This is a genomic window from Halobacteriovorax sp. RT-2-3 (assembly GCF_047085075.1).
In the GTDB taxonomy this organism is placed as follows: Bacteria; Bdellovibrionota; Bacteriovoracia; order Bacteriovoracales; family Bacteriovoracaceae; genus Halobacteriovorax_A.
Genome location: NZ_JBKIYF010000001.1, coordinates 57,672 through 113,726 on the forward strand (window position 1 = coordinate 57,672; position 56,055 = coordinate 113,726).

The window sequence follows — 56,055 nt, forward strand, 5'->3', positions numbered from 1 at the left end:
TCATCACTCATATTCCGAATCTAATGGATACGAGACGTAAGCAAGAAGAGAGTGATCTTGATGAGATTAAGGAACTGATTCGTAAAGTAACTGGAGATGACCGCTTCATTGCTCCATTCTTTAATAAGGCCCAAATAGTGAAATCACAGGCCGCTAAGAAGTCAATTTATGCTTATAATTCTAAGGAATATCAGCCGCTTCATGAACAATTTAATAAAATCGCAAATTTAATTGATTCGTGGAATGATTCGACTTTATAACTATAGTTAAGAGACAAAAAAGGAGCTTTCGTGGCCACTATTAAGAACCCATTATATGTTGTAACAAACGAAGGACGTGACGTGGAAGGTGTCGCTACTTATATCGAATTACTAGTCAAGAAATTTGGTTTGCAGCCGTATCTTGATATTCTGGACTCAATGATTGCGATGCTAACAAATCAGGTTGGAAATTACGGCTTTTTCATTGCCCTTCAAAACTTTATTGACCACATTGCCGCTCAAATTGAAAAAGTAGTGGAGTTTGCTTCACGCATTATCTAAAAAATGCTAGACTCCGACTCATATTGACTTAAGGAGTTCATTTTGCAAATACAAGAAAGAGTTGACGCACTTATTTCAGAATTTAATGGATTTGGTGATTGGGAAGATCGCTACATGCACATCATTTCTCGCGGGAAACAGATGGAGTCCCTACCTGAAGATTTACAACAAGAAGAATATAAAGTTAAAGGATGCCAGTCTCAAGTTTGGCTAATTCCAGAGCTTAAAGATGGAAAAGTTTTTTTTCGTGCCGATAGTGATGCGGCCATCGTAAAGGGGATTGTTTCAATTCTAGTTGGTGTCTACTCAGATGCTACACCTGATGAAATTCTCGCAACTAAGCCTGACTTCTTAGATACTATTGGTCTTCGCCAGCACTTATCAATGTCTCGTGCGAATGGACTTTCAAGTATGATCAAGCAAATTTCAATGTATGCCCTTGCTTATAAAACTAAAATTCAAATGGGATTATAATCTATGTATTTAAATAATATTCGTCCAAGAAGAAATAGAAAGAATCACGCCATGAGATCTCTAATGCGTGAAACAACGCTAACAGTAGATGATCTGATTATGCCACTTTTTATCGTAGGTGGAGAAAATCAAACGATTCCTGTAACTTCAATGCCTGGGATTAATCGCTACTCACGCGATCTAATTGTAAAGGAAGTGAAAGAGCTTTGGAACCTTGGCATTAAATGCGTTTCTCTTTTTCCTGCGCTTGATGATTCTATTAAAGACCGTTTTGCAACAGAATCAAAGAATCCAAATGGGCTTCTACAAAAAACAATCAAAGATATTAAAAACGCATGTCCTGATATGCTTATCATGACTGACGTTGCCATGGACCCATACTCAAGTGATGGTCATGATGGACTTGTTTGTGAAAAAACAGGTGAGATCTTAAATGATGAAACTCTGGATATTCTAGCAGGGATGGCACTTGCTCAGGCCCAAGCGGGAAGTGATATCATTGGTCCTTCTGATATGATGGATGGACGAATTGCAGTTATCCGCGATGCCCTTGATGGTGAAGGTTTCTCAAATACACAAATTATGTCGTATACGGCCAAGTATGCTTCAGCCTTCTATGGGCCTTTCAGAGACGCTCTGGATAGTGCTCCTAAAGCAGGTGATAAGAAGACTTATCAGATGGATCCGGCCAATGCTATCGAAGCTCTACGTGAGATTGAGCTTGATGAAGCAGAGGGGGCAGATATCTTAATGGTTAAGCCAGGTATTAGCTATCTAGATATCATTGCTAAAATGAAAGAGCGCACTAATCTACCTGTTGCCGCTTATAATGTATCTGGTGAATATGCCATGGTTAAAGCAGCAGCTCAAAATGGCTGGGTTGATGGTGATGCCGTAGCAATGGAGATGCTTACGAGCTTTAAGCGCGCTGGATGCGATATGATTTTAACGTATTTCGCTAAAGAAGTGGCCGTTCAATTTGCCAAAAACTAAATTTATTTGACCTTAATAGGGATGTAGGCCTTAGCTCTTTTCTCGCGGGCCTGCTTCTCTTTCACTGAAGCAATTCCAACTAAAATACCAACGATAATAACAGGAATCCACATAATCACTCCTTGGTTCCTTTCCTAAGGAAATTATATCATTATTATCGGATAATATTTGATAAAACTAAGTCAATTTTTTGTGAACTTACTCTAAATGCTTGAATCTACGTAGTCTTTTAGGCTCTGGGCCGACTCTTTAGTGCCATCTTTAAACCACTTTGCCTCTGGATAACTGACAATATGGATACCTTCACGGCATTTTCCAAGGCAGTCGCTTGAAGTAACTCTAACGACACCTTTTCCATATTTTTCGTTGAAATATGTCTTTAACTCGCTCTTTAATGCCATGGCATCATCAAGCATAGGGCAATCATTCTTCTTACAGCTCTTGCAAATAAAGATGTGTTTTTTAAAGAGATTCGTGTCGTGTTCTTTTGCCATATAGAGTCCTAAGCTGTTATTATAATTAAAAAATTTTAAGGATTTATACTATGGATTTTTGCCAAATTCTATCAGCAAAACAAAAAGCATTACAAATTAATTTAGATAATAAAATTTACGGCAGTTTCGCAGAAATTGGTGCAGGACAAGAAGTTGCTCGTGAGTTCTTTAGAGCTGGCGGTGCAGCGGGGACTGTTGCTAAGACGATGTCTGCTTATGATATGCAAATTTCGGATGCTATTTACGGTGTCGAGACATCTGGACGTTATGTTTCTCAAGGACGTCTACATACGATGTTAGAGACAGAATTCACAAAAATGTACAAGCGTCTTAAAGATCAAAGAGAAGAGGGAACAAAATTCTTTTGCTTTGCTGATACTGTTGCAGCAAAAAGTTACTCTGGTCGCGGAGAGTGTCATGGTTGGCTTGGTGTACGTTTCCAACATCAAGCAGGGGCAGCTCCTTCTGATTTAATCATTCACGTTAATATGCTTGATCAAGAAAATCTTCAGCAACAAGAGGCCATTGGTTTTCTTGGTGTGAATATGATCCACAGCTGTTTTTATAATTCAAATGATTCATCTCATCTTGTTTCATCTCTAATGGATAACTTATCTGCTAGTCGTCTTAAGATTGATATGATTGACGTTAAAGGTCCGGCCTTTGATGGAGTTGATCCTCGTATTCTTTCTTTAGAACTTGTTAAGAGAAAGTTTACTTCTGCTGTTATGTTTGATGAGAATGGTAAAGTTGTTCAAATCAAAGATTACTTATATCGAAAGCCACTTGTTGTTTTAAGAGGCTCTTTTAGGCCGCCAACAAAGGGAAATGTTGATGCGCTTAAAGTAGGGCGTGAGCTTTTATGCACAAGTGAGAAGTGTGAGAATGTTGTGACTCTTTCAGAGATCTCAATGTCAAAATTACTTTCTCGTTCATCTTCAATTGATAACGCTGATTTTTTAGCTCGTGTTGATTTACTTGCAAAAATTAAGCAAAAAGTTTTAATTACAAACTTCGCTTCTTACTTCGAACTCAATCAGTTCTTACAGCCAATTGCTAAGAATCAAATTGCATTTATTACTAACACTTATAATTTAAATGAGATTTTAAATATCAAGCATTATGAGGATACTTCATTTGGGATCCTAGGTGGATTAGGTGAATTATTTGGCCTTAATACTAAATTGTATCTTTATCCATGTGCAGATGATAATGATGCAAAAAATCGCCTAAGCTTTGCTGATGTAACTTATGACAAGTCTCTTGAGTTTCTTGTTAAGTATCTTCGTGAAAATAAGTTAATTGTCGATCTTGAAGGTTATGATCATGAAGCATCAGGAATCTGGTCTCGTACAGTTATTGAGATGATCTCAAGCGGCGAGAGCGGCTGGGAAAAAATGCTTCCAGAAGAAGTCGTTGAATTAGTTAAGAGTAATAATTTATTTAAAAATTAAGAGAACATCATGAAAAAGATTCTAAGTATTATTGCAGGCCTTCTTATATTAATCATAGCAAGCGTCTACTTTATGCTATTGGGATCTTTTCCAGTAATGCATGGTAGTCTTAAAGTTGATGGCCTAAATGGTCTCACTAAGATCTATCGTGATCATGAAGGAGTTGTTCATATCGAAGCAGACTCTCGTCACGATATGAATTATGCTCTAGGCTTTTCAATGGCCGGTGATCGAAGCTTTCAATATGAGCTAATTAGTCGTGCTGGCCAGGGAAGACTTGCAGAAATTCTTGGGCCAGATCTTGTCGCTGTTGATAAATTATTTCGTACTTTAAACTCTAAGTATATTCGTGATGGCATCTTGGCCTCTCTTGATCCGATTGTGAGAAAAGATCTTGAGTCTTTTATGGCCGGCTATAACTACTATCTTGAAAATAATGTTAGGCCGATTGAATTTTTCTTACTGGGAATAAAGCCTAAGAAAATTGATATCGAAGATATCTATGGTGTCTTCGTTTACTTAAATTATAGCTTTTCGCCATTTATGAGAAATGAAGTTGCTTATCAAAATATTATGGCAAATGTTAAGCATCGTGATTTTAAGTATCTCTTTGCTAATAATGAGGTTGATTTCTCTAAGCGTGTAAGACGTGTCGTTGATGCAAGCTTTATTGACTACGAATCATTATTAAAAGGAATTGGTACTTTTACTGGCTCAAATGCTTGGGCGATCTCTGGAAAGAAGACGAAGTCTGGAAAACCAATCCTAGCAAGTGATCCGCATATCAATTTTTCTGCACCTAATATTTGGTATGAAGCAAATATTAAGAATAAGGAAGAGGGCTTTCATATGTATGGCCACTTCCTACCACTTATTCCATTTCCGGCCATGGGCCACAATCGAAAACTTGGTTGGGGATTAACTATTAGTTACACAGATGATGTTGATCTTTATCAGTTAGAAGATGATTTTGAAATTGTACGAGTTGAAGACTCTTTGATTAAAGTGAAGGGAGAAGAGTCAATCGATTTCCAAATCAAGTGGAGTAAGAAGGGTCCTGTTGTTAATGAGATCGTTCAGGCCGTAAATAAAGACGCAAAGAATATTGCGGCCCACTTCAGTTTCTTTCAAGAAGGTAACAAGCCTATTGAGGGATTTTATGGTCTTGGCCGTGCAAAAAACTTTGAAGAGATAAAGAAGGCCACAAGTATCGTTAAGTCACCTGGCCTTAATATTGTCTATGCGGATGCTGATGGGAATGTGGCAAGACTTATCATGGGGGATAGTTACAAAAGATCACATCCATTTGAATCAGATCTTGTTCAAACACCTGATCGCAAGATTCTAGGGGTCTATACATTTGATGAGAAACCTCATGAGATTAATCCTGAAAATGGTTTTGTTGTTTCCGCTAATGATGCACCAAAGACAATGAAAAGTGGTATCTATCACCGTGGTGGTTGGCATTCAGATAATCGCTATAATACTATTTTAAAGTCACTTGAGCTTCGAGATAATTGGGATATGGATTCTCAAAAGATGGTTCAAACTGCAAGCTTCAGTACGAATAATCGTAGGATGCAAAAAATTATTAATAATGCGCTAAAGAAATATCCAATGACTGCTCTTGAAGAAGAGGCCTTAAAATTCTTTATGGATTGGAAAGGTCATTCTCGCAAAGAACAGGTTGGACCGACAATATTTCATGAAACAAATATGCGTATTCGTAAGCTTCTAATGGATGAGATGGGTGAGGACTACGTTAAGTATTGTAAGGCCATTAACTCTTGGATTTATTATTACCGCTTACTTGAAATGCCAGATAACTCTTGGTGGGATATTGAAAAGACTGCACCAATTGAAGATCGTGACCAGGTCATTTCAATGGCATTTAAAGAGGCCGTGAACTATCTAAAGCAAGAGCTTGGAGATGATGTCAGCAAGTGGCGCTGGGGACTTATTCATCAGCTAACAATGCCTCACCCATTTGGAAAAAATGAGTTTCTTGCGAAAATATTCAATCAGGGCCCATATGAGGCCAACGGATCTATCAATAGTATCAACCATATTCGTCGTGTCTCATGTGAAGCAGGACACACTCCAGTGACAGGACCAAGTACTCGTCGACTAATTGACTTTGCTAATGTCGATATTTCTTACGGGATCCTTCCATTAGGAAACTCTGGGCATATGCTTTCTCCTTATTATGATAATCAGAGAGAACGTTTTATGAATGATGAGTATCGTACACAAATCTTTAGTTTTGATTTAATGAAGAAATCAGGCCCTAAAGTCTTAACTTTAAGGCCATTATAGAAGTTTATTTAAGTCTAAATTGTGAAGAGCGATTAGGTGCATTCCACCTATCGCTCACAAGCTCACTTGCAACCTGCTGAGAACGACTGAAGTCCACATTTTCTGGCGCATAAGTTACGCCTGGGTCTTGTTGAACGTGAAGAGTTTGGGTCGGGAAGGCAAAGTTAATACCATGCTTCTTGGCCGCTCTTAAAATATCTAATAAGAATTTATGCTTTTCATTTAATTCGTCATCCCAACTTGGAACTTCCCAAAACATATAGACAAGAATATTTAGAGAGCTTGCTCCCATTGAATTAAAATATACTTGGAAGTTATCCTTTCTTGTCATTGGATGAGCAACGATAATCTGACGGATACTCTCACAAAAGTTTTCAATCTTTTCTGGAGGAGTCGCGTAATCGATACCTAGAGTTGTATTAAAGCGACGATATCTTCTGCGTCCAAGGTTGTCGATATTGGCATTGATAAGGTTTCCGTTTGGAACTGATAGCAGGGAGTTGTGAAATGTTCTGATACGAGTTGAGCGCATACCAACTTCTTCAACAATACCTTCGATATCATTATTAATCTTTACCCAATCTCCAATTGTGAATGGGTTATCAAAGAGAACTGTAAATGAACCAAATAGGTTAGAGATTGTATCCTTGGCAGCAAGAGCGAAGGCGATACCACCAATCCCCATACCAGCAAGAATTGATTTCATATCTAGCTCGAGTGCATCTCCAATGAAGATGATTCCAACTGCGTAAATAAAAAATCTGGCAGTCTTTCTGATAAGTGGAACGACAATATCATCAAATTTATTTTCTGTTTCACGTGCTTTGTCCTCTAGATAGAGACAAATAACAGTGAGAAGTTGATTTAGAATAAATACCACAGAGATTGCCATGACAATATCACAGGCCTTAACAACAAGAACGAGTGCATCTGCAGGGAGATCAATCCATGTTGCTAGCGTTTGAAACACATAGGCAAAAGCAAGACTACCAAAAGGAGAGGTTAGTCTATTTTGTTGTTTCTCTGTAAAAGTGATATTTCTTTTCTTTAAAATTGAAATTGTTTTTGCTGCAATATAGTAGCGAATGATTCGGTCAACGATAAAGCTTAAAAGAGTAATTACAAGAAGCAGAATCCAGTGAATATTTAAAAGCAGAAAGCGCTGATGAAATGTCCATGCTGGAAGGTATTCTTTTAATCGATCCTTAGGGGATTGGCTGTAAACGACATCCTTAGCAACTTTTTTACCTTTAAGAGAGAGGTCATAGAAGCGAAGGGAGTTCATCGTCTCCTTTGTAAATAGCCACACCATCTTATCGCCACGTTGTACTTGGCGAATTGATATCTCAACATTGTGATCTTTATTTTCTACTTGGACGACTTCTTTACGGTAGTACCAAACTCCATCATCTACCTTTCGTGGGATCTTCTTTACATCTATATATTCAATACGATCAAAAATAGTGATTAGAGTTCGTGAGAAATCTTTAAGCTTAAAATCTTTTACTGTCTCTGGAATATGGCGGCCATCGAGCGCAAGTATTGCTTGATCGAGTCCTCTTTCATTTCCAAGCTTGTAGGCCTTCATTGACTTTAAAAAATAATTCATCGTCGATCGTGGTGAGCTTAGATCAAGAGGTGGTAGTTTTTGGGCAAATACCTGTGCCTTTAAAATTAAAACTAGGATTAGAAAAATCTGAAGAAAAAATTTATTCATAATAATCTCATTTATTTCGAAAAAAATATTTTGGTTACCTTGACAATTATAAAACACGTCCCATCTTTATAGTAGAAGGGGAAAAATACCTCATAATTTTAGGTGTTTATACCCATAAAATTGCGTGGAGGAATTTTTATGAATAAGTACGATTCAATCGTTGCAGGCAGTCTCGATATTGCCCAATCTCTTCTTATGGAAAAGAAGAATACTCAACTATCTGAGTGGCACCTTGCTTACGGGCTGGTGAAAAATCCTTCTTCTTTTTCATCAAGAGCACTAAAGAATAAATTAAAAGATATTAAGGCCGAAGTTGAGCGCTTACCTCAAGCTTCTCAAGAAGTTTCACTTGATAATGTTAGACCAACTGCTGGCCTAAGTAAGTGGCTAACATTGGCATCTTCCAATGCTATTCAATCAGGCCGTCAGGAAGTAACAGAAACTGATCTTCTAAAGCATATTGTGACAACCCTCTCCAGTCTCAATATCGATCCGAATGTCTTTAACTCTGCTATGAATGAAGACGAAGAAGAGGTTCCTGCCTTCCTGACGAACCTGAATGAAATGGCCCAAGAAGGCAAGCTTGATCCTGTCATCGGTCGCTCTAAAGAGATACGTGCCGTGATGGAAATCCTAGGACGTCGTGGAAAGAATAACCCTGTTTTAGTTGGGCCGGCCGGTGTTGGTAAAACAGCTATCGTTGAAGGCCTTGCTGAAATGATTGTTAAAGGGACTGTCGCCGATGTACTAGAAGGTAAAACTGTCTATGCCCTTGATATGGGGGCCTTGATGGCCGGAACAAAATTTCGTGGTGAATTTGAAGAACGTCTACAAAAGCTTTTAAAGTATATTAAGCAAAATGCGGCCACTTCAATCCTATTTATCGATGAGATACACCAATTAGTTGGTGCTGGTAAGACAGATGGTGCGATGGATGCGGCCAATCTTTTAAAGCCAGCTCTAGCAAGAGGTGAGCTAAATTGTATTGGTGCAACGACTGATGAAGAATATCAAAAGTATATTCTAGGTGATAGTGCACTTGAGAGGCGCTTTCGTGCGGTACCTGTAAATGAGCCTTCAAAAGAAGATGCAATTGAAATATTAATGGGTATCCGTGAGAAGCTAGAAATCCACCATGGAATTAAGATCTCTGATGATGCAATTTATAACTCTGTCATTTTATCTGATCAGTATATTACGGATAAGAACCTTCCTGATAAGGCAATTGACTTAGTTGATGAAGCAGCAAGTGCTCTTAAACTTTCTGCCGAAGCTATGCCTGCTAAGCTGGTTGAATTAGAAGCGGATATTCGTTCTAAGAAAGTTAATATGCAGATTGATAAGGATAATGAAAAGCTTGCTAAGGAAGTCGAAGAGTTAGAAAAAACTTTCAATGCACAAAAAAGTACATGGGAAGAAGAAGTTCTTTCTCTTAAAAGAGTCTCCGAGTTAAAGAATCAGCGCGATCGCTTAAATTTTGAGCTTGAGGCAGCTGAAAGAAATCAGGACTATGAAAAGGCATCAATGATTAAATATTCTCAACTTCCTGAAGTTGAAAAAGAACTAGAAGCTTGCCATCATGATTGGGTTCTAGCGACAAAGGATATTGCACTTGTGATCTCAAGACAAAAAGGGATTCCTGTTGAGAAAATCCTTAAATCTAAACAAGCGCAAATATTACAGCTTGAAGGATTCTTAAAGTCTCGTGTTTACGGACAAGAGGAAGCCTTGACTGAAATAGCTGATACCATTGTGTCGGCCCACGCTGGTCTAACTGACCCTTCTCGACCACTAGGTTCATTCCTCCTAAAAGGTCCTAGTGGTGTGGGAAAGACGGAAACAGCAAAGGCCCTTTGTGAGTTCTTGTTTGATACACAAGATAACTTAATTCGCTTTGACCTCTCAGAGTTTAGTGAAAAACACTCTGTGAGTAAGCTCATTGGAGCGGCCCCTGGTTATATTGGTTATGAAGAGGGTGGTGTTCTAACTGAAGCAGTAAGACGTCACCCTTATTCAGTGATCCTATTTGATGAAATTGAAAAGGCCCATCATGATTTTGGCGATATCTTGTTACAGATTCTCGACGATGGAAGGCTCACAGATAACAAAGGTCGCACGATTGATTTTAAAAATACGATTATTCTTGTCACTACAAATGCGAAAGAAGTAGAAACGGCATTTAAACCAGAAGTGTTGGGACGTCTTGATGCTGTTCTGACATACAATGCTCTTGATCGCTCAATTATGAACTCGCTAATTGATAAGCAAGTACGCTTACTTAACTCGAGACTTCTTGGACGTAAACTTAAAGTTGATCTATCTGAAAGTGTACGTGCGAAACTTAATGAGCAAGGGTATAGCGAAGCCTATGGAGCAAGACCTCTGGCATCAATCTTTAACAGACTCGTTACTAGGCCTTTATCAAAAGAGATAATGGCACATGACCTAGAAGAAAAAGACTTAAAGATTGATTATAAAGATTCTCAGTTTACAATTAATTAAAAACTTAGGGACTACTTTTGAAAGGAAGTAGTCCCTTTAAATCCTCATGATATTTTTTCACACTCAAGTTTTGATTATGTACATGATTGGCAATCGCTTCATGTAATTGTACATTTTTTAAATGGTGCCATGACTCAATCTCTACTGGCCTAAAGCCACGATAGAGCTTTTGTTCTCCTTGAGCACCAGCTTCAAAGATCGCTAGGTTATTTTCAATCGTATACTCAATTGCTTTGTAGTAACACATTTCAAAGTGGAGAAATTCGAAATTGTGTTGGTGTAGAGGGTGAATTCCCCAGTAGCGTCCGTAGAGTTTTGTTTCAGATTCAAAAAAGAGCGCCATTGCAATAATTGAGTCTTCTTTATAGGCGAGGTGAAAAAAACAATTATCTAGTGTGTTTAAACCTAAGAAGAAGGCAAGTGTAAGATAGGCGTAAGCCGATTTCTTATCAATTGTTGTTAGATATAAACCATAAATTTGCTTAAGCTCATCTGATGAAAGCTCTTTAGCGAAAACTTTTTTTATCTCAATATCGTAAGAGTGACAGGCCTTGCGCTCTTTTTTAATACTCTTTCTTTTATTCTTTTTAAGTTTAGAAAGATAGTCGTCAAACGATTCGAATTCGTTAATAAAATGATACTGTGTTGTGATTTGCTTAAAAAAGCCAAGCTCCTTAAGTTCAAGATAGCTCTCATCTGTAAAGTAGTAGTGCTCACTTGATAGCACGAGTCCTTGATACATATCAAAAGACTTCGTTAGAAGTTTACTATCAAATTCTTGAGTGAATTTACTATTATTTACTGGTGTAAAAGGGATGGCATGAATTAGTTTTGGGTAGTATTCAATTCCCATACGGTGATAAAGATCTGCCCAGGCCCAATCAAAGATATATTCACCATAGCTGTGAGATTTTATATAGGAGATGAGTTGATTATTTTCTCCCTCAATGTGGACAGGCTCCCAGCCTCTTTGAGGGCATGCACTCCCACTATCTTCAATTAATTTTAGAAAGTGGGAGTTGGCAAATGTATGCATGTTATTTATTTAATTCTTCTCGGATCTGTAATTCAAGTTGTTGGTAGCTAAAGCGCTCTAGTGGCTTGCCGTTGATAAAAAATGTTGGTGTACCACGAACTCCAAGGGCCTTACCGTCTTCAGCATCTTGTCTAATCCATTCCATAAACTTTGGATCATGCATATCACTCTTAATTTTGTCGATATCTAAATCAAGAGTTGTAAGGTAGTTCCAAATAAGATCTGGTCTCGGGTTATGATGATTTCCCCATGCTGGCTGACTTTTAAATAATAGATCAAGTGTTTCCCAATACTTTCCTTGTTTTCTTGCGGCCTCTAAAATTGAGATTGCATATGCAGAGTTCTTATGAAATGCAGCGTAGCGAACGACTAGTTTTACCTTTCCTTCATATTTATTCATGATTTCTTTTACATATGGAGAAAACGCACGACATGATTCACATTCCGGATCTAGAAATTCTACGAGAACAACTTTTGCATTATCTGGTCCCATTGATGGAGAGTAATCACGTACAAATAGCTTGTGGTTTTCATTGGCCATAAAGCCTAGTTTGGCCGCCTGCTGTTTCTTGTAAAATGTTGCACTAATAGCAAATACTGCAATAACTGTAATAATCGCAGCTATGATCTTATGACTTTTTTGCATTTAAAAATTCCTTGTTGTTATAAATTTCTAATAAGAATAGTGATAATAAAATTGTAAAAGCAAAGAATGCCAGCATTGGGATTGAGATGAAACCAAACCAATTAATCCATTTTTCTGAACACGGCACACCACTAACACATGGGCTAGCGCTTTCAGGAATGACTTTAAGCTGGACAAGATTGTGATAAATCGAAATGAGCCAGCCTGCAAAAATGAATGGTGCACTATAAAGTATGCTGCGCTTATCATCTTGATAGAAGCCAATTAATAATATGGCCGCAAGAGGATACATTGCAATTCTTTGCCACCAACAAAGTGCACATGGAACAAATTCCATGATCACACTAAAAAATAGCGAGCCAGCTGTTGCAAGTACTGCAACAATCCACATAATGAAGAGAGTGTTTTCTTTGATTAATTTCATGACAATAATCATAACGAAACTTTAAACAGATGACCAAGTAATTCGTCATCTGCTTAAAGCGTTATATTGTCAATTTTTTGTAAAGTGGTTTTTATTAAAGAGAATATTCAGGATTGAACTCTTGTTGTCCTTCTTCAAGCACAACTGTAGGCTCCGCCACGATATCTTCATCTTGTACTTCTACAGAAGATGTATGATTTGATGTCGTTCCCATGTTAAAAAAGCGCTCAAGATTTTCTTGCATCTTTCTAAGCTCTTTCATAATTGAGTCTGCTTCTTTACCTTCATAAGTTAATTCTTCTAAAAGAATTCGAGTAAGGTTCTTATTCATTCTCTTTGATAGGTTTCTTAGGTGTGCGTATTCAGCTGGTAATGGCTCCATTGTCTCCATTTCCTGTTCTGCTTCTTGAACTCCACCTCGTTTAGCAGCTGCAACGATTTGCTTTACTTCTTTTACTGTCTTATCTGCAATCATTGGAAGAACGCTATCTTGCACTTCCTTGTCTAATTTGATGATTTCATTTGTTACACTTGCATTGATGTGACCAAGCTGGCGTGCTTTCTTAACATGTTCTGAAGCAAGAGCATCTCTTTTGATTGCTCCTTTAATAACACTCTTTGAAAGACCAGTCTTTTGTGCAGTAATGGCAGCAAATGAATCTTGATCTTGCTCTTCTTTAGCTTTTTCCAGCTTCTTCTCTTCTGTTGTTGTTGCGATTACATCAACTTCAATCTTAGTCGCTGTCGGATTAAGCTCTTCAAAGATTTCGCGCCCACGATTAAGGCACTTTTCAAATTCAAGTTTATCAAGTGGTCTTCTCACTAAGTTTTCATCAATTGAAATAAGTTCTTGCTCAAGGCTTTGTCTATCAACTACGTGAACAGGAATCTCTTCAATACCGAGTTCTTTGAGTGCTTGATATCTTCTAGCACCTGCTAGTAATTCATTATCTTTATTAATTGTTAGAGGATTAATTAGACCAATATTTTCGATACTGATTTTTAATGTATCAACATCAGTATTTGTTCTTAGGTATTCACTATTAAGTTTAATATCATTGATATTAACAGTTGTTGTTTGCATGGAGTCCTCTTAATTTTCAAAAATTTGTGTGTTGTGTGGGCCCTAGTTTAATAGGGAAATGTATATCTGACTAGAGGTGTAAGGTATTTTTAGTAACCACGCCCTGTGTTGACGCGCTCAATTATTCTCAGTGTAAGTGTGTGAGGTATAGTGGTTAATAGGGTTTTGAAGATTTTGTTTAGAAAGCCTGGGACAATATAAAATTTGTTTTTGCTAAGTGCGCCTATCGTCTCATTCACCACTTGCTCTGATGAAATACCACTGAAGTGCTGCTTTTCGGCCTTGCCTTGGTTAATTCGAAATTGAGTGTAAACAAGTCCAGGGCAAACTGAAATAACTTGTTTGTTTGTCCCGCTAAGATCTCTTCCTAGGGCCAAGCTAAATGAATGAATCATGCTCTTTGAGGCCGCATAGACACTTTGTCTTGGAACAGGGAAGAAGGCATAGAGTGAAGCGATATTGATTATTTTAAGTTCTTCTTTTTGCTGTAAAAAGTGATGGCTTAAGCGCATTGGTACTTCGACATGTACTCTTTGCATGCTTACTTGTTTTTCAATATCTGTTTCAAGATATTTTCCAGCTACTCCAAAGCCTGCATTATTAACAAGGTATGACAAAGGTTCTTTGATCTTAGAGATTACGTATTCACAAGCTTCACTTTCGCACAGATCCTTAATAATGATCTCACAATTTACTTGGTATTTCTCTCGGTACTCTTTTGCATTTTGATCGAGAAGAGTAAGGTTTCGGCCATGAAGATAGAGGTCGTATCCAAGAGAGGCAAAATAGTCAGCAAAGGCCTTACCCATACCTGTTGTTGCGCCCGTGATAAGTACTGTCTTTTTATCTCTATGATTGCTTACGTTCATGATACCAAATTCCAATATTTCGAGGGGACTCTACTTCATTGAAGAATGCCATAAGTTTTGCTTCTTTGCCTCGCTCTTGTAACATGATAGCACGATCATAGAGAAGGTAAAGCTCAAGAGCACGGCCAAACTGCCAGCGAACAATATTGGCAAAGAAGAGCTTTTCTAATAACTCTTGATTTTTTGCATAGAGTTCATCAAGTTGCTGTGCTGTTAAATTAATTGGAATATTGTTTTCTGTTAGCTTTGAAATAGCGTATTCACTAAAGGATTTAGCATAGAGTCTTTTATGAGCATCACCAATTGAGATCACATCAATATCACTTCCTAGTACACTATCAATGTAGATTTGAAGGCAATAGCGATAGTTCTTAACTTTTTTCTTTTGCTCGAATTCTTCGAGGCTCATGCTTTGATGGCCACGAGTTGCCAAAGTTAAGCTATTACTCTCAAGCTCTAGTGGCCCAATTTCTTTTGCATAATTTGAAATATTAATATGCTTACTTGGTTCAAGTTTATTATAGCAACAACCAAAATTTAGAAGTCCACGAGTTTGATTTCTACTTGCCACCTGCATATGCTTAACCGCAAGAGAGCCACAAGTGTGAAGTCCTAGGGAGAAAGAGTCATTACAAAAAATACGCGCATTCTCATCTCCATCAAGATCAATACTAAAATCATGATTGATGAACTTTACGTCCTTTGCCAGATCTGGCCTTGGGTACTTTTTTAAACGATTTTTTCCAATTTCTTGAAATTCACTATTAATATCAAGGCTAATCATTTCCATGCCAAAGTAGTGGGCAAGGGTGCGCGAAAGATGACCAACACCACCGCCAATATCAACAGTATGCTTAAAATCGCCTTCCTTATTTCTAAGTTTCTTAAGAAAATTTGCAATGATTAAAATTTCGTCTTGCTTCTTTCCCTTAACTTTATTAAATGCCCAACTCGGAAGCTCATCCACGCCGCGAATGAGTTCTTCATCCACCGTTTCATAAACTTCATTTTCTCTAAGAGAGCATAGTAAAGTTTTTAAGGGGCCATCTTCTAATTTCGAGTAATCGCGAAGACAGTCCATCTCATAGAGTTCTTCGTGAGTAAGCTTTTTTAGAGGTGTGAGGAATTCTTCAGGATACAGCTCGTCGATTTCTCCAGCGCGCCATGCTTGGAGAACTTCTCTTTGCCATAGCTTAGTGTATGGCCTTAAAATAGTGGCAAGATTTAAAAAAAGCTGCTGATAATTCATGCACAGCAATGTAGCACTTTTATCCATATTTTGGAAGGTAATAGTCATATGATCATCAATGAATCGTTAAATAAGTATAATAAGATAGCTGTTGTAGGCCTTGGGGTTTCTGGAGTTTCAGCACTTCGCTTGCTGGCCTTCCTAGGTAAGGATATTTATTTAGTTAATCAAGGACCTGTTGATAAGTGGCCTGCCTTTGAAGATTCGACGTGTATTAAGGCGAGACTTCCTCAAGATGAAGCTGCCGATATGCTAGGGGAGATGGATCTGATTATTCTCTCACCGGGGATGTCTAAGGAGTTGCCATTATTTTCAAAAGCATCATGCCCAATATGGTGTGAAATTGAACTTGCTTATAAATTTGCTGATGCACCAATTCTTGGAGTGACAGGAACAAATGGTAAGACAACAGTTGTCTCTTTCCTTGAAGAATGTGGCAAGCAGGATCCAACTGGTGACTACTTTGTTGGTGGTAATATTGGAACACCATTTTGTGACTATATCTATGAGCGCATGAGTGGAGAGCGTGAACCTGCCCAAGGTATAATTCTAGAGCTTTCAAGTTTTCAACTAAACCTCATTGAAGAATTTCAGTGTGATGTTGCGGGAATCTTAAACCTGACTTTCAGCCACGGTGAACGCTATGATGATCTAAGATCATATGCACTTGATAAATTCGAAATCTTTAAGAATATGGCCAATGAAGGAATTGGATTCTTACCGAATAATTTAGAAGTTAAAAATGAATACCCAATTCGCAACGAGCATCAACTTGATCTCTCTATTGCTAAGGTTAAAGAAGAGCTTTCTGAGGTTATTGATATTGGTTCACTTAAAATCTACGGTGAACACAATCTCGTCAATACATACTTTGTCTATCTTATGTGGGATGCCTTTACTGGCAATATCAAGGCATTTCAAAATGCCTGTGAAGTCTTTGGTGGTGTGGAATACCGCTTGCAGATGATAAGACACACGCAAGAAGGACGCTATTTCTTTAATGATGCCAAGTCCACAAATTGGGAGGCAACTCTTACGGCCTTAAACGGTGTGAAGGAGTTAGGGGAAGTTGAGCTGATCATTGGCGGTCAGCTTCGTGGTCATGGTGATAACCAGCTTGAGAAGCTTCTTCCTTTTAAGAGTCAGATTAAGAAGATTCTCTTCTTTGGTGAATCTGGAAAGGTTCTAAGTGAATCAAATTTTGAAATTGAATCTGAGTATTTTGAAAATTTGGATGAGATTTTTAAAGCAGGCTTTAGCACAAGTGTCGTTCTATTTTCTCCAGCGTTTCCTTCTTTTGATCAGTATGCAAATTACGTCAAAAGAGGAGAGCACTTTACGAAATTAGCACTTACTTAAGAACTGAAATTGTTACTTTTTGCGACTTGGAATCCCTCATATTATCTGCAACAGCAATCTTAAATAAGAAAATAATGAGAATTCCAATAATAAATTTACCTGACTTTGATTCCATAATGTGATTATCGGTACTTAGTGATAATACTTTAGTAAATATTATCTTTTGTTAATAAATTTTTGCTTGCGCAAATCTCTTTGTTGAAACTAAGACCAATAATAGCATGCACAGCCCTGCGATCAAGGCGGCGGAATCCTTTGCTGGCGGGTGTTCAGAAAATTCCGTACTTATCTTTTTCTCAATATCCTCATAAATATGGCCATCATACTTGGCACTATCTTTTATCGGTGCAATTGAGCCACACATTGGTATTTGTTCCTTAGGATAAAGGTAAGTGGCACCATCCCAATCGTCTTGCCCAATCGTTTCTCTACCTGTGAGGTTTCTAAAGTACATAAGTGAGCTTTCTTTTGAAGAGTGGCCAAGGCCAAAGGCATGTCCGATTTCATGGGCAAAAAGAGCAATCTTCTGGGCCCTTGTCTGGTCGTTGTAGCGAGTTCCTGCAATGTCATTTAGGCCAATGACAGAGCCTTGGATAACTGTTCCGTTTAGATTATTTGGTAGTGTTACAGCTAAAATTCCTGTGGAAGTAAAAACTGTATTATTACTATTACAAACGATCAGAATCTGTGTGTTAGTACTTGGTACTTGGCTGACACAACCAGCTTCTCCTGCAGCACAGATTTGTTCAGTTGTATAATCATTGTTAACCGTTAAGATATCGCCACCTTTTAGGTGTAAACTACTTGTCGCAATCTTATTCCAATAATCACTAACTGCAATCTCTACCATATCCATGATTTCATCAGCAGAGTCTGTAATATTTGCGCAAGCATTATCCGCTATATCGACACGAATTTCTGGACTTGCAAAGCGAATAGGTATATTTGCGTTGATCGTAAATGCTAAGGTGTATGTTGAAAGAAGTAAGCTTATTATAAATTTCATTAATTATTTCCAAAAGTATAGTTAAGAGATAATGCATAACTAAATGCGCGCTCATCACCATCTTCAAGGTTGAAGACGCTTAATTGTCCATTTACAAAGTAAGTCTTATTGAAGAGGTAATCTGCACCAAGAATGACAATATTATTAACTGCTGTTTGGTAATCATCCGGTGTGTAGAATTGTTGTGTTGATGTTCCATTGCCAAGAGTTTGCATTTTTCCATCCATTGCTGTGTAGGTAAAGAAAATACCAACTCCTGCTTGTACTCTAAAGCTTTGATTGAAGGTGTGTTCGATAAGTGCATGAATCCAAAGGTTTGTAACAGTTACTGCACTATCTTCACTCGATTTTGGAAGAGTTAAACCTGTTTCAATATTTAGCTTTTTTTCCCAAGCAATATCTGTGCGATAATTGGCCCTGATAAATGGATTGAAAGTGAAGTAATTTCTCCCGCCATCAATATCGGTTTGAATTTTACCGACGTATTTCGTCAAATTCCCAACTCCAAGTGAGAACTCGCCAGGAATATTAAGTTCCTGTGCCTTTATAGAAAATGGAAGTATGCATATAATGCACAGAAGTAAAGAATGGGCTGCTTTCATGTAATAATTGTTAAGAAGTTTTCAAGCTTTGACAACTTCTTATTTGTTTCCAAATACTGGCATTTTATTTAAAATGCCAAGAGATTTAAAGAAACTTAAAAAGGATTTTAAATATGTTCGAAAATTATAAGATACCTAATGAATTAATTCCTAGTGATCCACGCTTTGGTGTTGGGCCATCACTTGTTCCAACTGAATTCGTTCAAAGACTTGCTGATACAAAAGCAACGCTACTTGGGACTTCTCACAGAAAACCGGCAGTGAAAAATCTTGTAAAAGAAGTACAAGAGGGATTAAAAAATTTCTACAACTTACCTGAAGGTTATGAAGTCGTTTTAGGAAACGGTGGAGCAACTTTTCTTTTCGATATGATCGGTCTTGGTCTCGTTAATAAAAAAAGTGTTCACTACACATGTGGTGAATTCTCAAATAAATGGTTTAAGTCACATCATGCAATTCCATGGATTGAAGCACAGGAAATTGCAAGTGAGTATGGCCAAGGTTGTGAGCCACAAGGCTCAGATGCTCATGCTGATGCTGACATGATTTGTTTTACTCTTAATGAAACTTCTACAGGTGTTCAAACGACGACAATCCCAAGTGTTAATGATGAGACACTTGTCGCTGTGGATGCAACAAGTGGTGCAGGGCAAATTCCTCTTGATCTAACTAAAGTAGACTGCTATTTCTTTTCACCGCAAAAAGTTTTCGCATCTGAAGGTGGTCTCTTTGTCGCTATTATGTCACCGAAAGCACTAAAGCGTGCTGCAGAGATTGCAAAGACTGATCGCTATATTCCTGGTATTATGGATTGGACTGTTGCTATTGATAACTCTCTTAAGAATCAAACTTATAATACACCAAGTATCTCAACTCTTTTCTACTTAAATGAGCAGGTAAAGCTTATGAATTCTCAAGGCGGAGAAAAGAATGCAGTAGAACTTGCACGCAAGAAAGCTGATATGATTTACGGCTGGGCAAAGGAAGAAAGCTTTCTTGAGGCATACGTTTCTGATGAGAAGTATCGTTCAACTTCTGTTGCGACGATTAATATCGATGATAAGTATGAAGCTGCAGCACTCATTAAAGTACTTGAGCAACAAAATGCAGTTAACGGAATTGATTCGTACAGAAAGTTAGGAAAGAATCAGTTTAGAATTTCTCTTTTCCATAATGTGAAATTTGAAGATCTACAAAAGCTAACCAAAATTATTTCAAGCGCTGTTAATCAAGCAAATAATTAATTAATAAAGAAAAGGGAGTACGAAGTGCTCCTTTTTTATTTCAAAGAAATCGCTCTTAGATCAATTGACATGGAAGAGTTAGTGTAAAACTCTAAGTAATCGCTTCCTAGGTTATCCCAAATCTCTTGGGTTGATAGAGGATTCTTTCTATTTTGATCAGCTACACCAAAAAAGAGTCCGATGATCTCTCCTGTATCTCGATTCATAATAGCACTTCCGGAATCTCCGGATTGAGCATCGCAGGCAGTAAAGAAAACATCTCTTACCTTATCCTTGTTGAATCTAATATCCATATTCCCTGTAAGATAAATGCAGTCAGTATCTTGTGCTATCTTAGCATCATATCTTCTCAGATCGGCCTTGCCACCACCAAAACCAACAGTTACGAGAGGATCTCCAGCTACAGGATTTGAAAATTTAGTATTAAGCGATGGAAGTTTTGAGAGAAAGTTTAGCTTCTCACTTTTCTTAATTCGAAAGTAAAGATAATCGCTACCTGATTTAATTGAGCCTATGCTTATAACACCATCACACTTTGCTACTATCTTATTGTGGCCTTCATTAATGAGTAAAAGGGAGGATTCGCTACATTCTTTCTCGCCACTTATTACATGATAATTAGTGAGAAAGATATAATGCTCAAGTTCTTCTTGGTAAAGAAAAGCAGTTCCAATTTTTCTCTTTATTTTGTTAACGACCTTGGCGGTACGAAGAACTAAGCTCTTTGTGTTTGTATCAAGTGTTTGAAAGAGCTTCTTTGTAACCCTTGGCCTACTCCATTCATCTCCACCAACGTAGCGTTTGGCCATTGTTAGATTAGAAAGCAATATCAATGTAAGTATAAGAATTATCTTGATCTTCCCCATAGTAGGGTTTTAGCTTAGATTATTTTTTGGGTCTAGAAATGTGAAAAGTTTATAAGAAAAAGGGACACCGAAATGTCCCTCTATATGGTTTTATTTTTTAGTTTTTAGCACCATCATCTTTATTGTAATTTTTTAAAAATTCAGTTTTCCACTCGTTGTAGCGATTATCTAAAATTGCTTCACGAGCTTCTTCTGCCATATTCTTATAGAATTCAATATTGTGCATTGTCGCTAGAACTTGTCCTAGGATCTCATTTGAATCAAAAAGGTGCTTAACATAGGCACGAGTGAAGTTCTGGCAACAGTAACACTTACAATTTGGCTCAATAGGGAAGAAGTCACGACGATAGTTCTTGTGACGAATTCTAATCTTTCCACGTTTCGTAAATAGCGTTCCACCACGTGCAAATTTTGTTGGAATGATACAGTCACTCATATCAATTCCATATTCCCAGATCATACATAGGTCTTCTGGATTACCAACGCCCATAACGTAGCGTGGCTTATCTTTTGGCATCTTAGGCCCTGTGTACTTAACGATTTTTTCCATAAGCTCAGGCCCTTCTCCTACGGATACACCACCAATGGCATAACCTGGAAGATCGCGCTTAACAAGTTCATCAAGACACTCATCTCTATAATCATCGTAAGTAGAACCTTGGATAATACCAAAAAGGGCCTGCTTTGGATTTGTCCAAGCATCAATACAACGATCTAGCCAGCGGTGAGTACGATCGATTGAATTCTTTGTATACTCGCGAGTCGCTGGGTATGGAATACACTCATCAAAGGCCATCATGATATCTGATCCAAGCTCTTGTTGGATTTGAATTGATGTCTCTGGAGAGAGCATAATTGATTTACCTTTATGGTCCTTAAACTCAGCTCCTTCTTCTTTAATGGCCTTTCTTTGAAGTGAGAAAACCTGGAATCCACCTGAGTCTGTAAGAATTGGACGATCCCAATTCATAAACTTATGTAGTCCACCTGCTTTTTCAACCAGTTTTGAACCTGGTGATAAGTGAAGGTGGTACGTATTTGAAAGAATAATTTTAGTGTCCAGATCCTTTAGGAAGTTTGGTGGTAGTGCTTTAATTGCACCGTGCGTACCAACTGGCATAAATACTGGAGTTGGAATTTCACCATGAGGAGTAGTGATAACACCTGCTCTTGCTCCTGAATTCTTATCTTCGTGGACAACTTTGAATTTGAAGTGTTCTTTGACTTGATCTTGAATGCGCATAGATCACCCTTTGTCGTAACTCGACTGTTGAAATATTTCTACTAACTTTAATTATTTAAAGTACTTAGCTTTAATATTTCTTTTGCTGCTTCTTGTCCAACAGTATTTGTGCTACCTTGTAAAAATTTTGCCAGATCTCGGGCAAATTTTGTAAATGAAGCACGGTTCTCTCCGTTATCCTTAATTGAAACGAGCTGATTGATCTCGTCAAGTTGACTCATTAAAATTGATTTATTTGTACCGAGAAATGCCTTTTCAACACTATCAATATATTCAATCTTAACTTTTGGCTTTGCTAAGAATGTTAGGCCTTCAAGTTCACTTGATTTCATATTGCCGCCAACCTTTGAGAATTGCATAACTGAGTCATCTGAAATATAGAGATAGACTTCATCAAGATTGCTTCTATAGAAAGACGTGAATTTATTTAAGTTACGATATTGCTTATAGTTCATTTTAAACTCTGCAAAGGCCTTCTTTGATTGGCCAATGGCAAGTAGGTCAACATGAACTAAATCTTTTGTCGATCGTCCTTTGATGATCTCTCCGGCCCAAAATAATTTTCCAAAATCTTCTCGCGTTAAATAGCTCGATTTTTCATCTTTATAGAAAGAGCTTAAATAAGGATAGCGATACTTGAAGAATGGAATTGAGCTAAAGCTTTTTTGAAAATTTCTAAACGACATTTCATCTGTTAATTTTAAAACATATGTATTTGCTGTTTCTTTATTGATGATAAAGTAGCTTGGCCTTTGCCCTGCAATTCTTAAGATAATATTTTCCTGAGAGAATTTTTTTGAAACTAAAACCTCTTTAATTTTCAGCGGTCGTTTACCTAGCTCTTTTGGCACATTGATTTGTTTAGGAACAGGCGTGTCCGAAAAGCTTTCCTGAATAATAGGATAACCAATTACTAGCATTGTAAAGATTGCTAAGTTGATAAGTGAGATGAACTTAAATCCCTTTATACGATAAGTAATTCGCCCTTGAGTGATAAATTCTTTAAGAGATGGTGAATCAAAGATAACAGGGAGCTCAAATAATGGGATAAGGTGAGCAATAAGATCTAGTGGAGTTCTAAGAACAGCTTTTGCTCTTTTTGTAAGAAATGATCCTGTTGTTGTTGCACCACTAATAAAAAGGGTTGGTGAAACACTTAGAATTAAATTTGAAATAAATAGAATACCAAAAAGTACAATTACAATTTTTGCAATATCTGGGCTTACACTGAATTCGACAAATTTTGCAATTTCTGAATTTAGTAGAGTTGCGAGTTTGTCACTTAGGCTCTCTATTGCTTCAACATCAATCTGAGTTGAAACTATCGTTGTTGCAAAGACGAGTGTTAATGCACTAACGAAGCGAGTAAAAGGGCCTACTAGTTTTCCTTGAGACTGTTTAATTTTTTTCTTTTTTTGTTGTGCTTTTCTGATCTTCGCACCTTCGTAGTCACGGGCAACACCAAGTTTTAGATCAGAGTCTTTATTCGTTGATTTAGTGCTCTTTTTTTTCTTCTTCGCTTTCTTCTTTTTTTGACTCGTAAGTGGTCGGCTTACGTGTTCATTAGATTTTACCGACTTCTTACTTTGCTCTGCCTCTGCACTTTGAAGACGGGCAACGTTTAGAACTTGAGTAATACTTAAGGAGTCTGTGTCTTCTTTCATTCGAGGTTGTGAAGGCTGATCTCCATTTGTATCAATGACAAAGGAAATATCATCTTCATCGCTATCTGATTCGTCATCTGACTCATCTCTATTAAGCATATCACTACTTGTCATTTCAAACGAAGGTGTATGCCCTTGTGTTTGGGCCTTTATTTCTTCAACGCTTTCTTCTTGCTCATTCGTGGCAAAATTACTTAAGTCATCAAATTCAAGATCATCCTCATCATTTGCTGAGGCAATATCAAATTCATCAGGAAGTTGTTTTTCAAGAGATAGAGACTTTAGTTTAAATTCGCTACTTTTGTAGCTAAGTTTTTCTCCAATTTCCATGAAGTAAGTTGATCCTTCTTGCAGTGGAGTATCTTGTAATTTAGCGTCTTGTATTTTTTGAATTAATTTTAAAACTAGGCAATCGTCATCGACATGAACTTTTATGCTACCACCGTTTTCAGAAATAATGAGTTCATTATTTTCTTCTTTAAAAAAAAACTCTTTATTTGAGATTGTGATTTCTTGATTTTCGTTAGAGTTGCTGTGGATAAAACCAACTTGCATAGTCAACCTTTGTTAATTTTCAATTAAATTCCTTTTTATTTTAAAGGGATTATATAAATTTTCCTACTAATTTTTAGAATTGATTCCGTGTTAATATTGGTAAAGAGAATTAAGAAGATTTAACCACGGAAGGGGACAAATAGATGAAAAAATCTTTTTTAGTAAGAGCGACGTTTGCTACGCTCTTAGCAGGACAAGTGGCTTTTGCGGCCGATGCAGATTACAATGTACAGGAACGCTTTCGCCTAATGGAAGACAAATTCCAAACTCAAGAGTTTCTAAGAGAACCAGGACATGACTTTCTTATTGATATGTCTGTTTATGCTAATACGGATCTAATGGAACTTGTTGGTGATGTATCTGATGCTTCAGATGCTGCTGACCCAGATCAAGCAGCTGCTGATGTTCTTTCAGCTTATGCTGATACTGAACAAAACCTTAGACTGAATGTAGAAGTAGGTGTTCCACTTCCATCATTTAATGCTTTTAAAGGGACAATTAGTCCAAGTGTTAGGCTAGGTGTAAATGTTGGATCACTAATTGGAATTGGTGAAGAGGATATCATGATTGATACTTTCATCTCTGCAGTTCCTGGTGATGCTGAACTTAAAACAGTTCTTCAAGATAAAATCACACAAGGTGTTTTAAATGACATTATCGGTGGTACAGTGGGTTACCAAAATGTTACAGATTTAGCAGCGACACTAGGTTTAAGTACTGAAGAAGAAACGGCCCTAAGAGATGCCCTTGGTGGTGAAGCTATTCCATTTGCTGGTTCAGGTTCAACTGCTCCAATTATCGATGCATATGTTAAGGCAGACGTTACTGCTGGTTTAAACTTTGATTATAAGAATGAGAGACACTTCGGTTCATTTTCTCTATATGGTTTATATAGAGCTGACGTAAGACGTGTTCTTGATCAAGATGCAATTGCTGGTGACGGTGATGTAATTGATACTGAAAACCTTGATCAAAATATGACTCTTTATGCGATGGCCGACATTACTTATGGTTTCCACTGGCTATCAAATTTCAGAACGATGTTTAAGATCCAAGATATTGCTCTTGCAACAGTGATTGAAAATGATGAAGGTTATCTTCCATTGTATGAGCCAGAAATTGGCTACCGTATGCACACAGATTATAGCTTTAATCTTTCAAATATGAGACTTCGTCCATTCGTAGGTTTCCACATGAGAGATGGTTATGATTTTGCTGATGGAGTTTATGCTGGTACTGATCTAATGTTCCATGTTTGGAAGGAGAGACTAGCTGTTACAGTAAGAGGGATGGTTGACTCTGAACACCTAACTCTAACTCCAAGAGTCAAGCTTGGATTCATGGATTTCATGTATTCTCTTAAGCAACCAATCACTTCTGAAGTAAAAGGTGTGAAAATCTCGACAATTCACTCTGTAAACTTCAGACTTCACTTCTAATTTAAGAAACATTGTGTTAAATATCGGGGATCAAATTGATCCCCTTTTTTATTTTGTCCACGTTAGGCCAGGGGACCGTGAGTGGATATGTCTATTTAGGAGAGTATAAAATGGCAAAAAGCACAAAAGAATTTGTTGACATTGTTGATATGGACCTATTTGCAGGTTTCCTTAAAGAGAATAAACTAACAAAACCAACTGAAGTACAAGCTGAAGCAATTCCTCAGTTTCTAGAAGGTCACAACCTACAAGTACAGGCCCAAACTGGTAGTGGTAAAACACTAAGTTATCTTCTACCACTATTTCAAAAGCTAAAAGAAACAGAAGCAGACATAAAAAATCAAAAGGCAGGCTCGCCTCGCGCGATTATTCTTCTACCAATTAAAGAGCTTGCGATGCAAGTCTCTGATGAGTGTAAGAAGATTTCTCACCATGCAAAGATGCGTGTTCGTCTTGCCCTTGGTGGTGAAAAAGGCAAGAAGGTAAGTACACTTAAAAAACAAACTTTTGATATTCTTATTGGAGGCCCTGGCCGAATTAAATCAATGATTGAGAAAAAAGAGATCCGTCTAGATGAACTTGAGTATCTAATTATTGATGAAGCCGACCAGCTTCTTGATATGGGATTTATGCGTGAGCTTAAGGCCATTCGTCGTCATCTTACGTCTTCGTACCAAGCATGCCTTGTTTCTGCAACGATGGCCGATGACTTTGATATGCTAAAGGCCGACTTCTTCTCAGGTATGGAATTTAAATCAGTAAGCCTAGTTGGCTCACACGGACTTTCTCAAACTATTGAAACTTTCAATATTGCTCTCGAATATACAGAGAAGAATGCCATGCTTGATGTTTTCGTTAAAAAAGAAGCAAAGGGCAGTGGGATTATTTTTGTTAACCAAAAAGAGAAGGCGGTAGAAGTTTATAACTATATGAAGCAAGCAAAACTTCATAAAAACCTTTATGTTTCTCATGGTGATATTACTGCAAAAGAAAGAAGTGAGAATTTTAAAAAGTTTAAATCAACTGGTGGTATTCTTATCACTACTGATATGGCGGCCCGTGGGATCGACATTAAGACTCTGCAATGGGTACTAAATTACGATCTTCCATTTGAAGCAGTTTATTATATTCACCGTTCGGGACGTGTAGGTCGTGCTGGAAGGGCCGGAAGTGTCTATAACTTTGTAACTAAGAAAGATCAAAAACTTATTGGGCAAATTAATGATGCCATTAAGAATCAAGATACTTTGAAGATTGATCCAATCTTTCTTAAGTCGATGGCAAAGAAATCGGGAGCCAAAAAGGTTGCAAAGAAAGTTGCTAGACGTGGGCCAGCACCACAGAAAAAGACTTCAAAAACGACGACGAGATCAACATCTCGCACAGGTGGACGTACACCTTCTCGTACTTCAAAAACTTCTCGCGGCAGACGCCGTTAAATGATAAAATGCTAATATGTTTAAACATATTAGCATTTTCTTTCTTCTATTAACTTCACTTATTACTTCCTCATGTTCTGAAAAGGATATTTATACGCCTTTGGAAATGTTTGATATGGCCTATAAATTCGACAATACAATTGAAGAAGTTCGCCTTAGTGTGAAGGAGAAGGAGAGACACCTTGACTGCAAGGATTATCCGGCCGGCTGTATTGAAGGCTCTCCTAAGCGCTTTAAGGTGAGACTAGTTGAAATGATTGTTGTCCAGTACTTATCATCTAATGAAGCATGTTTGGCCGCTTATAAGCTTGGTCAATATTATGCTCGTAATTGGCTCTTTGATGATGTTGCAGATGAGCCTGTTCTTGTTGATTTTGTTAAACAGGTTTATAAGGCGAAAAGTCCTAAGACAAGACAAGAGTGTAATTAAACCTCACTTACTTTAACCACTGCCTAATCTCTTCATAGTATTGTTCTAGTTTTTTATTAGCACCTATAAAGTCACTACTTGTGATTTGAAAACTCTTGTTATTATTTAATCGTATTTGAATTGCATGATTAGAAGCTGTGGCGCCTTTGGTTTTCAAAAGCTCTACACGTTCAATTTCATCAAGTCCAAATTGTATGATTTGTTTTCTTAGCAATGAGCGAGCGACTAATCTTGCAGTATTTCTCGGTTTGCTCATTTCCAAGTGTCGGTATTTTATTAAGGATAAGACGACAATGGGTGTGAAGAGAAATAGAAGTAGATCTTTTTGAGCAAGTTTATTATTGAATGTTAAGTAACTTCCAAGCCCAACAACAAGTAGTAAGATACACATAAGTGCTAGCTTAGTTGGAAATGAGTTAAGTGTTAAGTTTTGAAAATTAGTTTCAAGTTTTAACATATCGATCTCCGTTACGCTCTATACTTTATCAGGCCTTAAAGAAGTACTTTTTAAAGCCCGTCTGGAATGCATCAATTTTTACTTCCCAAGAATTGATAAACTCAGGGGATTGCTGTCTATATTCATTTAATGTTTCTTTAAAAAGCATTACCCAACGACCAAGCTCTCCCATATGAATATTTAAGTACTCATGTGCCTCAAGTAAGTGTGCCGCAGGACGAGGAAATTTTATTCCTAGCAATTGTGCCTGCCAAAAAGCATTTATATTAACGAGATGCTCTTGAAAATCATCAATGCTTGAGAGTGGAGCGCTATTAGCAGTTATTTTTCGAAAGTGATAGCCGATGAATACGTCATTAATGGCCTTCTCGTAAAATGACCGAGTAACTTTCTCTATTAATTGAATTTCCAACTGATTGCCTGTCATGACTAAAGTCTACACTAAATATTGCGCTTTAAATACCGATGAAAGTTTATGAACAAAATAATTATATCTTTATTTTCATTACTACTTAGTAAATTTATTTACGCCGGAGCATTAACTTCTGTTAATAACGACACTTGTTGGTACAAGGAAGATGAGGGGCGCACTAAAATAGCTTCCTTTAATGATCAGGTAAGTATTAATACAAATCGTGATGAGATTTTAGGCCACGTTGTTAAGTACTTACATGAACAAAAATTTGCGGCAGACAAGATTGATATGATTCATTCGTTCGGATTATGTGGACCAAGACTTTCTTTGGCCTTTCGTATCTCTTACGATAAAGTTGATTATTGTCTTAGAGCAAATGTAAATAAGAATACTGAGTTAACTTTCTCAGGAATTGGACTTGCTCAAGATAGCAAAGGAGCTTGCCAGTCAATTGCTAGTGATAAATTGATAGTTTCTATTGATCAGAAAAATATTGTCGATCTACAAAAGCTCTTGGGTGAGCAGGGGATGTCGCCTAAGAAAGTTGATAAACTCTCATCTAAGGTTTACGTTTTATACTTTAACGTTGAAAGAGATGAAATTAAAGATGTAAGAAAGAGTATCGTCACATCAAATCTAGTTAACTCTGCGGAGTATTCAACTGGACAATATCATATTGCAGATGAATTCGAGTTATTAAGTATTAGCTACTTTAGAAAGTAGCTCAAACAAATAAAAAAGCCTCGCGATGCGAGGCTTTTTTAATTATCTTTTTCCAATTTCAGCAATTGTTTTTCCAAGAGACTTTGAACGTTTTAAGTATACGTTTGATCTCTCTTCGTGCTCAGCTTCTTCTTTACATGAAATACAAAGTTCCGCTGTGTTTCTCGCCATTAGACGATCGTAACCAATTTCAATATCACACTCATCGCATAGGCCATATTCACCTTTTTCGATTTTTGTAAGTGCTTTATTGATTTTCTTTACGTAGAAGTTTTCACGATTTCTGAAACGAATTTCCTGCGATGTTTGAACGTTAGCTACTGCCTCATCTAGAGGGTCAAGTAGTTCGTTCTTGTCCATGCAATACTGCTCTTTCTCACTGTTTTTGTTAAGAATTCTTTCTTTGTCAGCAAGTAGCGCATCTTTAAGTGCAGCTATTTGCTTGTCCGATAGATACGAGTTAGCTCTGTTCATTTCGACTCCCTTGTGCCGTGTTTCTTCCAGTGAAACAAGTTGCTTGTAACCTTTAATTTGCGCTTAGGCAAAACAATTACGCACAACAAATATTGTGTTCGTGTGTTGTAGAAAGAATTTACTGGTCGGGAAAGTGTTAGTAAAAGGTATTTTTCTTACAAAGGATTACTTTGTCACGAAATTTCAACAGTTTAGATCTAGTTTTTAGGAAACGCTGCTTCACAATGAGGGCAAAACTTCCAAAACTGCTTATCTACCTCATTTTGACAGCTTGAACATGTGATTAGTGCGCTTAATTCCTCAAAGGCTTCGTCATACATATTGGCAAAGAGATCGCTTCTCATGGCCGCTATCGTTGTTGGATGGGCCCTAAAAGTTCCAGGCATGGTTTTATTTGGAATGAATTTGGCCGGTGTTACGCTCTTGTCTGGAAAGATCTGAACCTGAACTTCTTGCGAAGGCTGCATTTGATACATCTGCCTATTTGCAATATTGCGTTCGTTCTTTAGTAATTCAAAATTCTCATTGGCGCTAAACTTTCTTTCCATAAGCTAATTGTAGCACACTACTTCCAGCGACGTTCTAGTAGCTCAATTATTTCCACGCAGGCCTTCTTATGCTGGTTAAATAGTGCAAAGAAGCCTGGTTTTGCTTCTAATACGGCCTTTTTGAAATAAATTGATTGTGAACCAAGGGATTCAATAAGGCGCAGAGTCCATTCAAAGACCTCAGGGTCTTGATGGCCAATAAGTTTTTCAAGTGCCTCTAAGAAGTCAAAAGGTAGTCTTTCACCTCTTTTGTGGAATTCATCTATTATCTGCTTTCTGGCAACGCCTAAACACAGAGTAAGGACTTCTGGATCGTGGCAAAGTGCAAGGCAGTCCATAATCTCTGGGTAGATAATATGATCAAGAGTAATGGTATTATCAAGTAAACACAGTAGGGGGATAAGTGCATCCCAGTTTTCTTCGCGATTTAGCTCCTGAAAACGTAGCTTAAAAACACTGAAATCTTCTTTTGTATAAGTGCAGTTGGGCCTTTTTCCCGCCTGTAAATCAGCGATGACGACGCGAAACTGTTCATCTATATCAATCATATTTCTTCCCTTGGGCCATTTTTGCGATTTTTCATGTAGCAATTACTCGATTTACTTTTAAATATATGACATTTTAAGGCCTTATGCTATATAAATACCCTTTAAGAAGGTTTTCAATGCAGCAGTATCTTATTAACGACATTTACCGTGCTACAGAAGGAGAGGGAGTCTTTGTTGGACGCTCTCAGGTCTTTGTGCGCTTTCAAGGTTGTGCCGTTGGTTGTATTAATTGTGATTCAATGGATACTTGGAGTTTTGATATTGAGCCAACTTCGATTGAGTCGATTTTTGAAAAGATACTAGAAGAATCTTATCAGGGAAAAATAAATTGGATTTCAATTACAGGTGGAGACCCTCTTCATCCTAAACATGTTCCAAGTGTTGTTGCTCTATCAAAATTTTTAAAAGAAAAAGGCTTTAAGCTTAATCTTGAAGCTGCAGGGACACGAGTTGTTGATGAAGTATTTGAAAACCTTGATTACATCTCATTTGATCTAAAAACACCTTCGACAGGTGTACAGACTCGTCTTTCACTTATTGAAAAGCTTGCTCAAAACTATAATGGAAAGTTTCAGCTAAAGGCCGTTATTGCTGATCGTAAGGACTTTGACTACACTCTAGGAGCTTATCGTAAGCTTGAGGAGAGTTTAGGTTCAATTGATTTTCCTTGGGTGCTAACACCGTGTTTTGAACCAAGTGAAGAATTTCCAATGCAAAGATTTATCGATATTCAGGATTGGAATCAGTTAGAGGGTGGACCATTTAGAGTCATCGGACAGCAGCATAAGTGGATCTACGGTGCTGATAAAAAGAGTGTTTAATTAAGCGGCCCTTCTCGTTCTTGCTAAGGTCTCACGTTGCTTGGCCTCTAGTAAATCAACTCCATATTTTTTAATCGTTCCTAAATCTGTAATCGTGTAGGAATTAGAGTCGGCCTTAGTTCGGTCTTCCTGAGAGAAGTTATCACAAATAACAACAAGTTTTGTGTCTGTAGGAAGTTTCTTAAGAGCAATTTTGATAATCCCTTGAACCTTATCAAGAGAGTTTGTACAGTAGACTACATATTTCTTGTCGTCTTTAGAAACGCTAAAGTGCCAAAGATTGGATTTATTTTTTGATTCAACGACATGATAATCATATGATTTAAAAACCATCGTACATTGAGTAATAAACCCCTTAATAATTTTTTTAGAATTTGCTATCTTTGCCATTAGATCTCCGCTTAACATCAAGCATATCGGTTTATTGGCCAAAATATTAAGAAATTTTAGAAAGATTATTCCGTATCAATTTTTAGTTAGTTAGAAGTTTTGTGGAGGATTTTTGTCCAATTCCTTTACCCATTTTAAATTGTTTACCGGCCTTAGCGCCAAGATTCCATGCATTTGCATCAAAGCTAGTTGCCTGACTTGTTTGCGATGAGACACGAGGGTAGACTCGGTTTCGATGGGCCTCGGCAAGACCTTTAATATGGATTAGTTCACGTGAGCTTATTTGCTTACTCTGATGACCTTTAAGTTCACTTAGGAACGATTTCGTAAAACTCTTATAATAAGAATTACGAGCACGAACACCTTTTAAATTTGAGTTTTTCTTGGCCTGCTTCCAAAGTCCTTCCATTGCATTTACTGTATAGTCATAGATATAGTGAGCGGCCTCAACATTTTCTTTGGCCCCAATAATTTCGAGGTAGCCCCCGCCACGTCCAGAGCTGAAGACTGGAGAGACTGCATATTCCTTAAGTATATCGTAGAGGCAATCGTGAAGAAGGTTGCGTCTTTTAAAAGAGGCGACTCGTCTGACATAAGTATCTTCAAAGTCTTTCATATCAAAATCATCTCGTGCTAGATGATTAAGTTTAAGTTTGTCCAAGTTGTGTTTTTGAATGAGATCATTTGCTTTTTTGGCAGCAAGTTTGGCCTCAAATTCATTTTCTGACTTAGCAAGCTCCAGAAGCTTTTGAATCTTTGCCGTGATATTATCATTGCTTTTTACAAAGGCACTTAAGTTTACTTGCGACTTTGAAAAGTTATCATCCCAGCCAAAGCGTTTAAAAATACCTCTAAATTCGATACCGTGTGCCTGCTCGTGTATGCCACATTCAATATGAACTAAGAAGTGGGCAAGCTCATGCTTGAGAACATTTTCTAGAAGCTTGTCATCGTTAATTGTAAGAAAGCACCTATTGATTCCAATTTGATAAATAAGTGGATCGTAGAAGCCTAGGATTTTGTCAGAGTCATTTACAACAAATGTAAGCGGGTACATCACTCCTTTGTAGTGGAGGCGTGAGCGCTTAAAAGAGAGACCAATTCCCGCGAATATATCACAGGCCATAAGACGAATCTTTTTTATAAATAATTGGGTATTTTCGTTATAAATAAACATTAATATTTAACACTGCATCCATACGGTTTTGTTCTCGCTGGATTTACTTTCTCATAGTTCTTAAGTTGTTCTAGCGCGTTTTTAACATAGTTTCGAGCGTTTTGAATATCACTTTTGTCGGCCGAAGGAATACTGTCGATGGCCCCCATATAGTCAATTATACCGCTTTCATTAATGATGAAAATCTCTGGCGTTGTCTTTGCATTATAGCGTCTACCAACAGTTCCGTCTGTATCAATCAGAAGGTGAGAAGCATTTGATTTTTCGACCTGTAGGCGATTCTTTGCAGCAGCGGCGTCTCTGATATAACCCTGTTTTCCAATATTAGATGAATTAATTGTAAGCCAGTAATGGCCGCTATCTTTTGCAAGCTTCTGTGTCTGCTGCATATTTAGTGAATCATAATGTTTTCTAACGAAGGGACAGCCTTCGTTATACCACTCAAGAATAACTTTCTTGCCTTTAAAAGAGGCCAGTGTAATCTGCTTTCCGTCTTGGTTTTCAAGAGTAAAGTTTGGGGCCTTATCTCCTGGAGATAAAGCGAGAGTAAGTGTCGTCATAAAGAGAGAGACGATTAATTTCATAAATGCTCCTTTTGGATATTCTACGCTGTGAAAAAGGAGCATTCAATAAATAAAGGCCTACATTTGTAGGCCCTTATTTTTATTTGAATTTAATTTATTAAATTAAACAGTTGGTGTCGTCTTAGATGTTACAGCAGCTTTTAGAAGCTCTCTGTTCATACGAGCGATATTTGTGATTTCAATTCCTTTCGGGCATGAAGCTTCACATTCAGCTTCGTTAGTACAGTTACCAAATCCAAGATCATCCATCTTCTTAACCATGTTTTGAACACGTTGAGAAGCTTCAGCTTGTCCTTGTGGAAGAAGTGCCATTTGAGAAACTTTGGCCGATACGAAAAGCATCGCAGAAGCGTTCTTACATGAAGCAACACAAGCTCCACAACCAATACAAGCTGCAGCGTCCATTGCTAGGTCTGCTTGCTCTTTTGGGATTAGGATAGCGTTTGCATCTTGAGCATTTCCTGTGTTTACAGATACGAAACCACCAGCAGCGATGATTTCATCAAATGCACTACGATCAACCATAAGGTCTTTTTCTACTGGGAAAGCTCTTGCTCTAAATGGTTCGATAACAATCGTATCACCATCAGAGAACTTTCTCATGTGAAGCTGACAAGTTGTTGTTTCAGCTTCTGGCCCGTGAGCTTGACCATTGATCATTAGAGAACACATACCACAAATACCTTCACGACAGTCGTGGTCGAAAGCTACTGGCTCAACACCTTGTGGAATTAGTTCTTCGTTTAACTGATCTAGCATTTCAAGAAATGAAGCATCCGGAGAAACGTTTTCTAAAGTATAGTCGGCCATTTGACCTTTATCTTCACGATTCTTTTGACGCCAGATTTTTAAATGAAGTGTCATATTATTATTGCTACTCATATCATATACCTCTTATTTGTAACTTCTTTGTGTTAGTGGAACGTTAGGGAAGTCTAGTTCTTCCACGTTTCTAATTGGCTCACTAGCTTCACCAGTGTATTCCCATACAGCTGCGTGACAGAAGTCATTGTCATTTCTTAGGGCCTCGTTCTCATCTGTTTGAGACTCTTCTCTGAAGTGACCACCACATGATTCTGGTCTTTCAAGAGCGTCGCGTGCCATTAGCTCACCAAGCTCTAGGAAGTCTGCAAGACGGTTAGCTTTTTCAAGCTCGATATTAATTCCATCTGCTGTTCCTGTAACCTTAACGTCTTTCCAGAACACTTCACGAAGTTTTTTAATTTTATCAATCCCTTCTTGAAGACCTTTTGCATCTCTTGCCATACCAACATGGTTCCACATGATTTGCCCAAGTTCCTTGTGAATTGACTCAACTGATCTTGTTCCATTGATTGAAAGTAACTTAGAGAATCTTTCTTTTGAGTCAGTAAGTGCCTTGTCAAATTCTGGGTGATCAGTTCCAACTTTATTACCCATAAGTTTTTCACTTGCTAGGTAGTTAGGAACTGTAAATGGAGCAACAAAGTATCCATCTGCTAGACCTTGCATTAGTGCAGATGCACCGAGACGGTTTGCACCGTGGTCTGAGAAGTTTGCTTCACCAAGAGCAAATAGCCCTGGAACTGTTGTTTGTAGGTTATAATCAACCCATAAACCACCCATTGTATAGTGAACCGCTGGGTAAATTCTCATTGGAACTTTATATGGGTTTTCATCAGTAATTCTTTCGTACATATCAAATAGGTTACCGTAGCGCTCTTTAATCGCTTCTTCACCATCGCGCTCAATCGCCGCTTGGAAGTCTAGGTAAACTGCTTCTTCACCGGCACGTACTGATTTACCTTGGTCAATTTGTTCTTTTGCATTTCTTGAAGCAACGTCACGAGGAACAAGGTTACCGAATGAAGGATATTTTCTCTCTAGGTAGTAATCTCTTTCTTCTTCTGGGATCTCAGCTGCTTTTCTGTGATCACCTGGAGTCTTTGGAACCCAAACACGTCCATCGTTTCTTAGAGACTCTGACATAAGAGTAAGTTTCGACTGGTTTTCACCATGTCTTGGAATACAAGTTGGGTGAATTTGAGTGAAACATGGGTTAGCAAACATTGCACCTTTTTTATAAGCTTTCCAAGCTGCTGAACCATTTGAAGTCATTGCGTTTGTTGATAGGTAGTAAACGTTTCCGTATCCACCTGTACACATTAGAACGGCATCAGCTGCGTGCTTTTCGAATTCACCAGTGATTACGTTTCTTGTGATAATACCACGAGCGCGACCGTCAACCATAACTAGGTCAACCATCTCACGACGAGTTAGCATTTGAACCTTACCACGTCCTACTTCTTTCATTAGAGAAGAGTAAGCACCAAGAAGTAGCTGTTGACCAGTTTGTCCACGAGCATAGAATGTACGTGATACTTGAGCACCACCAAATGAACGGTTAGAAAGAGTCCCACCGTATTCACGAGCAAAAGGAACACCTTGGGCCGCACATTGGTCGATAATATTATTTGCAACTTCAGCTAGGCGATAAACGTTAGCTTCACGTGCACGGTAGTCTCCACCTTTTACAGTGTCATAAAATAGACGCCAGATTGAGTCACCATCATTTGGGTAGTTCTTAGCAGCGTTAACACCACCTTGAGCTGCAATCGAGTGTGCACGACGTGCAGAGTCTTGAAGGCAGAAACACTTAACATTGTAACCTTGCTCTCCAAGAGTTGCAGCAGCAGATGCACCAGCAAGTCCAGAACCAACAACGATAATTTCAAACTTACGTCTGTTGGCAGGGTTAACAAGCTTCATGTTAAATTTATGTTGAGTCCATACTTTAGTGATATCGTCACCAGCTGGAACTTTTCCATCCATTTTTTTGATATTCATATTAGTCATTACATTCCTCCCTTAACGTGACACCAAATTGCAATTGTAGAGTATCCAACAGTTAAGACAACAGCATATAGTTTCGATAGAAACTTGATTGCTGGCATATACTTAGGGTGGTTAAATCCAATTGATTGAAAGGCCGACCAGAATCCGTGAGATACGTGGATTCCAAGTACAATCATGAAAACTACATACATTCCCACATTAAGAGGAGAAGCAAAGTATACGATTACTGTTTTGTAAAGGTCACGAACTTCCATTCCGTTTAATGTCGTCATATATACAGCACCATACTTAAAGTTAATTAAGTGCATGATGATGAAGAAAAGAATTAGCATACCTGTGTAAGGCATAGTCGATGATGCGAAAGTTGCTCCGCGTCCTGTTGGTTGCTTCATGTAGTACTTAACTGGACGAGCTGCTTTATTTTCCATCGTAAGTTTCAGGGCCATAAAGAGGTGAGTTAAGAAGATTACTAGAAGACCTGCTTCAGCAACATAGATTAGCGGGTTTGAAGTAAGCGTGTAAGCGTACTTGTTAAAAGCGTCTGCTCCAACCATTAGTAAAAAGTTACCAAGCATGTGTGATAATAGGAAACCACATAGAAGAAGTCCCGTAACTCCCATTACTTGCTTTTTAGCAACGGAGTTAGTCAAATAAAAGCGTAATGCTGACATTGATACATTTCCTTTGTCTAATTTAATAAAAATTTTAAAATGTTATTTGAATGGATTATAATCCTTAAATCACCAAAACTTAAGTGAATTTTTAAGTGATTTTCATTTTGTGATGCACAATGTAAATATGCCTCAAGGATTAGGAGAATTTTAAATGTTGATCCACTCTTTTTTTGATAAAGACACTAATACTCTGACTTATATCATTTACTCTTTGGCAACAAAGAAGGCAGTGGTTGTTGATCCCGTTTTAAATTTTGACTACGCTAGTGGATCTGTGTCAACAAAAGAAGTCGAACTCATCGACGAGTTTTTAAAAGCAAATAATTTAGAGCTAACTTATATCTTTGAGACTCATGTTCATGCTGATCATTTATCTGGTGCATCGAGCCTAAAGAAATTTTATCCAAATGCAAAAATTGTCATTCATGAAAATATAAAGCAGGTACAAGTTGTCTTTAATCAAGCTTACCGTTCACAAGTTAAAGAGGATGGCTCTCAATTCGATTTATTAACACGAGAAGGAGAAACTTTTAAAGTTGCAGATGATCTTGAAGTTGAAATTATTGAAACACCTGGTCACACGCCTGCTTGTATGAGCTTATATGTAAATAAAGAAGCGTTATTTGTAGGAGATGCGATCTTCATGCCTGATATGGGAACAGGGCGATGTGATTTTCCTAAAGGCAGTGCGGATGATCTTTATGAATCCATACAAAAAATCTATGCCTTAGATGATAATTGTACCATCTACGTCGGTCATGATTATGGGCCTGGTGGACGTGAGATTATGTTTAAGACTACTGTAGGAAAACAAAAGCGTAATAATATACAATGCAAGGCAAGTACTTCTAAAGATGAGTTCTTAAGCTTTCGAACAACTAGGGATGCACACTTAAGCGCTCCAAGGCTACTGATTCCTAGTATTCAGTATAATATGAATGGGGGAGAGTTTATCTTTAATGAAGAGGATGGGGCACCATTTTTGAAAGTTCCAGTTAAATTATAAAATCTAACTAGCTAATTTTATTTAAGTTTATACTTAGAATGTCGATTAGTACTTTGTGGGAGCAAACTAAATGACAAACGAAACTCATCCAGAAATTGAGAACACGATGCAATTTACTAAAATTGGTATCGCCCTTAAAGATTGGCCTTCTCTTTCTGAGTCTGAGCGTCTCTCAACTTTTAATAGTATGTCTGAAGAAGAGGCATTGGACTTCTTTGACTCTCTTGATTCAAACTACCAAGCTGATTTATTTGAACAATTTGACCGCGATCTTAAAAGACGTTGGGCAAATGACTTGGCCTATGATGACTTGGCCGATATTCTTCAACTTCTCGATCGAGACCAAGTAGAAGAAACTCTATCTCTTTTAGCAAAGCATGCGCGTGTTGAGGTAATGGCCCTAATGGCCTATGCCGAAGACGTTGCCGGTGGTCTAATGAACTCCAATTATATTCGCCTGCGTGCAAATATGATGGTGGAAGAGGCCATTCGCTATATTCGTACTCAAACGCTGAGTAATGTTGAAACGATCTATTATACTTATGTTATCGATGCTTCTCAAAAGCTTTTAGGGGTGGTTTCTTTGCGAGAGCTCTTTGGTGCACGTGATGGTCAAAAAGTATCAGAGCTTATGAGTAGTGGACAGGATCTAATTGCGATCCCCGATAATATGGACCAGGAAGAGATTGGGCGTGTGTTTGCCCGTCACGACCAGGTTGTTCTTCCTGTTGTTGATGAAGAATTTCGTATGAAAGGTATCATTACAGTTGATGATATCATTAAAGCGGTAGAAGAAGAGACGACAGAAGATATGCAAAAGATCGGTGCCGTTGAGTCTCTTGATGCTCCTTATCTTGAAGTTGGTTTTTTTGAAATGGCAAGAAAGCGTCTAGGCTGGCTTATCATTCTCTTTATTGGCCAGATGTTAACGGCAACTGCCATGACTCACTTTGAAAATGCCATTGCTCAAACCGTTGCTCTTGTAACATTTATACCTTTAATTATTTCATCAGGTGGAAACTCGGGCTCGCAAGCTTCTACACTTGTTATTCGCGCCCTTGCTCTTGGTGAAGTTAAAAATTCTGATACTGTCAGAGTCTTTTTCCGTGAAATCGGCTCAGGACTTTTCATGGGGCTTATTCTAGGGGTTTTTGGTTTTTTAAGAATTTATTTTTGGCCTCATGCAAATGAAATTTACGGCCTAAACTTTGCTCGAATTTCCATGATCGTTGGCTTTAGTATTGTTTGTATTGTGACGTGGGGAACTCTTGTGGGTTCAATGCTGCCATTTATTCTTAAGAAGCTTCGCTTTGACCCGGCTACGGCCTCGACTCCGTTTGTTGCAACAATTTGCGATGTTACGGGAATCATTATCTATTTCTCTATTGCTCACGCGCTCCTTTAGCTTATGGTAAATACTTCAGGGGGGAGTGTTTATGTTTCATCGACCATGCTAAATATCAGAAAAAATATTTAGGAGAGTTTATGAAATTAGCTTTGGTAATTTTAGTAAGTGCATTTAATTTTTATGCAGTAGCTGGTCTACAAACTTTAAGAATTGTTGATTTAGCAACAGTATCTTCAACGAGTTGTTATACGGCCGAACAAGAAGAGTCAGGAAGTATTTCTTCAGTTAGCTTTTATCTTGGTAACTATAGCGGTGAAGGTGAGGATAGAACATTTAATTATTATGAAACTTCAGAGACTTATTATGCATCATCTGTAGTTTGTAAGAATATCAAGTTATTTAATAAAGCATTTGATAGCTCTCTTCCTCAGGAAGAGAAGGTATTTAAGTTATTTGTTGATATGAATGATCACATAAAGGGATTTATGCTGCGAAATAGTGATAAAGTTTTATTTTTTGAAGAGTAGAGTTTTATAAGAAAACGCCCTCAAGTGAGGGCCTTTTTTTTATTTTGATTTTTTCTTTGCCGTTTTCTTTGCCGTCTTTTTGACTACTTTCTTTGCTGCTTTTTTTGGTGCAGCTTTCTTTGCTGTTTTCTTAGCTACCTTCTTTGCTGTTTTCTTCGTAACTTTCTTGGCAACTTTTTTGGCCGTCTTCTTAGCTACTTTCTTTGCTGCTTTCTTCGCAACTTTCTTGGTAACTTTTTTGGCCGTCTTTTTAGCTACCTTCTTTGCAGTTTTCTTTGCTGTCTTCTTTGCAGTTTTCTTTGCAGTCTTCTTCGCAGTCTTTTTGGCCACTTTTTTCGCAACCTTCTTTTCTGCTTTTTTAGCTACTTTCTTTGTCGCTTTCTTTACAACCTTCTTAGCTTCTTTCTTAGCATCTTGTGCTTTCTTTGTTAGATCATTAGCAACTTTCTTAGTCGTGCGTTTAACTTCGTTTACCGCTTCTTCAACATCATCTGACATCTCTTTTGCGGCCTTTGCAACTCTGTTAATTGCTTTCTTTGTCGACTTCTTAACATTCTGATATGTTTCAATATGACCAATGGCCTCTAATTCTTTTTCAATAAGCTTGTCGTATTCAGCTAGAACTTTCATTGGATCTTTACCCAGGCGATCTAGTTCTTGTTGAAGCTCTTCAAAGAATTTTTCAACCTTATGCTTTTGTACATTTACTTTGTCATAGCGAAAACGAAAGTGAGCATAGAGTTCATCATATTTCTCACTACCTTCTTCTTGAATTCTTTCTAACAGGTGTCTACACTTTTTCACAATCTCATCACTTGATGACGTTAGCGCATGTTTGGCCTGTTTGTTCTTCTTTTTTAAAAAATCGTCTAAACCACTCATTGTTTCCCCCTGTAGCAAGATTATCTTGATACACGTAAATAATATTACGTTATAAAGTGTAACGTATTAGAAAGTATTTTCAACACTTTAATGATGGTATTTTTTTAATATTTACTTGCTTTGAGTCACAGAATTCTCTATATATACTTATATCAATCAATTGGACGCTTATGGACAACGAAATGGAAGAAGTAAAAACAACAAAATATGACGAATCAGCGGATCGAGCAGGACTGATTGTTTCTGTCCTATGTTGCCTACATTGCATGGCAATCCCGCTATTGATTATTTTTGTTCCTTCACTTGCTAGCTATTTCGAAAATCCATTAATTCATAGTCTTGCGATTTTTATAATTGTGCCTGTTGGACTTTACGCTTTTATAAAAAATCTAAAGGTTCATAATGATAGAAGACCACTTTTTATTGGAATTCTTGGTATGGCCACTATTTTAGTTGGTCACTTTAACCAGTACTTCCTAGCAGAGCATGCTGGTCATATGCATATGCACACTCATGCACATTCAATTGGTACTGTAGAAGTTGTTGCCTCAATTATTGGTGGTCTAGCTCTTATTGCAGCACACTTACTTAATATCAAACTATGTCGCTGTAACCACTGCGAGCACTAATAACGTAAGTTTGTTCTTTGTGAAATTTTTAACGATGAGTTGCTCATATAAAGATCAATGGCATCGTTATATTCTTTGGCCGTCTCTAGTGCAAAGAGCTTCTTCGTAAAGCTATGCCCGAAGTTTAGCCATACATGTCCGACTTTTAAAAAGAAGCGAATGCGTTTAAGTGCTGCTTTTTTATCAAAGTATTTAAAACAAGCGTTCACGTAAGCCTTCACAAACTCACCATAGTAGCTAGCATGAAGATAAGGGTCTTCACTTAGAAATTGCTGTTGAAATTCATTTAGTTCATGGCCTTGCTGGGCCGCAAACTGTGTTATTAACCAGGGCTTGGCAGTTAAAGAGCGACCTAGCATTACTGCTTGGCAACCTGTCTCTATAAGCATTTGAGAAATATCGCCGTGATCTTGAATATCTCCATTCCCGATAATAGGAAGATCGATACTTTCTTGTAAGTATTTAATTTGTTCCCAATCAGCGACACCCTTTCTTTTTTGGGCCGCAAGTCTTGGATGTAAGATAAGCCAATCTGCACCAGCTTCTTTAAGGGCATGGCAGAAGTCTAAAAGAAAGCTCTTGTCATTTTGATGGCCCGCCCTAAGCTTTACAGAAACAGGTACTGTGGCATGTCTTTTAACCATCTCTACAACACTTGCCGCGTATTTAGTATCTCCCATTAAAGAGACGCCGTAATTGTGTTTTAAGGCCTTCTTTACCGGACAGCCCATGTTGATATCGATTGCACTTGCTCCCCAGCTCTCAAGCTTAGGGATGGCCTTTTCAATATATCTCTCTTCGTTGCAAAGAATTTGCGGATAGAGGCCGTAATCGAGCTCACTTTTAAATGTCTCAGGAGTTTCACCTAGAATTTGGTCAGGGAGCCTTCTTGAATTTAACATCTCTGTGGCCCACAAGGTCTTCATCTCACTTGGAAAGTAAGGTCTTAGTGCATCTCTAAGGGCGACATGTGATAAACCAACCATTGGCGCAAGAAGGGCCTTGAATTCTATTAAGTCGTTAAATTTCTGCCAAGAAGGCGAGATAGGTTGTGCCAAATTCTTTCCTTTAGATCTGTTAGCTCGAGCTCTTGTCTAGTGGTAAACTCTTCATAAATATGAGAAATCTCCACATCGCTACGATCATCAGTTTCAAAGAAGATATACTCTAAGTCCACTTTATTATTCAAGATGGTGCTGCGTATTTTCGCATTAGAGGATTCATAGAAGCGTGGACCTAGGCTTGTATAAATCTGGCGCTCATGACAGTCATTCAAATCCTTGAACGTGCCGTTAAAGTCATGAAGCACCCAGGCAGTATGTCCTTGATAGAATTTATGAAGACGAAAGATATCAGATAGACATCTCACATTATGAATAATTAGAGGCTTTCCAAGTTCATTGGCCAACTCAATATGCCAGCTAAAGATTTTTTCTTGTTCTCTAAGATCTGTTTCAATGGCACGGTCCAGGCCTGCTTCTCCAACCATAAGGCAATTGTCTAAGCGACACATCTTCTTTACCTCTTCAAAGCTAGTTACGGCATCAGAGAGCTTCCATGGGTGGACTCCTGCGCTGTAATATTGACCATCTACAGGTAAGTCATTGATTTGCGGTGAGTAGGAATAGATGCAGAAATCCTCAATAGAGGTCGTTTTATTCGGTCCCGAATGGCCGTGAAGGTCGATAAATTTTGCACTTTCGCTTTCTTTGCTTGTCATATGGCATATATTTTAATACATTACCGTTCTAATTAAAAATTTGAAAAAAGATATTGCTTATCTTTTTAAAATCAATTATTTATTTAGGAATTATTTAATATATTTATTATAAGCGTTACAAATTGATGTAGGAGTACTTAATGTTAACAATTAGATTACAACGCGGTGGTAGAACTCACATGCCTATTTACACAATCGTTGCAGCTGACTCAAGAAATGCAAGAGACGGAAAATTCAGCGAGAAGTTAGGTCAATATAACCCACAACTTAAAGAAAATAACCTTATCGACGTTAAAGCTGAGAGAATCACTGAGCTTGTTGGTAAAGGTGCTACAATTTCTGATACTGTAAGAACACTTCTAAAGAAGAACAAAGTTACTCTTAACTAGTAATTTTTTGTTTTTCATTTAAAAAAGCATAAACGGCATTTTTGTAGAAGGAGTTCATGATGAGTGAGTTAAAAGACTTAATCAATACAGTTAGTCGCGCATTAGTTGATATGCCAGAGCAAGTAGAAGTAAACGAGATTGTTGGTGAACAAACAACAGTTATCGAACTTAAGGTTGATAAAACTGACCTTGGTAAAGTTATTGGGAAGCAAGGGAAAACAGCTCGCGCACTAAGAACAATTCTTAATGCTGCTTCAACTAAGTTGAAAAAAAGATCTGTTTTAGAAATTATAGAATAATTTACTTGAATCAATAAATATTGTGTTTTAAAAAGACCTATCGAAAGATAGGTTTTTTTATTTTTGTTTAAACGAAAGCGAGCACATATATGATTGAAACAATGACGATGTCACAGAATCCTGAAGTAAAGCGTATTTTACTGGTTGATGACCAAGTAGAGATACTGGAGCTCTTGCAAGACGCTCTTCGTATGGAAGGTTATGAAGTCGATGCATGTGCTGATGCTAGTGCTGCCTTAAGTGCACTAGGTGAGCATACTTATTCACACGTTATTTCTGATTATCAAATGCCCGAAGTAAATGGAATGGAATTGGCCACAAGAGCACAAGGTGTTCTTAAGGAGAAGATGCCTCCATTTATTCTTGCAACAGGTGATTGTTCGATTAATTCTGATACGATTAAGGGCAAAGGTGTTAGTGGTATTCTACCAAAACCATTTACCCTTAAGCAGGTAATAACTGTTCTACAGAGCTAGAAACTAGCTATTCTTATTTTCGTTATTTGATTGGTCTTCGATTTTACTAGCAGTATTAGTGTTATTCTGCTCATCTTCCTCTTTAAGTCCATGCTTAAAGCCTGTGATGGCCTTTCCAAGAGACTTTCCAAGTTCTGGAAGCTTCTTACCTCCAAACAGTAGAACAATAATAGCTAGGATAATTAAACTTTCAGTAATTCCAAGGCTCATATTTTCCTCATTTTACGCTAAATTAATAAATTTTAGATAAGTCCATTGTATACTTACCTGGAGCATATTCGCTAAACCTTTTTGCACGAATATCCTTATAAATCTTCTTATTGTTGGAATTTGAGGCATATGGATAGATGCAAATTCCACCTCTTGGCGTAAATTCACCAATAACTTCAACGTATTTTGGCTTCATTAGCTTGTTTAAATCGTCACAAATTTTTTGCACACAATCTTCATGGAAATCACCATGATTTCTAAAGCTAAATAGGTATAGTTTTAATGATTTAGATTCAACCATCTTCTTGTCCGCAATATAGTTAATATAGATACGAGCAAAGTCTGGTTGTCCTGTTTTTGGGCATAGTGAAGTGAACTCTGTACAGACAAAAGTAGTCCATGCATCACTTCCAGGGTTTTTGTTGTCAAAAGCTTCTAGGACCTCTGGAGCATAAGTATCCGGGTATTCAGTGTTGGCCGAACCAAGAGCAAATGCGTCTAGCTCTTTTACATTTCTTCCTTTTGGAGATTGTTTAGGTTTTGACTTTGATTTTGTTTCAGTTTTCTTGATAGATTTTTTCGATGCTGACATTTATCGACTCTCTTGAATTATTTTGATAGGTTATATTTACTTAATTTAACATTATCAAGGAACAATGGCAATGCGTCATGATCATTTAACATTTCCAGTTGGTAAAAAAGGTGAGCACAAGGTCACTAAAGTTGTTCTTGTTCAACTTGGTTCTCCAAAGTCACCATCAACTTCAGATGTACGAAAATATTTAAAAAAGTTCTTGGCCGATCCACGAGTTGTGGATATTGATCCACGAGTTTGGAAAATCATTTTAAATCTCTTTGTTCTACCTTTTAGGCCAAAGAGGTCGGCAGCTCTTTATAGTAGAATATGGGAGGGAAGTGAATTTCCTCTAACTAGAATCACACGTGAGTTTACCCATCGAGTAAATGAGCTAACGCCTGAGCATATCGAAGTTGAGCACGCGTTTCTACTTTGTGAGCCAAAAGTTGCAGACGTTTATGCTAAGTGGGAAAAAGAGCTTGATGAGAGAAGAGATCCAGCTCAAAAGTTAATTGTTATTCCAATGTTTCCACAATACTCGGAATCGACAATTGCAAGTGGGATCGATTTCTTTGGAAAGCTTTTAGAAACTAAGGTTAGGATTCCAAACTTTGAAGTCATTACAAACTTTCATCGTCTACATGCTTTTATTGATAATTCGGTTGCAAAGATCAATGAGAAGTTGGCCAATGAAAATATCGATGATCTCGTTATCTCTTTTCACGGGATTCCAAAGAGGAGAGTCATCTATAAGAAAGATCCATATTATCAACACTGTTTTGAAACTTTCGAGTTAATCAAGAGAGGCGTCGTAGGGATTGATCCAGAAAAGATTCATATGACTTATCAATCTCGCTTTGGCAGTGAAGAGTGGCTAACTCCTTATACAGATGAGTATACGGCCAACCTTGCAAAAGCTGGTGCAAAGAATATTGCTGTTTATTGTCCAGCGTTCGTTGCGGATTGTTTAGAAACGATTGATGAGATTGGAACTGAGTTACAAGAAGAAGTTGAAGAGTATGGTACTCACATTCATGCAATTGAATGTTTAAATGACGACGAAAATTGGGCCAAGGGTTTTGCTAATTACGTTGAAACTCTTTGTGAGAATCCAAAAGAAGTTGAAAAAATCGAATACCAAATAGAAGAGGAAAAATACATGGATATGCCAAAGCAAACAATGGAATCAGAGCCATTAAGTGATAATGCTAAGAAGTCGCTTAAAATTGTCTTTTTAACATTATTCTTAGATCTTGTGGGATTCTCAATTATCTTCCCTCTGTTTCCAGCACTTGCTAAGTATTATTTAACAGTTGATGCCGATAACGTTTTCTTAAAAGCAATCTTTGGCTCGATTGATACGCTAACACAAGCAGGGGGAGCAAGTAACTTCTCTGCCATCGTTCTTTTTGGTGGTGCGCTTGGTGCACTTTATTCTCTGTTACAATTTGTTGCAGCACCTATTTGGGGAACGATCTCAGACCGTATTGGAAGAAAGCCAGTTCTGCTAGTTTCTGTGTTTGGTCTTTTTATCAGTTATGTCCTATGGGCCGTTGCTGGTAATTTTACAATCCTAATTATTGCAAGATTCATTGGTGGGATCATGGGTGGAAATATCTCAACAGCAACTGCTGTTGTGGCCGATGTGACAACTAATAAGAACCGCTCTAAAGGAATGGCAACAATCGGTATTGCCTTTGCCCTAGGTTTTATTATTGGGCCAGCAATGGGTGGAATTCTTTCTCTATTTGATCTAACAAAGTTTTATCCAGTTCTTGCTGACTATGGTGTAAATCCTTTTTCAATGGCCGCAATTGTCGCTGGTGTTCTTTCGTTATTTAACTTAATTAATTTATTTAATAAGTTTGATGAAACACTTCCTGAAGCGAAGCGCGGAAAACATGAAAGTGAAAGAAGTGCTAACCCAATTACTCTTTTTAAGCCTCTTCCGTACAAAGGTGTTAACCTTACAAACTTTGGTTACTTCTTATTCTTACTAGCATTTAGTGGGATGGAGTTTACATTAACTTTCCTTGCAGCAGAAAGACTAAGTTACTCATCAATGGATAATGCTTATATGTTTATCTTTATTGGTTTAATCTTAGCTCTTGTTCAAGGTGGTTATGTTCGCCGTAAGGCACATACTGTAGGTGAGAAGCGTATGGCACTTCAAGGCCTTGTGACAATTATCCCAGGTCTTATTCTTATTGGATTTGCACAATCTTCTTGGTTAGTTTACGCAGGTTTATTTTTCTTAGCAGTGGGATCATCTTTAGTTATCCCTTGTCTAACTTCGCTTGTTTCAATGTATTCTCCGGCACAGAGTCAGGGACATGTTATTGGTGTTTTTAGATCGCTTGGAGCATTAGCAAGAGTGATTGGGCCAATTGTTGCCTCTCTTGTTTACTGGCGTTATAGTTCGGCAGCACCTTACTATCTTGGAAGTATCTTTTTGATTATTCCAATTCTTATGATTGCAAGACTACCAAGTCCACAAGAAACAAACGAATAGTCTGCCATACAAATAAAAGAAAAGCCTCGCTTTGCGAGGCTTTTATCATTTTGGACTAGTGTCCCGTTTTCATTTCAATTTGCGATTGCATGTAATTTTCGATACCAACTTTCTCAATTAAAGATAGTTGAGTCTCTAACCAATCCACGTGCTCTTCTTCAGAGTCAAGAATCTTTGAAAGAAGATCGCGAGAAACATAATCTTGCTTCTTTTCACAAAGTTCAATTGCTTCTTTAAGTAATGGTACAGTTTCAGCTTCTGTTTCAAGATCAGCTTCGATGATCTCTTTTACATTTTGACCGATTCTAATTCTTTCAAGCTTTTGAAGATTAGGAAGTCCCTCTAAGAATAGAATTCTCTTAATTACTTCATCAGCATATTTCATCTCATCAATACTTGCTTTGTATTCAAGATGGCCAATCTTATCGAGTCCCCAGTCTTCAAGCATTCTTGCATGAAGAAAATACTGATTAATGGCCGTTAATTCTTTTGTAAGAACATTATTTAATGCTTTGATTACGTCTTGATCACCTTTCATGATTAATCCCTTTCATTAATTTACTATGGATTAATGCTATAGAAGATTGGGATGTGTTTCAAGGATTTTATTTTTTGACAGGAGTTAAGTTATTCTTAACCTCATTGCCTTGCTCATTTTGATTCGATTTGAGGTTCTTCTTAGCAAGACCGGCAGAGACTTGTTCTAATAAGCAAACACCGCATGAGTTACCGATTCCAAGGCTGTTGATTACCTCTTTCTCTGTTTGTCCCTGCTTTATCGCATTATCGAGCATATCTTGTGTAATGGCGTTACAAATACAAATATACATTTACTTGTCTCCTCATTTGATCTTATCGTCAAAAGTTTTGTTAATCAAACAAAAAATTGAAGAATGATATAGAAATTTGGAGGGTCTAATATAATTTCAGTAGTTTATGACTTTTTCAACGAAGTATTGGGCCATCGTTGAACGGTATTGGGAAGATAATAGTAGCTCATCGCTGTGACTCATTCCGGGACATCCGTTCACTTCAACAAGCTTATATTGGCCATCTATGGTCTCAAGAATATCAATGCTGATGAAGTAGAAATCTAAGGCGTTTGAAACGCTCGTGGCCAATTCTAAAACCTTAATTGGGACATTCTCTTCGTTAACTAGAATTGTGTTACTAGCGGCAAAGTTTAGAATGTGAAATGCTTCTTCACTTGCCTTAGGCGTCTTCTTTATAACGAGCTTTTGAATTCTTTTAGAATGAATATTTTTAAAAAGCAGCACGCGCCATTCTGCACACAACTCAATATAAGGCTGGATAATATAATTTAGATCTCCCTTACGCAGTAACTCTTGTCGATCTTTTAGAATATCTGTTGAAGGAAAAACTCCCTTTGCCTGTAGGCCTCTAGTCGTTTTAATAATCCACTTCGATTGCGTGTCACAATAATGAGGCTCTTGTTGCAGTGAATAGGTTTGTATTAAATGTGAAGGTGCTAGAACTTCCTTAAAAAACGGCCATTGTTTATACTTATCTCTAAGGATTCGTGAACAAGTGATAGGGTTGATGACTTTTTTATTGCTAAGTGTGGCCAATTTTTCAAGGTCATCATCATTATAGCTTAGTCCCGTGTTACGATTAATCACGAGATCGGCCCAGGCCAACTCTTCATAACTTACGGAGTAAGGATCACTGAATCGGCACGAATGAGTTGCTTCTGTGATCGCTGCTTCGAGTTGAACACAAGCATAAAGCTTTGGGTTCGTGGTTAAGATGAGTAAGTTTAGACTTTCCATATTGCGTAATATCTCACTAATATATTGAATATCTATAAATTATATATGATATTATAACACTATACTAATTTGGCCTTAATGGTAGCTATGAATCGATTATCAAAATTTAATTACACAATTTTATTCTCATTAATTATCTTTTTACTTTCTTGCTCTGGTGTTGAGGTTATTGAAAATGGCCAACTCAATAAGGAAGTTGTTGTTACCAATAGTGCTGAGCATAGTGATCATCAGGGGGAAGTGGCCAGAAAGAAAGTCGAGCACCCGAAAAATGATGTTAAAAGTGATAAGTTCAATTTTACTGACCACTCACATAAGAATGAATTTTCAGCAGTAAAGAATACAAAGCGCGTTGAGTCTTTTTGTGGCGATATTGATGACAAGTTTAAAAAATATGGTTGGGGTAAGTCTCATTGTGATTCATATAAATGGATTCATGTAAGAGATACTCATCAGGGCCGTCCTATTATGTGGACTGTTTTTGGTGATGAAGAAGAACACAAGCAAGAACCTAAGAATATGACTTTAGTTCTATGTGGTGTGCATGGTGATGAAATCACTCCAATTAAATTCTGCTTTGATATCCTTCACCATCTCTATCACGAAGTAGCGACAATTGAAGGTCAAAAAAAGCTTAAGGATAATCTTGTGGCAGTTGTTCCAATTGTTTCTCCTGATTCATTCTTTAAGAAAAGACCAACTCGAACAAATTCTCGTGGCATTGATCCTAACAGAAATTTTCCAACTAAAGATTGGGAGAATAAGGCCCTTCATCTTTGGAAAACTCGCTACGGAGCTGCTAAAAGAAGGTTCCCTGGTAAGGTGGCAAATTCTGAGCAGGAAACAATATTCCAAGTAAATATTATTGCTCGTTATAACCCAAATAAGATCATTACTGTTCACGCACCTCTAACTATTCTCGACTATGATGGACCGGTTGTTTCAAATCATATTCATGAAGAAGATGGCCTTGCTCTAAAGGCAGAAGAGCTTCTAAATACAATGAGTGAAAAGGCCAATGGTTACCGCGTAAAAAATTATCCTTTCTTTCCTGGAAGCTTAGGGAATTACGCTGGAAATGAGAGAAAGATTCCTACTTACACACTTGAACTTCCTTCAAGTGATAACCGCAATCATAAGAAGTATTGGAAGATGTTTCGTGAGTCAATTGACTTCGCTGTTTTCCATGCTCCAATGACTCGATCAGACGTTACGGCCAGAAAGAACCGAATTGATTAAAGTTTAGTCATTTTAGTTACTTAATGGGCCTTTAGGGGCCACTTTTTTACACTTTCATATCAATTTAAATTGACTGAAATTCCATTAGGATTTATTAGTAGCCTATGGAAAAGAACTTATGGAAATTAGCGGGCCTAGAGGCTCCAAGTACCCCTTATGATATGGCAATTGTTACTGACGAAGTTAGGCCTCACAGCGTCAACCTTGTTGGTTTTGGTTTTGATGGAACGGCCTGTTTTAGAAAAGGAACACGCCTTGGGCCAGATGCCTTAAGAGAAGTCTCGGACGGTATTGAAACGTATTCACCATATCTCGATCTTTCGACTGAAGATTGCACTTTCTATGATCTTGGAAACCTTCCTGTTGCTGATCAGCAAGAAGAGAGTTGGAAAGTTGCAACTGCTTGTTTCGAAAAAAACTTCGATCATATTAATTTAAAAGAAAATGATATTAAGATTATGACTCTTGGTGGAGAACATTCAATTTCTTATGCACCAATTAAAAAGTACCTTCATGATTTTGACGATCTAATGCTTATTCATCTTGATGCGCATGCAGATCTTCGTGATGGTTATTTAGGCTACCATTACTCACATGCTTCAATTATTAAAAGAAGTCTTGATCACTTTGGTCCAAAGCATAACCTCATTCAATATGGGATTCGCTCTGGAACGAAAGAAGAATATGATTATATGAATGAGCATGGAACAATTGCAAAGTCTCGCGCAGAGTTCTTAGACCGAGTTCGTGCGATTCCTGCAGATCGTCCTGTTTATTTAACTCTGGATCTTGATTATTTTGATCCAAGTTTCTTTCCGGGAACAGGAACACCTGAGCCTGGTGGAGAGGATTTCCATTCATTCATCAGTTTTGTTAAAATCCTACTAGAAAAGAATATAGTAGGTTGTGATATTGTTGAGCTTGCCCCTGAGATTGACTCTTCTGGGAATAGTTCTGTTTTTGCTGCGAAAGTTGTAAGAGAGATGATCCTACTACTGACTAGTAAAACGAAGTCTTAATAAGAAAAGGAAATTTAAGTAATGACAAATGAGACTTGGACAATTCAAGATTCTGATCGCCTCTACAACGTAAGTAAGTGGAGTAACGGTTATTTTAAAATTGAAGAAAACGGACAACTTAAAGCAACTCCAAATCCAAATAAGAATGTTGGAATTGTTATTAATGACGTTATTGAAGAAGCTAAAGAACAAGGGATTCAATTACCACTAGTAATTCGTTTCCATGATATTTTACGCTCACAAGTTAAGCTTTTAAATAATACCTTTCAAAAGGTAATTGATGATGAAGATTACCGCGGAAAATTCTTTGGTGTTTATCCTGTTAAGGTAAACCAAATGAGAGAAGTTGTAGAAGAAATCGTTGATGCAGGCTCTCGTTATAATTATGGACTAGAAGCTGGTTCAAAGCCTGAGCTTTTATCTGCACTTGCATATAATAATAATGCTGATTCTCTTACTGTACTTAACGGTTACAAGGATCGTGATTATCTAAAACTTGCTATTCTTGGTGCAAAACTAGGACGCAAGGTTTTTGTTGTTATTGAAAAATTCTCTGAACTTCGTATGCTTGTAGAGTTAGGCAAGGAGCATGGAGTAATTCCATTTATTGGTATTCGTGGACGCATGTCTGTAAAAGGCCGTGGTAAATGGGAATCAAGTGGAGGCGATAAGGCCAAATTTGGTTTAACGACTTCTGAAATTATCTTAGCTATAGAATATTTAAAAAAGCATGATCGTCTTGATATGCTAAAACTTTTCCACTTCCATATTGGATCTCAAATCACTGATATTCGCTCGATTAAAGAAGCAATTGAAGAGGGTTCTCGCATCTATTGTAAGATGCAAAAGATTGGAGCTCCTCTGCAGTACTTTGATGTTGGAGGTGGACTTGGTGTTGATTACGATGGAACAAACTCGACAAATGATTCATCAATTAACTATTCAATCACTGATTATATTACTGATATCGTTTATGGACTAAAGTCTGTTTGTGATCTTGAGGGTGTTGAGCATCCACATATTATTACTGAGAGTGGCCGTGCAATTACTGCACACCACAGTTGTGTTATCACTAATATTATCGGTGAAATCGATAATACTAAAATTGAGTTTTCAACGAAGCAAGAAACTGGAGAGCATAACCTTGTTACAGAAATGAGACAAGTTGGTGAAGTTCTTGCAAAGACTAAAAATTGGCAAGAAGCATATAACGATGCAATGAAGATTAAGTCGGATTCAATTCATGCATTCAAACTTGGTATTCTAGAGCTTGAAGAGCGTGCAAAAATTGAGACAATGCACCTTCGCATCTTAAAGGAAATTAGTACATTAGTTCCAGAAGAAGATTTTCAATCAGAGCTAATGGAAGATTTAGAAAATACTTTAAGTGGCCAATACCTTTGTAACTTTTCAGTTTTCCAATCTGCATGTGATAGTTGGGCAATTGAGCAAGTGCTACCTGTTGTTCCATTGACTCGCTTAAATGAAAAGCCTGGTAAGAGATCAACACTTGCTGATATTACTTGTGATAGTGATGGTAAGATTGATCGCTTCTATGACCCAGATGAAGGGTTTAAGAAAACAATTGCTGTACATCAACTAACTGAAGGTGAGGAGTACCGTATTGGAATCTTCCTAACAGGTGCTTACCAAGATGTAATGGGTGATATGCACAACTTATTTGGGCGTGTAAATGAAGTTCACGTTTATGCAGATAGCGATGATCCAAAAGGATTCTATATCGAAGAAACAGTTGAAGGAAACTCTGCTCGTCAGGTTCTTTCAACAATGCAATATAACCCAGAGTTTATGGCATTTAAGGTTAAGCGTTATATCGATCGCCAAGTTTCTCGTGGCCGCATTCGTCCACGTGATGGTGTATCACTTGTAGACTTCTATGAGGATTGCCTTAAGAGTTACACTTATCTTAAATAAAACGGCCGTAACTTATTAGTTACATTGTAAAATTATCGGTCCCTGATAATTGACTTACTTACTTTAGTGTTTGATAATTATTGTATTATTAAAAGAAAGTTTGTCAGGGATCGATAACATGTCTTTAAAATTTGAAAAGAATTCAACCAAAACAGCTAAATCACCAACATCTAAAACTAATTATTTCATTATATGTACACTGTCTTTAATGACACATGGTGTATTAATTTACAATTGGCTCATCACAAGAAGCTTATATAACTTAATCTTCATGGTTGCTGCCATTGCTTTTGCTATCTTTGCTATGATTCCAATGATCAAAGAGTATTACGCAAAAGTAAGACTCTTTAATGATTCAGAGTTACTTCGTTTAGAAATTGATCGACTAAAAAATGATATCAAGGATTTGAAAGATAGTAAGAAGTCTCTTCAGATTAAACTTTCTCAGGAAATGGATATTGTTTCTGGTCAAAAAGAACAAATCTCTGAATATGAACTAATGACGATTGAACTTCAAAATACAATGGAAGATATCAAGGACCAGCTGCTTGTTGTTAATGATGGCCATAAGGGTATGGAATCAATCGTTGATGCAGTTAATGAGCTAAGAGAGAAAGGTCTTGAGTTCATTAAAGAGCTACCAAAGCAAAAAGATGCACAACTTCAAGCAGAGCAAGGGGATGTGAAGTTCAAGGAAACATTTGAAAAGTTCATGAGTGAATTTCAAGATATGAAAGATATCATCTTTCAACTTAAAACACTTAGCTTTCGCGTTGATGTTCAAGCAAGTCTTCTAAATGACTCAGAAATGACTCAAAGTAGTAGCGAACTTGAAGGACTAAGTCGCAATCTTGCTAAATTCTTCAATAATGTTATTGGCCTACTTTCAAACCTAGAAGAGACATATCGTGGAAATCAAGATGAGCTTATTGAGAAGCTTTCTAAATGTCGTGATGAAATGGACTCTTTCCTAGATTCAAAGCAAGACATTGCTTGTGAAATAGAAGAAGTAAGAGGACAAATCGAGGCCGCTAGCGAAATTATTGCAACTAAAATGGATTTAGTTGAAGAAACTATTGGCAGTGAGGAGAATTCTCTTTCTGACTTTCTAGACGATGAAGACGTTGATGCAGACTCTGAAATCGTAAAAGAAAATACAATGATTTCAGCTACTAACGCTCAAAATTTAGATTCTCAAATAATTCAATAATTCATATATTAAAATATTTTAATCTTTTTACCGATACTTCTCATGTCAGCGACAAAGCTGATGTGAGGAGTAACGGGAAATGCCAATTCAGGACCTATCAAATGTCGATCTAAGTGCTGCCGATAGTACACAAGAATCAAGTGTGCAGGAGTATAAATTTGGTGGTGTTCATGGCCATAACGACCTCTCACATCTTTCTCTCTATTATAAACAACCTATTAAAGCTCTTATTGGACGAACAGGAATTGTTATTCTTAGTTTTTTTACAATAGGGCTTATCTTGTCATTTGTGACTTTATTCCTTAGTTATACAACCTTTGGAAGAGAGTTTTTACAAACTCTAGTCTTTAAAATTTTCTAAGAAATATCTTTTAAAATAGTGCTCGCAATTTGTTTGGGAATAGGCATGATTGAAAGACGAGAACCCTTCTTTACAAGAGGCATCTCATCGTAGCGAGGATCTGCTTTCATCTCTTTAAGGGTTAGTGCTTTTGAAAATTTTTCGACAAATTTTACATCCACAAGAAACCAACGAGGATTATCAGTCGTGGCCTTAGGGTCAAAGTACTTTGATTTTTCATCGAATTGAGTTTTATCTGGATGAGACTCTTTGACAACTTCAGCAAGTCCCACAATTGCTGGCTCCTTACAACTTGAGTGATAGAAGAAGACCTTGTCTCCAAGCTTCATTTCATCTCTCATGAAGTTACGTGCCTGATAATTTCTCACACCATCCCAAGACTCCGTTTGTTTCGGTCTTCTTGCAAGGTCATCAATTGAGAAAGCATCAGGTTCGCTTTTAAAGAGCCAGTACTGCATGAACTAAGTCCTTATGGGTTTTGGATTAAACCTTCAAGATTCTTCTTCATAAATGTTGGCAGATAGAAAGCTGCCTTATGAAGTCCTGCATTGTAGTAAGAGAACTCAAGTCCAGATTCTGCTACTGCTTCTTCTCTAAAGTCATTAATTGGGTGAGTGTCGCTTTTAGTTGCAA

At 37.5% G+C, this 56,055-nt stretch carries 62 protein-coding genes (2 of these 62 running past the window's edge); 27 read left to right on the forward strand and 35 right to left on the reverse strand.

The annotated features are described in order from the left end of the window. The 4 genes in view from ACMAYX_RS00255 to hemB are tightly spaced (at most 42 nt apart) and all read left to right on the forward strand, a layout consistent with a single transcriptional unit that may run on beyond the window. On the forward strand, positions 1-260 hold the final stretch of the coding sequence (locus ACMAYX_RS00255) for a ParA family protein (RefSeq protein ID WP_103216996.1). It extends 646 nt beyond the left edge of the window; only the last 260 of its 906 coding nucleotides appear in the window; the start codon falls outside the window, past its left edge; the stop codon is at positions 258-260. 30 nt (positions 261-290) lie between these two features. Then, a complete protein-coding gene (locus ACMAYX_RS00260) occupies positions 291-542 on the forward strand; it encodes a hypothetical protein (protein WP_103216997.1) in 252 nt (83 codons plus the stop codon). A gap of 42 nt (positions 543-584) precedes the next feature. After that, on the forward strand, positions 585-1,016 hold the full coding sequence (locus ACMAYX_RS00265; protein ID WP_103216998.1) for a SufE family protein: 432 nt from the start codon (positions 585-587) through the stop codon (positions 1,014-1,016). A 3-nt stretch (positions 1,017-1,019) separates the two neighbouring features. Then, positions 1,020-2,009 carry a porphobilinogen synthase gene (hemB, locus tag ACMAYX_RS00270; protein WP_103216999.1) on the forward strand — a complete coding sequence of 330 codons (990 nt, stop codon included), beginning with the start codon at positions 1,020-1,022 and terminating at the stop codon, positions 2,007-2,009. A 203-nt stretch (positions 2,010-2,212) separates the two neighbouring features. On the opposite strand, the gene ACMAYX_RS00275 is transcribed toward hemB, so the two are convergent. Beyond that, positions 2,213-2,503 (reverse strand): (2Fe-2S) ferredoxin domain-containing protein, encoded by a 291-nt coding sequence (locus ACMAYX_RS00275; protein WP_103217000.1) that lies wholly within the window; start codon positions 2,501-2,503, stop codon positions 2,213-2,215. 50 nt (positions 2,504-2,553) lie between these two features. Between ACMAYX_RS00275 and ACMAYX_RS00280 the strand changes: the two genes are divergently transcribed. Together ACMAYX_RS00280 and ACMAYX_RS00285 are read left to right on the forward strand one after the other, a co-directional pair. Further along, on the forward strand, positions 2,554-3,957 hold the full coding sequence (locus ACMAYX_RS00280) for a TonB-dependent receptor (RefSeq protein ID WP_392992213.1): 1,404 nt from the start codon (positions 2,554-2,556) through the stop codon (positions 3,955-3,957). Positions 3,958-3,966: 9 nt separating this feature from the next. Beyond that, positions 3,967-6,273, forward strand: coding sequence for a penicillin acylase family protein (locus ACMAYX_RS00285; RefSeq protein ID WP_412471364.1), 2,307 nt, complete (start codon positions 3,967-3,969; stop codon positions 6,271-6,273). A gap of 4 nt (positions 6,274-6,277) precedes the next feature. On the opposite strand, the gene ACMAYX_RS00290 is transcribed toward ACMAYX_RS00285, so the two are convergent. Continuing rightward, positions 6,278-7,990, reverse strand: a complete 1,713-nt coding sequence (locus ACMAYX_RS00290; protein ID WP_412469445.1) for a mechanosensitive ion channel family protein — start codon at positions 7,988-7,990, stop codon at positions 6,278-6,280. Positions 7,991-8,128: 138 nt separating this feature from the next. Here ACMAYX_RS00290 and ACMAYX_RS00295 point away from each other — a divergent pair, with 138 nt between their 5' ends. After that, complete coding sequence (locus ACMAYX_RS00295) at positions 8,129-10,492, forward strand: ATP-dependent Clp protease ATP-binding subunit (protein WP_412462513.1); 2,364 nt, start codon at positions 8,129-8,131, stop codon at positions 10,490-10,492. 4 nt (positions 10,493-10,496) lie between these two features. On the opposite strand, the gene ACMAYX_RS00300 is transcribed toward ACMAYX_RS00295, so the two are convergent. The 6 genes from ACMAYX_RS00300 to ACMAYX_RS00325 form a co-directional block, all read right to left on the reverse strand. Further along, entirely contained in the window at positions 10,497-11,528 is a 1,032-nt protein-coding gene (locus tag ACMAYX_RS00300; protein WP_412471365.1) for a peptidogalycan biosysnthesis protein, read from the reverse strand. A gap of 1 nt (position 11,529) precedes the next feature. Then, positions 11,530-12,174, reverse strand: a complete 645-nt coding sequence (locus ACMAYX_RS00305; protein WP_233189690.1) for a DsbA family protein — start codon at positions 12,172-12,174, stop codon at positions 11,530-11,532. Then, positions 12,158-12,598 carry a disulfide oxidoreductase gene (locus tag ACMAYX_RS00310; RefSeq protein ID WP_103217559.1) on the reverse strand — a complete coding sequence of 147 codons (441 nt, stop codon included), beginning with the start codon at positions 12,596-12,598 and terminating at the stop codon, positions 12,158-12,160. Before ACMAYX_RS00310 ends, ACMAYX_RS00305 begins: the two co-directional genes overlap by 17 nt. A 94-nt stretch (positions 12,599-12,692) precedes the next feature. Further along, positions 12,693-13,682 carry a ParB/RepB/Spo0J family partition protein gene (locus tag ACMAYX_RS00315; RefSeq protein WP_103217006.1) on the reverse strand — a complete coding sequence of 330 codons (990 nt, stop codon included), beginning with the start codon at positions 13,680-13,682 and terminating at the stop codon, positions 12,693-12,695. A gap of 89 nt (positions 13,683-13,771) precedes the next feature. Continuing rightward, entirely contained in the window at positions 13,772-14,551 is a 780-nt protein-coding gene (locus ACMAYX_RS00320; protein WP_412471366.1) for an SDR family NAD(P)-dependent oxidoreductase, read from the reverse strand. Continuing rightward, a complete protein-coding gene (locus ACMAYX_RS00325) occupies positions 14,532-15,800 on the reverse strand; it encodes a methyltransferase (RefSeq protein WP_412471367.1) in 1,269 nt (422 codons plus the stop codon). Before ACMAYX_RS00325 ends, ACMAYX_RS00320 begins: the two co-directional genes overlap by 20 nt. Positions 15,801-15,848: 48 nt before the next feature. On the opposite strand from ACMAYX_RS00325, the gene murD reads away from it, so the two are divergent. Then, positions 15,849-17,159 (forward strand): UDP-N-acetylmuramoyl-L-alanine--D-glutamate ligase, encoded by a 1,311-nt coding sequence (gene murD / locus ACMAYX_RS00330; protein ID WP_392992200.1) that lies wholly within the window; start codon positions 15,849-15,851, stop codon positions 17,157-17,159. Here murD and ACMAYX_RS00335 read toward each other — a convergent pair. Genes ACMAYX_RS00335 through ACMAYX_RS00345 form a run of 3 tightly spaced genes read right to left on the reverse strand, consistent with a single transcriptional unit; the run spans position 17,152 to position 18,659 of the window. Next, positions 17,152-17,274, reverse strand: coding sequence for a hypothetical protein (locus tag ACMAYX_RS00335; protein ID WP_255407609.1), 123 nt, complete (start codon positions 17,272-17,274; stop codon positions 17,152-17,154). The two genes, murD and ACMAYX_RS00335, sit on opposite strands and share 8 nt — an antisense overlap. A gap of 51 nt (positions 17,275-17,325) precedes the next feature. Continuing rightward, entirely contained in the window at positions 17,326-18,165 is an 840-nt protein-coding gene (locus ACMAYX_RS00340; RefSeq protein ID WP_392992198.1) for a matrixin family metalloprotease, read from the reverse strand. Next, positions 18,165-18,659 carry a hypothetical protein gene (locus ACMAYX_RS00345; protein WP_412462516.1) on the reverse strand — a complete coding sequence of 165 codons (495 nt, stop codon included), beginning with the start codon at positions 18,657-18,659 and terminating at the stop codon, positions 18,165-18,167. The genes ACMAYX_RS00340 and ACMAYX_RS00345 overlap by 1 nt, the downstream gene beginning before the upstream one ends. Before the next feature lie 221 nt (positions 18,660-18,880). Between ACMAYX_RS00345 and ACMAYX_RS00350 the strand changes: the two genes are divergently transcribed. Then, positions 18,881-20,011 (forward strand): aminotransferase class V-fold PLP-dependent enzyme, encoded by a 1,131-nt coding sequence (locus ACMAYX_RS00350; protein ID WP_103217012.1) that lies wholly within the window; start codon positions 18,881-18,883, stop codon positions 20,009-20,011. Positions 20,012-20,046: 35 nt separating this feature from the next. On the opposite strand, the gene ACMAYX_RS00355 is transcribed toward ACMAYX_RS00350, so the two are convergent. The 3 genes from ACMAYX_RS00355 to ACMAYX_RS00365 form a co-directional block, all read right to left on the reverse strand. Continuing rightward, positions 20,047-20,820 (reverse strand): S1 family peptidase, encoded by a 774-nt coding sequence (locus tag ACMAYX_RS00355; protein ID WP_412469448.1) that lies wholly within the window; start codon positions 20,818-20,820, stop codon positions 20,047-20,049. A gap of 154 nt (positions 20,821-20,974) precedes the next feature. Beyond that, entirely contained in the window at positions 20,975-22,120 is a 1,146-nt protein-coding gene (gene tgt, locus ACMAYX_RS00360) for a tRNA guanosine(34) transglycosylase Tgt (protein WP_103217014.1), read from the reverse strand. A gap of 47 nt (positions 22,121-22,167) precedes the next feature. After that, a complete protein-coding gene (locus tag ACMAYX_RS00365) occupies positions 22,168-24,339 on the reverse strand; it encodes a hypothetical protein (RefSeq protein ID WP_412471368.1) in 2,172 nt (723 codons plus the stop codon). A gap of 143 nt (positions 24,340-24,482) precedes the next feature. On the opposite strand from ACMAYX_RS00365, the gene ACMAYX_RS00370 reads away from it, so the two are divergent. The 3 genes from ACMAYX_RS00370 to ACMAYX_RS00380 all read left to right on the forward strand — a co-directional run bounded on the left by ACMAYX_RS00370 (position 24,483) and on the right by ACMAYX_RS00380 (position 27,647). Beyond that, positions 24,483-25,778 (forward strand): hypothetical protein, encoded by a 1,296-nt coding sequence (locus ACMAYX_RS00370; protein ID WP_412471369.1) that lies wholly within the window; start codon positions 24,483-24,485, stop codon positions 25,776-25,778. A 110-nt stretch (positions 25,779-25,888) separates the two neighbouring features. Beyond that, positions 25,889-27,217: a DEAD/DEAH box helicase gene (locus ACMAYX_RS00375; protein WP_412471370.1), complete on the forward strand. Its 1,329-nt coding sequence runs from the start codon at positions 25,889-25,891 to the stop codon at positions 27,215-27,217. A gap of 16 nt (positions 27,218-27,233) precedes the next feature. Beyond that, positions 27,234-27,647: a hypothetical protein gene (locus tag ACMAYX_RS00380; protein WP_103217018.1), complete on the forward strand. Its 414-nt coding sequence runs from the start codon at positions 27,234-27,236 to the stop codon at positions 27,645-27,647. A gap of 7 nt (positions 27,648-27,654) precedes the next feature. On the opposite strand, the gene ACMAYX_RS00385 is transcribed toward ACMAYX_RS00380, so the two are convergent. Together ACMAYX_RS00385 and ACMAYX_RS00390 are read right to left on the reverse strand one after the other, a co-directional pair. After that, on the reverse strand, positions 27,655-28,104 hold the full coding sequence (locus tag ACMAYX_RS00385; RefSeq protein ID WP_412471371.1) for a hypothetical protein: 450 nt from the start codon (positions 28,102-28,104) through the stop codon (positions 27,655-27,657). Positions 28,105-28,132: 28 nt separating this feature from the next. After that, positions 28,133-28,531, reverse strand: coding sequence for a hypothetical protein (locus ACMAYX_RS00390; protein ID WP_412462522.1), 399 nt, complete (start codon positions 28,529-28,531; stop codon positions 28,133-28,135). A gap of 48 nt (positions 28,532-28,579) precedes the next feature. Here ACMAYX_RS00390 and ACMAYX_RS00395 point away from each other — a divergent pair, with 48 nt between their 5' ends. Continuing rightward, entirely contained in the window at positions 28,580-29,242 is a 663-nt protein-coding gene (locus ACMAYX_RS00395; protein WP_103217021.1) for a hypothetical protein, read from the forward strand. Positions 29,243-29,284: 42 nt separating this feature from the next. Here the strand turns inward: ACMAYX_RS00395 and ACMAYX_RS00400 are convergent, their stop codons facing one another. From ACMAYX_RS00400 to ACMAYX_RS00410, 3 genes are all read right to left on the reverse strand, one after another. Beyond that, on the reverse strand, positions 29,285-29,716 hold the full coding sequence (locus tag ACMAYX_RS00400; RefSeq protein WP_103217022.1) for a TraR/DksA family transcriptional regulator: 432 nt from the start codon (positions 29,714-29,716) through the stop codon (positions 29,285-29,287). A gap of 197 nt (positions 29,717-29,913) precedes the next feature. Then, entirely contained in the window at positions 29,914-30,264 is a 351-nt protein-coding gene (locus tag ACMAYX_RS00405) for a hypothetical protein (protein WP_412469451.1), read from the reverse strand. Between the two features lie 17 nt (positions 30,265-30,281). Next, complete coding sequence (locus ACMAYX_RS00410; protein WP_412471372.1) at positions 30,282-30,812, reverse strand: hypothetical protein; 531 nt, start codon at positions 30,810-30,812, stop codon at positions 30,282-30,284. Positions 30,813-30,928: 116 nt separating this feature from the next. Here ACMAYX_RS00410 and ACMAYX_RS00415 point away from each other — a divergent pair, with 116 nt between their 5' ends. After that, the gene (locus ACMAYX_RS00415; RefSeq protein WP_412470563.1) at positions 30,929-31,633 is read left to right on the forward strand and encodes a 4Fe-4S cluster-binding domain-containing protein; all 705 of its coding nucleotides are present in this window, start codon (positions 30,929-30,931) and stop codon (positions 31,631-31,633) included. Here the strand turns inward: ACMAYX_RS00415 and ACMAYX_RS00420 are convergent, their stop codons facing one another. The 6 genes from ACMAYX_RS00420 to ACMAYX_RS00445 form a co-directional block, all read right to left on the reverse strand. Continuing rightward, the gene (locus ACMAYX_RS00420; RefSeq protein ID WP_103217026.1) at positions 31,634-32,023 is read right to left on the reverse strand and encodes a hypothetical protein; all 390 of its coding nucleotides are present in this window, start codon (positions 32,021-32,023) and stop codon (positions 31,634-31,636) included. Positions 32,024-32,105: 82 nt separating this feature from the next. Then, positions 32,106-33,149: a DUF2786 domain-containing protein gene (locus ACMAYX_RS00425; protein ID WP_158246800.1), complete on the reverse strand. Its 1,044-nt coding sequence runs from the start codon at positions 33,147-33,149 to the stop codon at positions 32,106-32,108. Between the two features lie 50 nt (positions 33,150-33,199). After that, positions 33,200-33,784: a redoxin domain-containing protein gene (locus tag ACMAYX_RS00430; protein ID WP_412471373.1), complete on the reverse strand. Its 585-nt coding sequence runs from the start codon at positions 33,782-33,784 to the stop codon at positions 33,200-33,202. 102 nt (positions 33,785-33,886) lie between these two features. Next, on the reverse strand, positions 33,887-34,648 hold the full coding sequence (locus ACMAYX_RS00435; protein WP_103217560.1) for a succinate dehydrogenase/fumarate reductase iron-sulfur subunit: 762 nt from the start codon (positions 34,646-34,648) through the stop codon (positions 33,887-33,889). Between the two features lie 30 nt (positions 34,649-34,678). Beyond that, positions 34,679-36,619 carry a fumarate reductase/succinate dehydrogenase flavoprotein subunit gene (locus tag ACMAYX_RS00440; RefSeq protein WP_412469455.1) on the reverse strand — a complete coding sequence of 647 codons (1,941 nt, stop codon included), beginning with the start codon at positions 36,617-36,619 and terminating at the stop codon, positions 34,679-34,681. Then, complete coding sequence (locus ACMAYX_RS00445) at positions 36,619-37,290, reverse strand: succinate dehydrogenase cytochrome b subunit (RefSeq protein WP_103217029.1); 672 nt, start codon at positions 37,288-37,290, stop codon at positions 36,619-36,621. Before ACMAYX_RS00445 ends, ACMAYX_RS00440 begins: the two co-directional genes overlap by 1 nt. A 154-nt stretch (positions 37,291-37,444) precedes the next feature. Here ACMAYX_RS00445 and ACMAYX_RS00450 point away from each other — a divergent pair, with 154 nt between their 5' ends. The 3 genes from ACMAYX_RS00450 (at position 37,445) to ACMAYX_RS00460 (ending at position 40,174) form a co-directional block, all read left to right on the forward strand. Next, positions 37,445-38,299: an MBL fold metallo-hydrolase gene (locus tag ACMAYX_RS00450; protein ID WP_412469456.1), complete on the forward strand. Its 855-nt coding sequence runs from the start codon at positions 37,445-37,447 to the stop codon at positions 38,297-38,299. A gap of 70 nt (positions 38,300-38,369) precedes the next feature. After that, on the forward strand, positions 38,370-39,704 hold the full coding sequence (mgtE, locus tag ACMAYX_RS00455) for a magnesium transporter (protein WP_103217031.1): 1,335 nt from the start codon (positions 38,370-38,372) through the stop codon (positions 39,702-39,704). Positions 39,705-39,784: 80 nt separating this feature from the next. Beyond that, complete coding sequence (locus ACMAYX_RS00460) at positions 39,785-40,174, forward strand: hypothetical protein (RefSeq protein WP_392992177.1); 390 nt, start codon at positions 39,785-39,787, stop codon at positions 40,172-40,174. A 39-nt stretch (positions 40,175-40,213) separates the two neighbouring features. On the opposite strand, the gene ACMAYX_RS00465 is transcribed toward ACMAYX_RS00460, so the two are convergent. Beyond that, entirely contained in the window at positions 40,214-41,056 is an 843-nt protein-coding gene (locus ACMAYX_RS00465) for a hypothetical protein (RefSeq protein WP_412471374.1), read from the reverse strand. A gap of 182 nt (positions 41,057-41,238) precedes the next feature. On the opposite strand from ACMAYX_RS00465, the gene ACMAYX_RS00470 reads away from it, so the two are divergent. Continuing rightward, the gene (locus ACMAYX_RS00470; protein WP_412469459.1) at positions 41,239-41,685 is read left to right on the forward strand and encodes a MerC domain-containing protein; all 447 of its coding nucleotides are present in this window, start codon (positions 41,239-41,241) and stop codon (positions 41,683-41,685) included. Here the strand turns inward: ACMAYX_RS00470 and ACMAYX_RS00475 are convergent. Together ACMAYX_RS00475 and ACMAYX_RS00480 are read right to left on the reverse strand one after the other, a co-directional pair. After that, positions 41,682-42,743, reverse strand: a complete 1,062-nt coding sequence (locus ACMAYX_RS00475) for a tRNA-dihydrouridine synthase family protein (RefSeq protein ID WP_392992172.1) — start codon at positions 42,741-42,743, stop codon at positions 41,682-41,684. The two genes, ACMAYX_RS00470 and ACMAYX_RS00475, sit on opposite strands and share 4 nt — an antisense overlap. Beyond that, positions 42,698-43,405 carry a TatD family hydrolase gene (locus ACMAYX_RS00480; protein ID WP_412471375.1) on the reverse strand — a complete coding sequence of 236 codons (708 nt, stop codon included), beginning with the start codon at positions 43,403-43,405 and terminating at the stop codon, positions 42,698-42,700. The genes ACMAYX_RS00475 and ACMAYX_RS00480 overlap by 46 nt, the downstream gene beginning before the upstream one ends. A gap of 140 nt (positions 43,406-43,545) precedes the next feature. Here ACMAYX_RS00480 and rpsP point away from each other — a divergent pair, with 140 nt between their 5' ends. From rpsP to ACMAYX_RS00495, 3 genes are all read left to right on the forward strand, one after another. Then, entirely contained in the window at positions 43,546-43,794 is a 249-nt protein-coding gene (gene rpsP / locus ACMAYX_RS00485; protein WP_392992170.1) for a 30S ribosomal protein S16, read from the forward strand. Between the two features lie 59 nt (positions 43,795-43,853). Next, positions 43,854-44,093, forward strand: a complete 240-nt coding sequence (locus tag ACMAYX_RS00490; RefSeq protein ID WP_392992169.1) for a KH domain-containing protein — start codon at positions 43,854-43,856, stop codon at positions 44,091-44,093. Between the two features lie 89 nt (positions 44,094-44,182). After that, positions 44,183-44,569 (forward strand): response regulator, encoded by a 387-nt coding sequence (locus ACMAYX_RS00495; RefSeq protein WP_392992167.1) that lies wholly within the window; start codon positions 44,183-44,185, stop codon positions 44,567-44,569. A gap of 3 nt (positions 44,570-44,572) precedes the next feature. Here ACMAYX_RS00495 and ACMAYX_RS00500 read toward each other — a convergent pair whose 3' ends face one another. Beyond that, positions 44,573-44,779 carry a twin-arginine translocase TatA/TatE family subunit gene (locus ACMAYX_RS00500; protein WP_103217038.1) on the reverse strand — a complete coding sequence of 69 codons (207 nt, stop codon included), beginning with the start codon at positions 44,777-44,779 and terminating at the stop codon, positions 44,573-44,575. Positions 44,780-44,801: 22 nt separating this feature from the next. Then, complete coding sequence (gene queF, locus ACMAYX_RS00505; RefSeq protein ID WP_392992166.1) at positions 44,802-45,371, reverse strand: preQ(1) synthase; 570 nt, start codon at positions 45,369-45,371, stop codon at positions 44,802-44,804. A gap of 64 nt (positions 45,372-45,435) precedes the next feature. Between queF and hemH the strand changes: the two genes are divergently transcribed. After that, positions 45,436-47,868 (forward strand): ferrochelatase, encoded by a 2,433-nt coding sequence (hemH, locus tag ACMAYX_RS00510; RefSeq protein ID WP_412471376.1) that lies wholly within the window; start codon positions 45,436-45,438, stop codon positions 47,866-47,868. Positions 47,869-47,923: 55 nt separating this feature from the next. Here hemH and bfr read toward each other — a convergent pair whose 3' ends face one another. From bfr to ACMAYX_RS00525, 3 genes are all read right to left on the reverse strand, one after another. After that, on the reverse strand, positions 47,924-48,406 hold the full coding sequence (bfr, locus tag ACMAYX_RS00515) for a bacterioferritin (RefSeq protein ID WP_103217041.1): 483 nt from the start codon (positions 48,404-48,406) through the stop codon (positions 47,924-47,926). Positions 48,407-48,473: 67 nt separating this feature from the next. Further along, the gene (locus tag ACMAYX_RS00520; protein ID WP_103217042.1) at positions 48,474-48,698 is read right to left on the reverse strand and encodes a bacterioferritin-associated ferredoxin; all 225 of its coding nucleotides are present in this window, start codon (positions 48,696-48,698) and stop codon (positions 48,474-48,476) included. Between the two features lie 96 nt (positions 48,699-48,794). Then, complete coding sequence (locus tag ACMAYX_RS00525) at positions 48,795-49,658, reverse strand: ATP-grasp domain-containing protein (RefSeq protein WP_412462530.1); 864 nt, start codon at positions 49,656-49,658, stop codon at positions 48,795-48,797. An 87-nt stretch (positions 49,659-49,745) separates the two neighbouring features. Between ACMAYX_RS00525 and ACMAYX_RS00530 the strand changes: the two genes are divergently transcribed. The 5 genes from ACMAYX_RS00530 (at position 49,746) to ACMAYX_RS00550 (ending at position 55,422) form a co-directional block, all read left to right on the forward strand. Next, positions 49,746-50,897 carry a M14 family zinc carboxypeptidase gene (locus ACMAYX_RS00530; protein ID WP_412471377.1) on the forward strand — a complete coding sequence of 384 codons (1,152 nt, stop codon included), beginning with the start codon at positions 49,746-49,748 and terminating at the stop codon, positions 50,895-50,897. 104 nt (positions 50,898-51,001) lie between these two features. Then, positions 51,002-51,916, forward strand: a complete 915-nt coding sequence (speB, locus tag ACMAYX_RS00535) for an agmatinase (protein WP_199177519.1) — start codon at positions 51,002-51,004, stop codon at positions 51,914-51,916. 21 nt (positions 51,917-51,937) lie between these two features. Then, positions 51,938-53,851, forward strand: a complete 1,914-nt coding sequence (gene speA / locus ACMAYX_RS00540; RefSeq protein ID WP_103217045.1) for a biosynthetic arginine decarboxylase — start codon at positions 51,938-51,940, stop codon at positions 53,849-53,851. Between the two features lie 208 nt (positions 53,852-54,059). Next, the gene (locus tag ACMAYX_RS00545) at positions 54,060-55,061 is read left to right on the forward strand and encodes a hypothetical protein (protein WP_412471378.1); all 1,002 of its coding nucleotides are present in this window, start codon (positions 54,060-54,062) and stop codon (positions 55,059-55,061) included. A 79-nt stretch (positions 55,062-55,140) separates the two neighbouring features. Then, positions 55,141-55,422, forward strand: coding sequence for a hypothetical protein (locus ACMAYX_RS00550; protein WP_103217047.1), 282 nt, complete (start codon positions 55,141-55,143; stop codon positions 55,420-55,422). Here the strand turns inward: ACMAYX_RS00550 and ACMAYX_RS00555 are convergent. Together ACMAYX_RS00555 and speE are read right to left on the reverse strand one after the other, a co-directional pair. Then, positions 55,419-55,880 (reverse strand): EVE domain-containing protein, encoded by a 462-nt coding sequence (locus ACMAYX_RS00555; protein ID WP_103217048.1) that lies wholly within the window; start codon positions 55,878-55,880, stop codon positions 55,419-55,421. The genes ACMAYX_RS00550 and ACMAYX_RS00555 overlap by 4 nt on opposite strands. Positions 55,881-55,891: 11 nt before the next feature. Then, positions 55,892-56,055 carry the 3' end of a polyamine aminopropyltransferase gene (gene speE / locus ACMAYX_RS00560; RefSeq protein WP_412471379.1) on the reverse strand. It continues 703 nt past the right edge of the window, so 164 of the gene's 867 nt are visible here — the last part of the coding sequence; its start codon lies off the right edge, out of view; the stop codon is at positions 55,892-55,894.

Coding starts and splice junctions, on each gene's coding strand:
- hemB (WP_103216999.1), top strand. CDS start 1,020: ATGTATTTAAATAATATTCGTCCAAGAAGAAATAGAAAGAATCACGCC.
- ACMAYX_RS00275 (WP_103217000.1), bottom strand. CDS start 2,503: ATGGCAAAAGAACACGACACGAATCTCTTTAAAAAACACATCTTTATT.
- ACMAYX_RS00280 (WP_392992213.1), top strand. CDS start 2,554: ATGGATTTTTGCCAAATTCTATCAGCAAAACAAAAAGCATTACAAATT.
- ACMAYX_RS00285 (WP_412471364.1), top strand. CDS start 3,967: ATGAAAAAGATTCTAAGTATTATTGCAGGCCTTCTTATATTAATCATA.
- ACMAYX_RS00290 (WP_412469445.1), bottom strand. CDS start 7,990: ATGAATAAATTTTTTCTTCAGATTTTTCTAATCCTAGTTTTAATTTTA.
- ACMAYX_RS00295 (WP_412462513.1), top strand. CDS start 8,129: ATGAATAAGTACGATTCAATCGTTGCAGGCAGTCTCGATATTGCCCAA.
- ACMAYX_RS00300 (WP_412471365.1), bottom strand. CDS start 11,528: ATGCATACATTTGCCAACTCCCACTTTCTAAAATTAATTGAAGATAGT.
- ACMAYX_RS00305 (WP_233189690.1), bottom strand. CDS start 12,174: ATGCAAAAAAGTCATAAGATCATAGCTGCGATTATTACAGTTATTGCA.
- ACMAYX_RS00310 (WP_103217559.1), bottom strand. CDS start 12,598: ATGAAATTAATCAAAGAAAACACTCTCTTCATTATGTGGATTGTTGCA.
- ACMAYX_RS00315 (WP_103217006.1), bottom strand. CDS start 13,682: ATGCAAACAACAACTGTTAATATCAATGATATTAAACTTAATAGTGAA.
- ACMAYX_RS00320 (WP_412471366.1), bottom strand. CDS start 14,551: ATGAACGTAAGCAATCATAGAGATAAAAAGACAGTACTTATCACGGGC.
- ACMAYX_RS00325 (WP_412471367.1), bottom strand. CDS start 15,800: ATGAATTATCAGCAGCTTTTTTTAAATCTTGCCACTATTTTAAGGCCA.
- murD (WP_392992200.1), top strand. CDS start 15,849: ATGATCATCAATGAATCGTTAAATAAGTATAATAAGATAGCTGTTGTA.
- ACMAYX_RS00335 (WP_255407609.1), bottom strand. CDS start 17,274: ATGGAATCAAAGTCAGGTAAATTTATTATTGGAATTCTCATTATTTTC.
- ACMAYX_RS00340 (WP_392992198.1), bottom strand. CDS start 18,165: ATGAAATTTATAATAAGCTTACTTCTTTCAACATACACCTTAGCATTT.
- ACMAYX_RS00350 (WP_103217012.1), top strand. CDS start 18,881: ATGTTCGAAAATTATAAGATACCTAATGAATTAATTCCTAGTGATCCA.
- ACMAYX_RS00355 (WP_412469448.1), bottom strand. CDS start 20,820: ATGGCCAAACGCTACGTTGGTGGAGATGAATGGAGTAGGCCAAGGGTT.
- tgt (WP_103217014.1), bottom strand. CDS start 22,120: ATGCGCATTCAAGATCAAGTCAAAGAACACTTCAAATTCAAAGTTGTC.
- ACMAYX_RS00365 (WP_412471368.1), bottom strand. CDS start 24,339: ATGCAAGTTGGTTTTATCCACAGCAACTCTAACGAAAATCAAGAAATC.
- ACMAYX_RS00370 (WP_412471369.1), top strand. CDS start 24,483: ATGAAAAAATCTTTTTTAGTAAGAGCGACGTTTGCTACGCTCTTAGCA.
- ACMAYX_RS00375 (WP_412471370.1), top strand. CDS start 25,889: ATGGCAAAAAGCACAAAAGAATTTGTTGACATTGTTGATATGGACCTA.
- ACMAYX_RS00380 (WP_103217018.1), top strand. CDS start 27,234: ATGTTTAAACATATTAGCATTTTCTTTCTTCTATTAACTTCACTTATT.
- ACMAYX_RS00385 (WP_412471371.1), bottom strand. CDS start 28,104: ATGTTAAAACTTGAAACTAATTTTCAAAACTTAACACTTAACTCATTT.
- ACMAYX_RS00390 (WP_412462522.1), bottom strand. CDS start 28,531: ATGACAGGCAATCAGTTGGAAATTCAATTAATAGAGAAAGTTACTCGG.
- ACMAYX_RS00395 (WP_103217021.1), top strand. CDS start 28,580: ATGAACAAAATAATTATATCTTTATTTTCATTACTACTTAGTAAATTT.
- ACMAYX_RS00400 (WP_103217022.1), bottom strand. CDS start 29,716: ATGAACAGAGCTAACTCGTATCTATCGGACAAGCAAATAGCTGCACTT.
- ACMAYX_RS00405 (WP_412469451.1), bottom strand. CDS start 30,264: ATGGAAAGAAAGTTTAGCGCCAATGAGAATTTTGAATTACTAAAGAAC.
- ACMAYX_RS00410 (WP_412471372.1), bottom strand. CDS start 30,812: ATGATTGATATAGATGAACAGTTTCGCGTCGTCATCGCTGATTTACAG.
- ACMAYX_RS00415 (WP_412470563.1), top strand. CDS start 30,929: ATGCAGCAGTATCTTATTAACGACATTTACCGTGCTACAGAAGGAGAG.
- ACMAYX_RS00420 (WP_103217026.1), bottom strand. CDS start 32,023: ATGGCAAAGATAGCAAATTCTAAAAAAATTATTAAGGGGTTTATTACT.
- ACMAYX_RS00425 (WP_158246800.1), bottom strand. CDS start 33,149: ATGGCCTGTGATATATTCGCGGGAATTGGTCTCTCTTTTAAGCGCTCA.
- ACMAYX_RS00430 (WP_412471373.1), bottom strand. CDS start 33,784: ATGAAATTAATCGTCTCTCTCTTTATGACGACACTTACTCTCGCTTTA.
- ACMAYX_RS00435 (WP_103217560.1), bottom strand. CDS start 34,648: ATGACACTTCATTTAAAAATCTGGCGTCAAAAGAATCGTGAAGATAAA.
- ACMAYX_RS00440 (WP_412469455.1), bottom strand. CDS start 36,619: ATGACTAATATGAATATCAAAAAAATGGATGGAAAAGTTCCAGCTGGT.
- ACMAYX_RS00445 (WP_103217029.1), bottom strand. CDS start 37,290: ATGTCAGCATTACGCTTTTATTTGACTAACTCCGTTGCTAAAAAGCAA.
- ACMAYX_RS00450 (WP_412469456.1), top strand. CDS start 37,445: ATGTTGATCCACTCTTTTTTTGATAAAGACACTAATACTCTGACTTAT.
- mgtE (WP_103217031.1), top strand. CDS start 38,370: ATGACAAACGAAACTCATCCAGAAATTGAGAACACGATGCAATTTACT.
- ACMAYX_RS00460 (WP_392992177.1), top strand. CDS start 39,785: ATGAAATTAGCTTTGGTAATTTTAGTAAGTGCATTTAATTTTTATGCA.
- ACMAYX_RS00465 (WP_412471374.1), bottom strand. CDS start 41,056: ATGAGTGGTTTAGACGATTTTTTAAAAAAGAAGAACAAACAGGCCAAA.
- ACMAYX_RS00470 (WP_412469459.1), top strand. CDS start 41,239: ATGGAAGAAGTAAAAACAACAAAATATGACGAATCAGCGGATCGAGCA.
- ACMAYX_RS00480 (WP_412471375.1), bottom strand. CDS start 43,405: ATGACAAGCAAAGAAAGCGAAAGTGCAAAATTTATCGACCTTCACGGC.
- rpsP (WP_392992170.1), top strand. CDS start 43,546: ATGTTAACAATTAGATTACAACGCGGTGGTAGAACTCACATGCCTATT.
- ACMAYX_RS00490 (WP_392992169.1), top strand. CDS start 43,854: ATGAGTGAGTTAAAAGACTTAATCAATACAGTTAGTCGCGCATTAGTT.
- ACMAYX_RS00495 (WP_392992167.1), top strand. CDS start 44,183: ATGATTGAAACAATGACGATGTCACAGAATCCTGAAGTAAAGCGTATT.
- ACMAYX_RS00500 (WP_103217038.1), bottom strand. CDS start 44,779: ATGAGCCTTGGAATTACTGAAAGTTTAATTATCCTAGCTATTATTGTT.
- queF (WP_392992166.1), bottom strand. CDS start 45,371: ATGTCAGCATCGAAAAAATCTATCAAGAAAACTGAAACAAAATCAAAG.
- hemH (WP_412471376.1), top strand. CDS start 45,436: ATGGCAATGCGTCATGATCATTTAACATTTCCAGTTGGTAAAAAAGGT.
- bfr (WP_103217041.1), bottom strand. CDS start 48,406: ATGAAAGGTGATCAAGACGTAATCAAAGCATTAAATAATGTTCTTACA.
- ACMAYX_RS00520 (WP_103217042.1), bottom strand. CDS start 48,698: ATGTATATTTGTATTTGTAACGCCATTACACAAGATATGCTCGATAAT.
- ACMAYX_RS00525 (WP_412462530.1), bottom strand. CDS start 49,658: ATGGAAAGTCTAAACTTACTCATCTTAACCACGAACCCAAAGCTTTAT.
- ACMAYX_RS00530 (WP_412471377.1), top strand. CDS start 49,746: ATGAATCGATTATCAAAATTTAATTACACAATTTTATTCTCATTAATT.
- speB (WP_199177519.1), top strand. CDS start 51,002: ATGGAAAAGAACTTATGGAAATTAGCGGGCCTAGAGGCTCCAAGTACC.
- speA (WP_103217045.1), top strand. CDS start 51,938: ATGACAAATGAGACTTGGACAATTCAAGATTCTGATCGCCTCTACAAC.
- ACMAYX_RS00545 (WP_412471378.1), top strand. CDS start 54,060: ATGACACATGGTGTATTAATTTACAATTGGCTCATCACAAGAAGCTTA.
- ACMAYX_RS00550 (WP_103217047.1), top strand. CDS start 55,141: ATGCCAATTCAGGACCTATCAAATGTCGATCTAAGTGCTGCCGATAGT.
- ACMAYX_RS00555 (WP_103217048.1), bottom strand. CDS start 55,880: ATGCAGTACTGGCTCTTTAAAAGCGAACCTGATGCTTTCTCAATTGAT.